Source organism: Kitasatospora sp. NPDC058115 (assembly GCF_042884635.1).
In the GTDB taxonomy this organism is placed as follows: Bacteria; Actinomycetota; Actinomycetes; order Streptomycetales; family Streptomycetaceae; genus Kitasatospora.
The window spans coordinates 1-56,251 of sequence record NZ_JBHVTL010000022.1; the positions used below are offsets into that span (position 1 = coordinate 1).

Genomic DNA, 56,251 nt, shown 5'->3' on the forward strand with positions numbered 1-56,251 from the left:
TATAACTTTGGCCGCGCCCCCGGTGGGGATGGGCCCGGGGGGGCGGGCCCGGGCCCCGCCGGGGGCGGCCCTTCCGTCTTCGTGCTCCGGCCCCTCCGGGGTGCCGGCCGGCCCCTTCGGTCAGCGGTGGTCGGTGCCGCGGCCCGGGGGGAGGGAGAGCAGGCTGCGGTGGCGGCCGCCGGTGGTCGCGCCCGGGGCCGGGGCGGGCGCCGGGACGGGGACCGTCACCGGGGCCGGCGCGGGGACGGGCGCGGCGGGCGGCTGCGGGGCGGAGCCGAGGTAGCCGGCCGCGATCCAGCCCTGGCCGGTGCCCGCCTGCCCGCCGGCCTGGCCGCCCGGCGGGGTGCCGGCAGGCCGGCCGGGGGCCGGGGTGGGGTGGAAGCCGGTCGTGTACGGGCCGGCGCCGTCGTTGGGGTGGCGTCCGTGGGCGGAGCCGTGGTCGTGCGGGTGGCCGGGGTGGCCGGGGTGGCCGCTGTGGCCGCCGGATCCGAAGGGCTGGTCCGCCGGTCCGGTGTGCTCGGGCCCGCCCGGCCGGCCGGGCATGAACTGGGGGATGCCGATCGCCTGGCCCGCGTAGGTCTGGAAGGCCTGGTGCTGCGGCGGGTAGGGGCGCGGCTCGGTGCGCGCGGGGGCGGTGTCCCGCACGGCGAAGCCGGTGAAGGCCAGGTCCTCCTCGCCGGAACGGTCGCCCGGCAGCGCGCGGAAGAGCCGGCGGTACTCGGAGTACAGCTCGTCGTAGATCGGCGTCGCCGAGTGCGGGTGCTCCGCGTCGTACGACGGGCGCATGCCCGGGATCGCGCGGGAGGCGGTGGTGGAGCGCCGGGAGGAGGAGGGGCCGTCGTAGCTGTACACGCAGGGCCCAACGAGCGAGCACGCCCGGGGATGCGGGTCGGCGGCCGCCGCCGGTGGCCGGATGGCCGGGGAGCGGCGGACGCGGGTTGGACACGGGGTGGTGGCCGCGGGGCGGCGTTCCGACCGGCCCCGCGGCCACCCCGGGGCCCGGCCCCGCGTCCACCCCGGGGCCGGGGCCGGCTCAGGTGCCGGCGAGCGGGAGGGAGGCCGCGACCACCTGACCCAGCGCCACCGCCCGCTCCAGCGCCTGGCGCAGCAGGTCCTCGCGCGGCTGCCGGCCGACCGTCCCGGCCGGGACGGCGTACATGGTGACCTCGCCGAGCTGGTTGGCGGCGAACCGCCAGGCGTCGGTCACCTGGAGCGGCTGGTGGGCCTGCCACCAGCCGGTGCTGCCGCCCGCCGCCGCGGGCTGCAGGACGGCGTGCAGCTTGCCCATGGCGACCAGCACCGACCAGCCCGGCAGCTGGTCCGGCGTCTTGTCGAGGTCGGTGACCGGCTGGAAGCCCGCGTCCTGGAGCAGGTCGAGGAACTCGTCCTCACCGGTGATGGTGCCCGGCCGGCCGACCGGGCCGGTCGGCTCGACGACCAGGGAGGCGTGGCCGGTGTCGCCGTGCAGCACCAGCCCGCAGGTGATGCCGAGGATCGCGGCCTGGCCCGGTGTGCCGGGCCGACCGGTCTCCGGGCCGGACGCCGCGTCCGGCGACGGGGCGGGGCCGGGAACCGGTGCCGGGGCGGGGAGCGGTGGCTGCGGGTGGGTGGGAAGGGCGTCGGCGGCCGGGTCGCCCTGGGCCTGGCTGATGCTGCGGACGGCGCCGGCCAGCTGCTCCTCGGAGACCGGGACCACCTGGGAGGGGATGCAGCGGGCGTGCGCGAAGGCCAGGACCGCCGTCTCCTCGCCGACGAACAGCACGGTGCTGGTGGGCTCCTGGAGAGCGTCGCCGGGCGTGCGGCAGGAGGTGCACTCGTAGCTGTCGGGCGCGTGGGCGCCGCCGAGCAGGCGGTCGGCCTCGTCGTCGCCGATCTCGGAACGGACCTCGTCGCTGACGTCGAGCATGCGCGGCACTGATGGTCTCCTCGGTGCGGTGTCGGGGATCGGACGGGGCGGCCCGGAGGCGGTCGTGCGGGCCGGCCCTGTTCGAGCCGGAGGCGGGGACGGCCCGGCCGCCCTGCCCAACGGGCCCTTGTGGCAGGGGTCACGGGTGGGGGGCCGGGGTGACGGGAATTGCCCCGGATTCGATCGCCGAGGGTGTCGATGGCATCGCAATGTGTCGATCCGGGTGGCATGACTGCCGGATTCGAAGTGTGAGGTGAGCCACGGGTCGTCGATGTTTGATCTAGGAAATGACGCTTAAAACGGACATTCAGGGCATGAACGGCGGGCTGTTACCGGCGGTAATCCCCTGCTGAGCTGGGGAGACCCGTAACTGTTTGGATCCCCGACGGCCGACTCGTAGCTTCTTTGGCGGTGCAACGAGCACCACCCGGGTTCACCCCCGACGCACAGCCCGCCGGTTTTCTCCCGGCGCCGGCCGTGCCCGCCGATGCGACCGCTCGAACAGGTCGCCGGTGCGTGGCGGGTGGCCAGGGGCGGCGCGGGACGTCCGACACGTCTCCGGCCGCCCGACGGACGCGGCCGGCGATTCCAGTCCTCCTCCAGGGCTTGGTTCCGCATGCCCGCCCGGGGCTGTCGAGAGGAACCCCATGACTTTCCGTAACGAGATCGCCGCTGCCACCACCCCGTCCGCCACCAAGCGCAACCGCGTCCGGATGGCTGTCGTGGCGGGCGCCGCTGTCGCGGCCCTGCCGGTGGCCGGCCTCGTCACGGCCACCTCGGCCTCCGCCGCCTCCGTCTCCACCTGGGACGCCGTCGCCCAGTGCGAGAGCGGCGGCAACTGGGCCATCAACACCGGCAACGGTTTCTACGGCGGTCTGCAGTTCACCTCCAGCACCTGGGCCGCCTTCGGTGGCACCGCCTACGCCTCGCAGGCCAACCTGGCCACCAAGGCGCAGCAGATCGCCGTCGCCGAGAAGGTCCTCGCCTCGCAGGGCCCGGGCGCCTGGCCCGTCTGCTCCGTCAAGGCCGGTCTGACCAAGGGCGGCACCCCCGCCGCGGTCGACACCGCCGCCCCGGCGACCACCGCCCCCGCCGCCAAGCCGGCCGCCCCGGCCGCCACCGCGACCCCGAAGCCGGCCGCGCCGAAGGCCGCGGAGGCCCCCAAGGCCGCCGCCGCGCCGAAGGCCGCCCCCAAGGCCGCCGAGGCCCCGAAGGCCGCCGCCGCGCCGAAGGCCGACAAGGCCGCCAAGCAGGAGCAGGGCAAGGGCTGGACCTCGAACGACGTCAAGCAGGCCAAGGGCGGCTACACCGTCAAGGCCGGCGACACCCTGAGCACCATCGCCGCCGCCCAGGGCGTCGACTGGCACGAGCTGTACAACAAGAACGCCAAGGTCATCGGTGCCAACCCGAACCTGATCTTCCCGGGCCAGACCCTCACCGTCTGATCCGACCCGGTCCGACCGCCCGGCCCTGTCCGACTTCGTCCGACCCGGCCCGGTCCGGTCGCCCGGTCCGCCGGCCGCCTTCCCGCACGCGGGGAGGCGGCCGGAGGCGTTCGGTGCGGTGCGTGCGTGCGTGCCGGTGTGTGCGGGCCGGTGCGCGAGGATGGGGGAGTGACCCAGGGCGAGTTGTTCGGCGAATCCTTCGGCGGCCCCTCCGGCCCCTCCGGCCCCTCCGGCGGTTCCTTCGGCTTCGACGCCGCCGCCGGGCGCGGGCGGTCCGAGCCGGCCCCCGGCGCCGTGCTGCTCCCGGGCTGGCTGGACGCGGCGGCGCAGCTGCGGCTGGTCGCCGCCTGCCGTGCGTGGGCGCGCCCGCCCGCCGGGATGCACACCGTCCGGATGCCCACCGGCGGGCTGATGTCCGTGCGGATGGTCAGCCTGGGGTGGCACTGGTACCCGTACGGCTACTCCCGCACCGCCGAGGACGGCACGCCGGTCAAGCCGTTCCCGCCCGAGCTCGACGGGCTCGCCCGGCGGGCGGTGGCCGAGGCGTACGGCGCGGCCGTCGGCGAGGTCGCGGGCGCGGCCGGGTACGCGCCGGACACCGCGATCGTCAACCACTACCCGCACGGCGCCAGGATGGGCCTGCACCAGGACCGCGACGAGCGGGCGGACGCCCCGGTGGTCTCGCTGTCGCTCGGCGACACGTGCGTCTTCCGGCTCGGCAACACCGAGACCAGGACCAGGCCGTGGACCGACCTGGAACTGCGCAGCGGGGACCTGCTGGTGTTCGGCGGGCCGGCCCGGTTCGCGTACCACGGCGTGACGAAGACCCTGCCCGGGACGGCGGACCCGGCGCTGGGGCTGACCGGCCGGCTCAACATCACCGTGCGGCAGTCGGGGCTCTGAGGGCGTCCGGGCCGCGCCGTGGCCGGCGGGCCGTCCGCGACGGCGGCGTTCGACCTCGCCGGGCCTCGTTCGACCCCGTTCGACCTCGTTCGAGTGAATCGGCGTCCGCGGTCCCGGTCGCGGGAATGCCCCGGCTCGCTGAGGAATTCGATTGAGCTGGAGAATTCGAGAGAACGGGTCGCGGCAGCCGGGCGGAAGACCTCCGGCCGGGCGGCGGCCCCGAGAGGACGTGTTCCATGGGTACCCCGGTCGACGATCTCGTCGCACTGCTGGACCTTGAGCAGATCGAGCTGAACATCTTCCGCGGGCGCAGCCCCGAGGAGGCGCTCCAGCGCACGTTCGGCGGACAGGTCGCCGGCCAGGCCCTGGTCGCGGCGGGGCGCACCGTGGACGGCGACCGGCCGGTCCACTCGCTGCACGCCTACTTCCTGCGCCCCGGTGTGCCGGGCGTGCCGATCGTCTACCAGGTGGACCGGCTGCGTGACGGCCGTTCGTTCACCACCCGCCGGGTGCTGGCGATCCAGGGCGGCCGGTCGATCTTCGCGCTGACCGCCGACTTCCACGCCCCGGAGCCGGACAGCATCGAGCACCAGTTCCCGATGCCCGAGGTGCCCGCCCCGGAGAAGCTGCCCAGCGCGCTGGACGAGGTCGGCTCCCGGCTCGGCGAGCTGCCGCCGTTCATCAGCCGGCGCCAGCCGTTCGACATCCGCTACGTCGACCGGCTGCGCTGGACCACCGAAGAGCTCGCCGGCGTCGAGGCGCGCAGCGGCGTCTGGCTGCGGACCAACGGCGAGCTGCCGGACGACCCGCTGATCCACGTCTGCGCGCTCACCTACGCGAGCGACATGACCCTGCTGGACGCCGTCCGCGCCCCCGTGGAGCCGCTCTGGGGCACCCGTCACTTCGACATGGCGTCGCTGGACCACGCGATGTGGTTCCACCGCCCGTTCCGCACGGACGACTGGTTGCTCTACCAGCAGGAGTCCCCGATAGCCCACGGCGCCCGGGGCCTGGCCCGCGGGCAGATCTTCGACCGCAGCGGCCGGCTGGTGGTCTCGGTGGTGCAGGAGGGCCTGTTCCGCCGGATCAAGGACTGAAGGACCGGCCGGCCGGCGGGGTGAGACCGGGCATACATGTCGTCCGGTGTGACGATGTGACCGGCGTATTGAGCGGTGTGACAGCCGCGCGACGGTATCCGGTGCCGGGAATGCCCGGCCCGGGTATCGGATGTTCGATGGGGTGAGTGCAGTACGGACGGCCCGCCCGGCGGGCCCTGGACCACAGTGGGAGGGCGAGCCGATGACGGCGACGGCCGCGGAGGAATGGAAGCACTGGAGCGATCGGCGGGCGGCGGCGGTCAGCACCCCGCACGGCCAGCTCGCGCTCACCGGCACGTACTGGCTGGAGCCGCAGCCCGCGGAGATCCCCGGGCTGCCCGGGCTCTGGTGGACCGACGCCGAGGGCGTCCGGGTCCGCGCGGCGGCCGCCGACGGGCTTGCCGTCGCGGGTGAGGCCGCTCCCGTCGACGGGGAGGTGCTGCTGCGCCCGGACACCGACCCGGCTCCGGGCACCGCGTCGCTGGGCGAGCTGCTGCTGGTGCCGATCGAGCGCGAGGGCGAGCTGGCGCTGCGGGTCTTCGATCCGGCGGCGCCCCGACGGGCCTCGTTCGCGGGGATCTCCGCCTACCCGTACTCGCCGGAGTGGGCCGTCCCCGCGGTCTTCACCCCGTTCGAGGCCGGGCAGGAGCGGGCGGTGGTCGTCCCGAACGCCGACGGCAAGGAGCGCTCGCTGACCGTCAGCGGGCAGATCGCGTTCACCGTGGCCGGGGAGCACCGGACGCTGACGGTCAGCGGCTCGGCCAACGGCCTGAGCGGTGTGATCGCCGACGCCACCAGCGGCCGGGACACCTACCGGTTCCGCTTCATCACCCTGCCCGCGCCGGACGAGGAGGGCCGCACGGTGCTGGACCTGAACCGCGCCTACCTGCCGCCCTGCGCCTTCGCCGACCACTTCATCTGCCCGTTCCCGCCGCCCGGCAACCGGCTGGACTTCCCGGTGGAGGCGGGGGAGAAGCAGGTCCTCACCCGGTAGCGCACACCACCCCCTGCCGCCCCCGCCCGGATCTCCGACCCCGGTGTCGACGGTCCGGGCGGGCGGGGCCACGATGGGGCACTGTGTCGACCAATCATCCTGCCAATTCCGCGCCCGCCGGGGACGCACCACCCACCCCCTCCGACGCCCTCCCGTCCTCCGCCATCGCCACCGCCGCCGTCCCGCCGGCCGCGGCCCCGCCGACCGCCTGGTACCGCCGGTTCGCCCGCAGCGCCTTCGCCGACCTGAGCCCGCTGCGCGAGAACGCCGACTACCGACGGGTCTGGTTCGGCCAGTCCGTCTCCTCGGTCGGCCAGCAGATGACGGCCGTCGCCGTCTCCGTCCAGGTCTACGACCTGACCCGATCCACCTTCGCCACCGGTCTGGTCGGCCTCTTCTCCCTCGTCCCGCTGGTCGCCTTCGGCCTCTACGGCGGCGCCATCGCCGACACCGCCGACCGCCGCCGCCTCGGCCTGATCGGCGCGGCCGGCCTCGCCGTCGTCTCCGCCGTCCTGGCCGCCCAGGCCCTTGCCGGCCTCGGTCTCGTGGCGATCCTCTACGCGGCCGTCGCCCTCCAGGCCGGCTTCTTCGCGCTCGCCTCGCCCGCCCGCTCGGCGATGATCCCGCGCCTGGTCCCCGCCCACCAGCTCCCCGCCGCCAACGCCCTGAACACCGTCAGCATGAACCTCGGCCTCACCGTCGGCCCCATGCTCGGCGGCGTCCTCATCGGCGTCTACGGCGTCCAGGCCGCCTACCTCGTCGACACCGTCGCGTTCGCCGCCACCATCTACGCGATGTGGCGCCTGCCCGCCATGCTCCCGCTCGGCGAGCGCAAGGGCCGCGCCTCCGTCCTCGACGGCCTGCGCTTCCTGCGCGAGCAGCCCAACCTGCGCACCAGCTTCCTCGCGGACCTCGCCGCGATGATCTTCGGCATGCCGCGCGCCCTCTTCCCGGCCCTCGCCGTCACCTTCTACGGCGGCGACGCCCGCACCGTCGGCCTGCTCGCCGCCGCCCCCGCCGTCGGCGCCCTGGCCGGCGCCCTCTTCTCCGGCTGGGTCGGCCGCGTCCACCGCCAGGGCGCCGCCGTCCTGGCCGCCGTGATCGCCTGGGGCCTGGCCATCGCCGCCTTCGGCCTGGTCCGCAACCTCTGGCTCGGCCTGCTCCTGCTCGCCGCCGCCGGCTGCGCCGACACCATCAGCATGATCTTCCGCAACACGATGATGCAGGTCGCCGCCCCGGACGAGATGCGCGGCCGCCTCCAGGGCGTCTTCATCGTGATCGTCGCCGGCGGCCCCCGCCTCGGCGACTTCGAGTCCGGCGCCGTCGCCTCCCTCACCAGCCCGGCCGTCTCCGTCGTCAGCGGCGGCCTCGCCTGCGTCGCCGCCATCCTCCTCCTCGCCGCCCGCCGCCCCGCCTTCCTCCGCTACGACGCCCGCCACCCCACCCCCTGACCCCCACCCCCACAACCCTGCAGCGAGCACCCCCCGACGTGCTGTATTGTTTTCCTCGTCGCCGGGACAACCGGCCGACAAGGTCGAGAAACCCGAAGCAGAGCCCCCCAGGCTCCGCCCGGGCCACGAGACCACGGGACGTGGCGCAGCTTGGTAGCGCACTTGACTGGGGGTCAAGGGGTCGCAGGTTCAAATCCTGTCGTCCCGACAGTGATGTCGGAAGGCCGTTGATCGGGAGAAATCCCAGATCAGCGGCTTTTTTACGTGATGCTCCGTCGGCGAAACGAGCCACCTGCGAGAACCCCCTAAGTGATCTTGCTGGGGACCAGTGCCCCCGAGCGGACCTTGAGGAGCTGCCTTCGGGGGCCAGTCGGCTGAAGACCCACCTGCCCCCCCTTTCGGCCAGAACAGCCGCGGGGAAAGCCGCACGGGCACCCTGCCCGCGAAGTTCCTCAGCTGTTTCTGCCCGCCCGCACTGCGATGCGCCGAGCGAGCGCGGGAGGCGGATCCCCTCTCGGGCCGTGGAGGCAGCCCGACTCGGCATCGAGAACCGCACAGCCGCCATTTCCCGACCCGGAACAAGTGCACGTCGGCCGAGTTCCGCCCCACCGGGACGCTTCCGCGCCGTTGTTCACCCTCTACAAGCAGGCGGTCGGACCGGGCTGTCGTAGGGCAGCCGTAGGCTTCGCCCCATGAGCACGGTGCACGCCAGGGTCTGGCGCTTCACGGTCGAGAAGGGGCCCGCCGGGGCCGAGGCGGTCCAGGCGACTGAGGTCGGCCAAGGGCCGCTCCCGGTGTCGCTTGCGGCTCTGGCCAACATCAACGCCTTGGCCTGCGACCTGCGCCGCACGGTCGACCAGCGAGTGCGCAACCACGAGATCAGCCTGCTGCTCAGCTACCTGAGTGGGGACACCGGAGCGGAGCCGCTCGGGGTCGACTGCGGCGCACTCGACTCGAGCTCCGGACACATCCGGCGCTTTGTCAGCGAGTGCACCGGGCTCGGCGTCATGACGGCCGCCAGCGAAACCCTGTTCGACTGGAAGTCCGGCACCGACGGGCTCGCCAGCTTCGACGTCCTGCCCGACAAGCTCGTGGGCGCCTACGCCAAAACCGGCGTCCGCCCGGACCTGCTCTACGACCTCGCCGCTGGCCCGCTCGCCGGCGAGGCGCGCGGCCGGCGCAGGGACGCCAAGCAGATGCTCCCGGCCGTCAAGGGCACCGCAGACCAGCGCAAGCGCCTGGAGAAGCTCGCAGCGTGGTCCGCTGACCACAGCGGCCACAACTACTTCATGAGCTGGGTGTGGCTCGGCACCGGCGGCGTCTACGTCGACATCTTCCTGCCTGAGGAATACCCGGCCACGGCCGGCCTGAAAACCGGATGGATCGAGAGGCCCGGAAGCCAGAAGCCCTGGCGGTTCCGCGTTCCGAGGCCCGACCCTCGCCGACGGGTGGAGGCGGAAACGGAGGACTTCCTGGACCCGCCCCTCCTCATGAAGAAGCTCGATGTCCCCAACGGGGTGGCCGATGACGAGGCGTCCGGCTGCAGTGCCCAGGAGGTGGTCGACGCAGCACTGGACCGGGCCTTCGGTCGGGAGGAGGGCCCGCTGGGCGAGCTCGGCGGCGTGCCGGTGCGCGGGACCTGGCTCAGGGCGGACGCCGTCGGCCCCGCACGCTACGAGGTGCTCGTCGGTGTACTTGGCGAGCACGTTCCCGTCGACCTCCGGGTCCAGCGCCGCCGTCTGGAGAACGAGCAGGCTCAGCGGCTCGACCTGTTCCTCGAAGGCCGCCTGCTGACGCTCGTGCACCCGGTCAGTGAACCGCGCCCCAGCTGGGGCCGGATCGCCGAGGAGGCTATCGGCTGAGCCTGTCCCGCCCATACCAGGTCGGTCAATCCCGAACGTCCGTTCTGACACCTCATGCGGTAAACGCGGTGGCAGAGCCACCTGTTGTCCGCGATGATGGCGTGGTGCGAGTTACCCGCCTGCTGATCTCGAACTTCCGGGGCTGGAAGTCCCTCGACCTGCGTCCGCGTGACCACGTCGTGCTGGCGGGAGTTCCCCGCGCTGGCCGTAGCGACATCGTCGAGGCGCTGGCCCGCGTGCTCGACCCGGACGCCGCGCAGAGCCCCCGCCTCTCCGACCTCCACCAGGAGCCGCCAGCCGCCGCACAAGCGGACGCCTCGGATGATGACGAGCTGGCGCTCGAGGACGACGGTGACTCCGGCGTAGCGCCCTGCGAGACCGAGCCGTTCGCCCGGGCCGACTTCGCGGAGGTCGAGGTCACGCTGACCGACCTCGACCCGGCCATCGAGCAGCTGGTCGACGGCCACCTCCAACCGCTGGACCCGTCCGGAGCCACGGCCGAGAGCGACGAGGCCGACCCCACTGCATCCCAGTGCGTCCGCATCGCCTACCGGCTTAGCTACGACATCGAGGCCGAGACGTGGGAGAGCGCGGTCTATGCTTTAAGGTTGCGGCCGTCGATGAGGCGCAGGCGGCCGTTACGATGGGCGAAGTCGTAGCTGTCCTTGCCGAACCACGATGTGGTGACGACGATGCCGTAGCCAGCGTCTGTGTCGTGCATGACGCCCGACATGGCGCGGACGGTGTTCACCGGGACCACGTTCTTGGAGCGTTTGGCCTGGATGGCGAAGATGGTGGAGCCGGTCGGGTCGGTCAGTGTCGCGACGGCGTCCACGCCGTCGTCGCGGGAGCCCTGGGTGCGCCAGGTCTCGTAGCCCATGGCTTCGAAGAGTTCGCGGACCAGGCGTTCGAAGTCGTAGGGGTTCATTTGGAGCAGGTCGGGCCGGCTGTCGAGGGTGGCCACCACGGCGGTTTCGGTGATGATGCGGTAGCGGGACAGGTCCGCTTCGGCGACGGGTGTGACCGGTTCCAGGTCGTGAGGGTGTTCGGAGACGGTGGCGCCGAGGCGGTGGAGGCACTGTTGGGGGTCGAGTCTCGGTTCGTCCAGGACCAGTTCGGCGAAGTCCTTGCGTAGGGCGACGAGGCTGACGACGCAGGCCCGGATCGCCTGGCCGCTGGCGCGGTCGGTGGGGTTGACACGCCGGTTGAGGATTGCTTGTGAGAGCGGGTACTTGGGAAACCAGGGGCCCGTTCTTGCTGGTTTGTGGATGGGCTTTCTGGCCCCGGGGGAGAGCGGCGCAGTCTGTGGCTAGTCCTTGCTTCGGGGGCTGGTGCGCGAGGTTTCCTTTGATCTCAAGGTGTGGCGTGTTACCTCGCTTCTGATTGCTGGAGCAATGTGTGGCAGCACACTTGACCTTCGGCCAAGTGTGCTGGTGTGGGCCAAGTGGGTTTAATCAGAGGGCACTTGGGAATGCCCCGGGACTTCCTGGGGCCTGCTGCTCGTCCCCAGGTGCCTTGAAGCGGCTGATCTGCGGCAACCTTGGAGCCGGTTCGGTTGCGGAACGTCACTATCAGCGGGTGATTTGGCCGCAGTGTTGGAGTTCCTCAAGGTGGCGAGTTGAGGACTGGCCGGCTTCCAGGATCCGAAGGACGTCTGGGTGGCGTTACTGTCGGGTGGCGGGGATGAGGTGGTGGCCTGCCATTTCCATTGAGGGTGGATGGAAAGCTGCAGGTAGGCCCAGTGTGGCGTAGTTCGTGTGGCGGTGCACGTGTGCGTGGCCGAGGTCCCAAGCGGCATCATCCAAGCGCGTGGCGTCACGCAGGACCGCGAAGCTGATGTGACCGCCACGCGAGCCGGTGTAGAGGCGGGCGTCCGGGTGCAGCCCGAACCGGGTGATGAGTCAGGCGAAATTGCGGCGCACGCGCCAATGTGGCCACCAGATGCGCGCCCTGAGCGCGCCTAAGCCCCTTGTTGCGACGCTGGTGGGGGCGTTCTTCGGTGCCAGGCGCGCGTCGCCGATCGCCGCTACCCCCGCCGGGACCTTCCGGCCGTAGCGGAGGTCGACGGCCTGGCACGTCTATCTGGCTGGAATGAGTTTGTGGCGCTGGTGTCAGCCTCCTGGGTGGACCTGATCGAAGCGGTGGCCGGCGGCAGCCAGACGGCCTTCGCCCTGGCCCGTGCGATCGACGCCGGCGGCCAGGACGGCTGGCCGGTCGATCCGGGGCACGACCAGCTCATCGCGGAGCGCCTGTCCGGGTTTGGGGGTGAGGAGTACGAGCGGCTCTGGCACGCGGCCCTCGCTCCGTTCCTCAAGATGCTGCTCGACAGCCGGGAACCGATGCCCAGGACGCTCGGCCAGGTTGTCGCCAGCTCGGCGGGCAGCCGCCGGGACCCGGCCGGGCTGGCTGTTCTCGGACTCCTGCTCACGCTCTCACTGCGCTCCGCCCCCCAGCACGTCCGCGTACCGCGACTTGCTGGAGCATGTGGTGCTGATGGCGGATCAGTGGGTGGCGCCGGAGACCGCTGAGCAGGCGCTGGACTACGTGGACCTGGTCCTGCGGCGCCGGACGAGGACGCGCGCCGCCAGTTCTCATTGGCGCTCCTGACACCGTTGGCCGGCCGGGCGAAGCGCCTCGACCCCGAGTTGCTGGACGTCGCCCGTGCGCTGTCAGAGGAACTCGGGTACGGAGATCTGGGGTGGCCCTAGTGGGCCGGCCAGCAGGCTTGGGAGGCGGCGCCTCGGCCCGCCAAGGTGTTGGTCTACGGCCTGGACGAGAAGGTCCTGGCGCGGGTCAAGGACCTGACCGAGAAGCTCCACCCCCAGGTGAAGGTCTCGACCGCCGCGGACAAGGTCGGCTCACCGTCGCTGCGCCAGAAGGTGCGGAGCGCCGACCGGGTTGTGATGATCACCCAGTGTGCGACGCATGCCGCGACCGGATTCATCGGACAGCACGTCAAACGCGGTGGCCACATCGTCTACCCGGCCGCCGCCGGATCGGCCTCGGTCTACCAGGCACTGGTGAAGGCCTTGGCCCCCGGCGGCCCGGAGAGCGACTGAGTGCTCGTCCGCGGACGTGGATCCCGGGCTGCTGCGTGGGATGCAGCAGCCCCGGACCGGGCCCGGGCCCAACGGCTAACCGCGAACGGAGCGGACCAGGAGGTTGGTGAGCAGGCGGACGTCGTTCGGCGTGTTCTGGAGGCCGTTCCAGTTCCGCTCCTCGCCGTCAGGGAAGCGCCACTTGCCGGAGGTCCAGGAGGCCACCGGCATCAGGCTCAGAACCGCCTTTCGGACCTCGTTCGAGTCGACCTGCTCGGCCGGCGTGCCCTCGGTCAGCGCGTCCATAACGAAGCCCATCGCCTGGATGCCGACGCCGTGGGTCAGCCGGGACTGACGCGGCGGAAGGTTCCACGGATCGGAGAACGTCTCTCGGACGATGTTCCAGAACGACCGCAGGTGCAGCAGCATCCGGTCGACGTCGCCGGAGCCGTCAACCGGATTGCGGTACTGGTAGAGCGCACCCTCGAAGAGGCTGTGCTCCAGCATCCGCAGGACGCTGTTGTCCTTGATGTTGCCGGTCGGCGAGGTGGGGCTCGCGATCCGGCGGTAGAAGGCCCCCTTCACGTCGCCGTTCAGCCTGGTCATCAGCTGGGTGGGCAGGCGCCGCTTGGCGTAGGCGGGCGGAAGGTGCCCAGTGGTCGACGGCAGCAGTTCGTGGATGAGGCCCTTGGGTAGCGGCTTGGTCGAGTTGACGAGGATGAACTGGGAGCGTTGCTCCTCCTCACCATCCGCGATGAATCCGACTGCGGCGACCGGGAACTCGGCGAGATCGGCGTCCCGGATGGCGGCGCTGCGCTGCTGGCCGTCGACGAGCCACGCCGGCTTTTCGTCCTCCGTCATGGTCTCGGCGAAGCGGATCTCCAGTTCACCGGGAATGGACGGTGCACCCTGATCGGCGGATCCGTTCCGCTGAGAGGGGATGAACTTGACCGAGTTGTCGAACGCCAGGACCAGGGCGTTGGGGAGCATGGCCCCGTCCGACTCCAGGTACCTCTTGATCGCCCGGATGTGGTTGAGCACTTCGGGACGCTGGTAGCCCTGAAGGAGGTCGTCGTCGTCCCGGCGGACGCGCGATACAGCGGTGAAGTCATGAAGCTTCTTGCCGTCCACGGCGAAGCAGTAGATGCGGCGGCTTCCTTGGCGCACTTCGAGGGCCGGGAGGCGCAGAGTGTGGTGGTCGGCCACCTTTTCTCCTAGAGCAGTTGCGGGGCGGGCGCGATGGGGCGGGTGTCAGGCGAAGGGGATCGCGCTTATCTTCGCTTCGAGGACCGACAGGTTGTGGAACCCTCGGCGCTTGTTACGTTCCGTGCCGCGGAAGATCGCGATCTCGATGCCGTGGTCATGGCAGAGCTTGCATGGGCAGGAACGCCAGGGAGCGGAGCGGAGCGTGTGCTCGTAGGCAGGGAGATAGCTCTTCTTCTTGGGCAGCAGGACGAGGGTCTCGTAGACCCTGAGGGCTTCTATCGCCTCGTCGAGGGAAGCGGCCCCCTGGTCGTAGGCACGCAGCGCGCGTAGGCAGGTCCGTTCCCCGGTGATGGCGTCCGCCTGCGATACGGCGCCGGCGAGGATCATCCGCTTGAGGGTCGGATTGCCGTCGACCTGGGGCACCCGGATCGCCGTGAAGGACTCTGTCGTGGTGTGGAAGTTGTGCCGGTCGTCCATGAAGGCCTGCCGGAACACCGAGGTGCTGTCGAAGCTGGTCACCCCGTGCGCGGCGAACTCCTTCATGGAGTCGACACGGTTGATGCCCAGCAGGTGGAGTTCGGTGTCGGCCTTGCGGACCTCGTCGATCGCCTCGAGGCAGGCGAGGATCTCATGGGACTTGAGCGGCACCATGCCCCCGAGGGCGATGCGCTGGTAGCCCATCTTCTGCAGGCGGGCGACGCTGTCCGCATAGCTCTCTGGTCCCCACCCCTGGGCGGCTCCCACCGGCTGGATCTTCTCGCCGCGCCTGCGCACGGCGGCCAGGAACTCCTCGGCGAGCTCGAGGGAGATCTCCTGCCGCTGCACCCAGGCCGGGTTCGGCTGCTCGGGGGATCCGAGCGGGAGGTATCCGAAGATGATGTGGTCGATGCTGATGCCGGCATCGAATCCGCAGTCCTCGTAGAAGTCGAGGACTTCTTCCACCTCGTACGGGGGGCGCTCCTCGTCGATGTAGTTGAACGCGCCGCAGTCGCCGAGCGTGGCCATGCCCGCTTCGAGCCGGAAGAACCTCTTCACTCCGAGCCGGTAGAGGCGTTCGCGTTGGGGCGTCGAGTACTTGCCCGCGCCCCTGACGGAGCCGTCCACGATGGCCTTGCTCACAAGGAGGCCGTCGTACGGCACGGGTTTGACGATCTCGTGCGCGTAGACGTCGTCACGCTGGCGGACACGGTGCGGTGAGTACTCGTCGTTGACGAAGTCATAGCTCGGACTGACCATGTCCTGGCTGTCCGGAAAGTAGAACTTCACGAGGCGTTGGCCTTTGCCTGTACGTAGATTCGGAGCAAGTAGTTCGACAGCGTGCTGATGTGTCGCGGATTGTTCTGGAGCTCGTTCCAGGGGATGTTGAGGTCCGGCCAGCGACCGGTCGTCCAGTGGCAGGACGAGGAGATCAGCCCGAGTTCGCCGCGGGTCTGCTCGATGGCGTCGGGAGCGGATGCATTGATGTTCACCATCACCCGGTCCATCAGCCGGCCCATGGACCGGATGCCGACGCCGTGCATGAGGCGGCTGCGGGTGGCCGGCAGGCCCCAGGCGTGCGGGAAGGTATCACGCACGGCCGTCCAGTAGACCACCAGGATTCTGCGGATCGTCGCGGTGTCGACCGTGCCGCTCGCCAGGTTCTTGTAGGGCGAGAACACTCCGGACGGGAGGTTGAGGGACTCCTGAATCGCGAGCATGAGGCTGTTGTCGGCGACGACGGCCTCCGCTTTCTGGTCAGGGCTGGTGGAGGCTCGCCGGATCAGGCCTAGGAACGGTGAGTCCTTGTCCTGGCTGAGGGCCTCCACCAGCGCTGCCGGGAGTTTGCGCGCGGACAGCTTGGTGGGCAGTGCAGTGCCCACCTCGGGGAGCAACTCGGACACCAGGTTGGTCGGCAGCGGGGAGACCGTGTTGACCCGCAGGAATTGGTCGCGCTGGGTGTCGAGGTCCTCCGCAACGAACCCGGCGACCGTCACCGCCAGACGGGAGTTGCGTGTCCGGGCCAGGGCAAGGCTGCGCTGCTGACCGTCGACGATCCAGGCCGGTCGCGGCGCGTTCGGGGTGTCGGGCAGCGGGATCTCGATGGTGCCGCTGGTGCACAGCCCGTCGCTGCTCGACGGGCCCGGGCTGGACTTGAATCTGACGTTGGAGGGGAGGGCGAGGATCAGGCCGTTCGGGAACAGCACCTCGTCGCTGTCGAGGTACTCCAGGATCTGCTTGACGTGCTGCTTCTTCTCCGGGCGCTGGTAGCCGATGAGCTTGCCTGCCTCGTCGCGGGAGATGCGGGCGACGTCGGCGACCTGGCTGACCTCCTCGGCCGCCAGGGCGAAGACGTACAGGGGGATGGACGGGTGCTGCTCGACCCGCAGGGCCCGGCGCTTCAGGACGTTCGCTGTCATTGCTTCTCCACCGTCACTGCATAGAGGTGCGCGAACCGCTTCTGTTCGCATGCCAGGCCCTGGCTGCGCAACTCGCGAAGCATTCGCGTTCGCGAGTGGCCGGGGTGCTGAGCGTGGTTCGTGCGGATGAATTCGATGACCGCCTCATCGGTGAGGGGGAGGCGGTTGTAGGTCTCCCGCTTCGAGACCTGCGCGGTCCAGGTGTTCCACGCCGTCCGGGTTTCCGGCGAGGTCAACCGGGCGTTCGAGCAGTGCTCCAACCAAGCCGCGGCCATCCGCACGTTGAGGCTGGTGAGCGTGCCGCCAAGGGCGTGGCGCAGCGTCGCATCCGAGGGGACCCGGGTGATCCCCTGGTGGCTCTGCGCGCCGCCTATCAGGAGAGTTTCGTTCGCCCCCCGGGCGAGGTTGCCGAGATCAGAGGCCATGACGTTCGCGTAGGCCTCGGAGAGGATCAGGAGCATGTGGCCGCGCTGTGACAGGGACGCCAGCGAACGCGTGCTGTCATCCGTCTGCAAGCAGTGCCACCACCGCGCGGAGTCGTCGGGCGATGCCGCCACGGAGTCCGCGTGGCGGGGGCTGAACGTCGCCGCGTACGCAGGGGCGGTATCGGTCACCGGCCGAAGTCCGAGACCCGCGGAAGCCACCCATAGTTCCGGTGTGAACCCGGCCTTCGAGGCGAGCGGGACCAGGGCCTGCGCCTTGGCCCAGTGGTCTCCCTGGTAGAGGTCGGTCAGGGGGACCCGCTGCTCGGCAGCCTTCATGCGGCTCTTCCATACGGAAGCGCGCTGATCCGCGTCAACTGTTGGAAGATCACGTACGCGCAACCCGGGGATGGGCGCTGACACCTTGCGGTCTGTGCAGGTGACCACGATGGAAAGCAAGCGCACGCGGTCGACTCCAGGAAATCCGTAACTTTTTTGAGGTCTTAGTTACTCTAGCGGTTAGTTGGAGCGTTGTGTGCCGGTCACCTCAGCTGAGGCCCACGCCAGGGGCTCCGCCCCCGCAAGGTCGGCCCGTGCCGAGGCAGACTTGTCCGACAGGCATGTCTGGCCGAAAGGTGTGGCTCCTGTGACGTGGCGAGCGCCCTGTGTCGGGTTCGGCGCCGCGCCGGGATGCTCGGTTTGGGGCGGCGGGCGGACCTCCTGGTGTGTGAACCCGGTCCACCACTGTACCTGTATGCGCACGACGGCGGCCGGGACTGGCGTCCGTCCGCGTTGCAGCTCATCGCACTAGTTGTGGCAGGGCGGGTTGATACTTGGCGCCAGTAACTCGTCAGTGGTAGCAGTTACTGTCTGACTTAGATCACGCTGTAGGCTGCCCTAGCTTCTGAAGACCTAACTGGAGGATTGACCATGGGACGTCCCGCGATCGTGCTGCTCAGCGGCGGCTTGGACTCGACCACTGTGCTGGCCATCGCCAAGGAGCAGGGCTACGACCCGTTTGCGCTCAGCTTCCGGTATGGCCAGCGGCACAGCATCGAACTGGAGGCCGCCAGGCGGGTCGTCGCGGACCAGGGTGTCCAGCGTCACGTCATCGTCGACCTCGACCTGACGGTCTTCGGTGCATCCGCCCTGACCGATGACAGCATCGCGGTGCCCAAGCACGACTCGGTGGAGGAGGCGGAAAGCGGCAGCGTCCCGATCACATACGTGCCCGCGCGGAACACCATCTTTCTCTCCTACGCGCTGGCCTACGCGGAGGTCGTCGGGGCGACGGACATCTTCACCGGTGTGACCGCTGTCGACTACAGCGGTTACCCGGACTGCCGGCCGGAGTACATCGAGGCGTATGAGCGGATGGCCAACCTGGCGACGCGGGCCGGCATCGAAGGCGAGCGGCCGCTGAAGCTCCACTCGCCGCTGATCGCGCTCTCGAAGGCCGGGATCGTCCGCGAGGGACTGCGTCTCGGCGTCGACTACTCGCTGACCTCCAGCTGCTACGACCCGGACGAGCAGGGACGGGCTTGCGGGCACTGCGACACGTGCCTGATGCGCCTCAAGGGCTTTGCCGAGGCCGGAGCCGTCGACCCGGTGCAGTACCGGGACGTGTGAGGATGGCGTACCTGATCAAGGAGATCTTCTACACGCTTCAGGGGGAGGGCAGCCACGCAGGTCGTCCGGCGGTCTTCTGCCGGTTCTCCCGGTGCAACCTGTGGACCGGTCTGGAGAAGGACCGGGGGCGGGCGATCTGCCGATTCTGCGACACCGATTTCGTGGGAACGGACGGCGATGGCGGCGGAAAGTTCGCCACGCCTGAAGACCTCGCCGCAGCGGTCGAGGCGGCCTGGCCCTTCGAGGGCCGTGACCACCGCTTCGTCGTGTGCACCGGCGGTGAGCCCCTCCTGCAGTTGGACGAACCCGCCATCGAGGCGCTGCACGCGCACGGCTTCGAGGTGGCTGTGGAGACCAATGGAACGAGGAAGGCGCCCGACGGGATCGACTGGCTCTGTGTGAGTCCGAAGATCGGCTCCGATCTGGTCGTCACCCGCGGCGACGAGTTGAAGCTCGTCTATCCGCAGGAGGGCGGGGATCCGACCCAGTTCGAGGGTCTGGATTTTCGCCACTTCAGGCTCCAGCCGATGGACGGCCCGAGGCTGGAGGACAATACCAGGGCGGCCGTCGAGTACTGCATGAAGAACCCGAATTGGAGCTTTTCGCTTCAGACGCACAAGTATCTGGGAATTCGGTAATGGAAATCTTCCGCGAGTTTACCTTTGAAGCCGCTCACCGACTGCCCCGGGTTCCGGAGGGGCACAAGTGCGCCAGACTCCACGGGCACTCCTATCGCGTGACCGTGCACGTGGAGGCCCTCGTGGACCCCGACGCGGGATGGGTCATGGACTTTGGCGACGTCAAGCGCGCCTTCAAGCCGATCGAGGACCAGCTCGACCATCACTACCTCAATGAGATCGAAGGTCTGGAGAATCCCACGAGCGAGGTACTGGCCCAGTGGATCTGGTCTCGTCTCGTCTCCGGCCTGCCGCAACTCTCGGCTGTAACCGTCCGGGAGACCTGCACCTCGGGGTGCACTTACCGGGGCGAGTGACGGTGCACGACGTTCAGAACGAGATCGACCGCCGCGGTGTGGAGATCGACGAGGTTGGCATCGATGGTCTTCGCTACCCCGTGACCTTCAATGACGGCCGAGTGCGACAGAGCGGAATCGCCGAGGTGGCGGTGACCGTCAGGCTTCCGCACGATCGGCGTGGCACCCACATGAGCCGCATGATCGAACTGGCCCACGCCCACCTCCAGCGCTTCGATCCGCGAGAGTTCCCCCGAGTCCTCAAGGCGGGCGCCGACTTGCTGGACGTTGACGCCGTGGTGATCAAGGTCGCGATACCGGTCGGAACGTTGGTGACCGCGCCGGCGAGCGGAGCCGACTCCTGGCAGGTCCACGACGTGACTGTCGAGGGGCGGATCGACCGAGGAGTGACTTCGGTGGTCACTGAAGTGACCACCGAAGTCACCAGCCTCTGTCCCTGCTCGAAGACGATCTCTGACTATGGTGCGCACAACCAGCGCAGTCGCGTCACTCTGGCGGTAAGTGGTGAAGGAGACGATCCATACCCGCTTCCCATGGGTGAAATCGTTGATCTTCTTCGTGCGTGCGGATCCGCCCCCATCATGCCATTGGTCAAGCGGCCCGATGAGCGGGTTCTGACGATGGAGGCATACGACCATCCCCTCTTCGTTGAGGATATGGCTCGCGATGTCTCGGTCGCGTGTCGAGAGCGTGGGATTGTTCACTTGGTGACTGTTCGGAACCTTGAGAGTATCCACAGTCATGATGCGATTGCGCGCGTCTCTGGATGAGTTGCATGGGCGTCTGAGGGCTTTACCTCGTTTTGCGACGGACAAGTCTGGCTGCTGGGCGCAGTCCTGTCTGGTAGCAATGCCAACGACTGCTCACGCCTGGAACCAGCGCTGGGTCGACCTGTGTTCCGAAGGTCAGGCTGGGTCGCGGCCCGACCGCGTAGTCGCCGACAAGAGGACATCTCGGTCGAGAGTTACAGATGCAGATGAGGATTGCGGTGAGGTTGGCGAAGGCGCCGAAGTGGTCGGCTGTGCGTTCGTATCAGTGATGGAGGCTGCGGAAGCCACCAAGCCAGGCAACGGCGCCGACCAATGCGGTTGGAGGAGTCGACACCGCGGCGGGCGGTGCAGACTGATATCTGTCGGTGGCGCAATTATGAGTGGATAGCAGTGGTCGTTGGCTTTGTCGCCGCCAAGTTTGTCAGGCCTGTGGCCGGCGTTGCCTCGGGCCGCGCTGCAGAGGGGGCTCTCCCCGGCGCACCAGTTGCCTAATCAACCATCCAATGAGATGTCCTCTAAGGAGAATCATGCGTGCTCGACGTCTTGGTGCTGCCGGCGCCTTGGTCGCGTACATCGCCACCATCCCTGCTGCCAACATGGCGGTCACTCACTTTGGCGTCGTTCCAGTGGGCCTCGGCTACCTTGCGCCAGCAGGTGTATATCTCGTTGGCATAGCCCTCGTCTTGCGTGACGTTGCTCGCGAAACTGCTGGCCGCTGGCCTGTTGCCGTTGCGGTGCTTGTGGGCGCTGCCCTGTCCTACTGGCTGGCCAGCCCGGAGTTGGCTACCGCGTCTGCTGCGGCCTTCGCCTTGTCCGAAGGCCTTGACTTCATGGTGTACGAGCCCCTTCGAAAGCGCGGCCTGATCATCGCGATGCTTGCGTCCAATCTGGTCGGGATGATTGCCGACAGTTTGGTGTTCCTCACACTGGCATTTGGCTCGCTCCAGTTCCTGCCGGGGCAGTTGCTGGGCAAGGCATGGATGACAGTTGCCGCAGTCGTTGCTATTGCTGCCCGTCGCAGGTTCGCGAGTATCTGAGAGGGCGTCAATCGCTGCCGTCGGGGCGATCTACCTCTTGATGCTGAGGGGCACCGGATTCCACAGGACGGGGGCTGCTCTCCTTCCGGGCTTCAGCCTAAAGCATGTTTCTTTAGTGTGTTGAGCAGTTGATCTGATGTGTCTGTCCGGTTGGTGATCGGTGATGCGATGTGGGACCGGATCGAGCCGCTGATACCGGCTGATCCGGTCCGTGGGTGACAGCGGGCGAACCACCGCCGCACGCTTGAAGTGATCACGTGGAAGTACTGCACGTGCTCGCCCTGGCGTGGCCTGCCGGAGGAACTGAGGCCGTTCCAGACCGCGCACAGGGCTACTACGGTGAGCGGTCGACGCCACGCGGCATCGGATCTTCGCCGCCGCCGTGGCGGCGCGGACGCCGAAGACGACATCGGCTGGACGACCTTGGTGGACTCGACCGTGTGGCGGGCTTACCAGCACGCCGTTGGCGCCCGCAAAGGGTGACCGCGGTCGCGGAGAACCAACGACCACGACACCGGTCGGTCACTCGGAGGCCTGAGCACCAAGGTCTGGTCAGTGACGCCCGGGCCTGCCTGCTGGCACTCGTCGTGACCGCCGGGCAGGGCAGGCGACGCGCCCGCCTTCACGACCCTCAAGGTCGCGATCCGTTCCCCGCTCAGGCCCGGGCGGCCGCGCACCCGGCCCGGCGCGGCTATCGCGGATCGCGCGTACTCGGCCCGCGCGATCCGCTCCCATGTGCGGGAACGCCACACCCACGCGGCCATCCAGCAGTCGGTAGACCAGAAACGCCCGGCTACGGCGTGGCTCACGCGGAGGTCGTCCGCCCGGCTTCGACACCGAGGCCTACAAGGAGCGGAACGCCGTTGAGCAGTGCATCGGCTGCCTGAAGCAGTGGCACGGCTTGGCCATGCGCACCGACAACTCGCCATCGCCTATCAGGCCGAACTCCACCTTGCCGCCACCCCTTATCTCGTCCCGCAGATAGCCAAAGTGACAGGCCTTAGGGCGAGGTGCATTCGATCGGTAGCCAGTGGCGGAGGGTACGGGCGGTGAGGCGGGCGGGCAGCTCGCATAGTCAGTAGCGCATGGTTCCGGATCGGCGCGCGCGAGGTCGTCGTGACCGGTCTGGCGGGACCAACACTCCAACTTGTGGGCGGGATTCGAGATGGGTATCCAGGCTCGGTCGATCTCCCAGAACTGGCTGGGCAAGTTGTGGCCGGGCAGCTACAGGACCCGCCCAGTGGCGAGGGGTAAGTGTCTCGGCTTCGGGAGGATCGGCCCTGAAGAGACCCCATCTGCCGAAGAAGCGGCGGGCCTTGTCCGAATCGGGGTGAAGCACCAGCGCGTTGGTGTGCGAGGGTGCCTGGGGACCACACGCGACAGATCGAGGTGCGCAGCGGCAGTTCTTCTGCAGGGATTACCCGTTCCGTTCAGCGTACGGCAGGCTGAGGCCAACATCGCCGGGCGACTGGGGGTCAGGAGGTTGCAGGTTCAAATCTTGTCGTCCCGACAGTGATGTCGGAAGGCCGTTGATCGGGAGAAATCCCGGATCAGCGGGCCTTCTGTTGTCTGCCTCTTGATGTGACGCCTGCCCATGCTGTGCTTCGGGCGGTCTTGTCGGGATAGCGGTTCCCGGCCGGGGCAGCCTGATGCCTGTCCTGCCCCGGCACTCGGTCTGGAGGTGTGCGAGGGCATGATCCGGCTCTCGCCAGCGGTGTTCACCAACGCGTTGAGCGGGCCGGCCTGTTCGGGGCGGCGAGTGATCGACGCCGGGTTCCCTTCGGGTCTGTGGGTGGTAACGCGGACGCAGGAGTCCCGGGCCGGGGGAGGGGCGCCGGGCATCTCCTCAAGGCTTCCGTGACCGGTGCGGGCAGTCGTGTGTCCGCTGCGCGAAATCGGTCCGGCCGGGGAGCCGGAAGCTTTCCGCTGCGCGAAATCGGGCCTCCTCGAATGCGGTTCCTGAGCGGCCGTCGGGAATTTAGCGTCATCAGTGCGGCGCCCGGCCGACATCCATGCCTGATTCCAGGGGGTTTCCATGTCCACGACTGCGGCGACCGCGCGTGGGGACACACGGGTCGGTCTCGCACCGCGCCAGCCCGGACTCGTGCTGTTCATGGTCTGCGTCGCGATCTTCATGCTGATGCTCGACGCGATGGTGCTCTCCGCCGCCATCGCCGACATGTTCAACGCCTCCATTGACGGGCTGCAGTGGATCGTCGACGCCTACGGATGATCGAGGGTGAAGTGCGGTTCGCCGGTCATGGGATCCCACTCCACACTCCCGTCGTCCCGGGGCCGTGAGTGGCCACTGGCCGGAACGCGTCCGGGGAGCAGCCGGGAAGCAGCTGGGAAGGTGGTGCGTCGGCCGCCGCCTGCCGGGGTGTCCGGCGGGCGGAGGCCGACGTCGGGGGGCGTCCGCCGTTACCGCCGGCTGCGGGCCGGAGACGTGCCTTGTGCAGGGCCGGTGCTGCGGTGGATCTCCGCGACCAGGAAGGCGAGATCCAGGGACTGGCTGCGGTTGAGCCGTGGGTCGCAGGCCGTCTCGTAGTGGTCGTGCAGATCGTGCGGCAGCACCTCGTGCGTCCCGCCGAGGCACTCGGTGACGTGGTCTCCGGTCAGTTCCAGGTGGAGGCCGCCGGGATGGGTGCCGAGCGCGCGGTGTACGTCGAAGAAGCCCTCCACCTCGGCGAGGATCGTGGAGAGGTGGCGGGTCTTGTGGCCGCTCGGTGCTTCGAAGGTGTTGCCGTGCATGGGGTCGCAGACCCAGACGACCTGCGCCCCGGAGTCGGTGACGCGCCGCACGAGATCGGGGAGCACCGCTCTGATCCGGTCCGCGCCCATCCTGGTGATGAAGGTCAGGCGGCCCGGCTCCCGTTCCGGGTCGAGGAGGTCGATCAGTGCCAGTGCCTCGTCCGCGGTGGCGGTCGGTCCCAGCTTCACCCCGATCGGGTTGCGGATCCCGGCCGCGAACGCGATGTGCGCGCCGTCCGGTTGGCGGGTCCGCTCGCCGATCCAGACCATGTGCGCGGAGGTGTCGTACCGGGCGCCGGTACGGGGGTCGGTGCGGACCAGGGCGCTCTCGTAGTCGAGCAGCAGCGCCTCGTGGCTGGTGAAGAACTCGGTGGTGGGCAGCAGTTCGGGGTCCGCGCCGCTGGCCGCGAGGAAGCGCAGGGCCCGGTCGATCTCGTCGACGAGCCGCCCGTAGGGTGCGTCGGCGGGTGACCGGCCGGCGAAGTCGCGGTTCCGTTCCTGGGCGGCGCGGAGGTCCGCGGCGCCACCGGAGACGCAGGACCGGATCACGTCGAGGGTCGCCGCCGAGGCGTGGTACATCCGCTTGAGCCGCTCGGGGTCGGGGATGCGTGCCGTGCGGCTGAACCCGGGGGCGTTGACCGCGTCGCCCCGGTAGACCGGCAGGGAGAGCGCGCCGCGCGTCTCGGTCGGGCGGGACCTCGGCTTGGCGTACTGACCGGCGAGGCGTCCCACCTTGACCACGGGGACGGACGCGGCGTAGCCGAGGACGGCGGCCATCTGGAGGATGACCTGCAGCTTGGCGCGGATCTGCTGCTCGGAGACGCCGTCGAAGGTCTCGGCGCAGTCCCCGCCCTGCAACAGGAACGCCTCGCCGCGCGCCGCGGCGGCCAGCCGCTCGCGCAGCAGGTCGCACTCGCCCGCGGCCACCAGGGCCGGGTAGCCGGCCAGTTCCCCGGTCACCGCGCGGAGCGCGGGCCGGTCGGGCCACGACGGCTGCTGGGCGGCCGGACGGCTGCGCCAGGACTCCCACGGCAGGGGGCCGGCGGAGGGGTCGAGGTCGAGGTCGGGATCGAGTGCCGGGTCGAGCTGCGGGCTGAGATCGGTAGCAGTCATGATGTCCGGTTCGCGGTGGCGAGCAGGCCGCCGCACTCCTCTCGGTGGGTCGCGGTCAGCGGTTTCCGGAGAACCCGCTGGACGGGCGGGGCCGCCGCGGTCACCGGCCGGCGGGCGAGCGAGGCGACCGCGTTGTCCACGATCAGGTGGCCGGCCCGCCCGCCCGAGGTCATGATCGACTCCGGGTGGAACTGAACGGCGGCCAGCGGCTTCGTGCGGTGCTCCAGAGCCATCACGGTGCCGTCGTCGGCCACCGCCGTGACCATCAACTCCGGTGGCAGTGAATCGGGTTCGGCGTACAGCGAGTGGTAGCGGCCGATCTCGAACTCGGCCGGGAGGCCGGCCAGCAGGCGGGAGCCGGGGACGGTGATCCGGGCCAGGGAGCTCTTCCCGTGCACCGGGCGGTCGAGCGTGCCCAGCCGGCCGCCGAAGTACTCGGCGAGGCCCTGCAGGCCGAGGCACACGCCGAAGACGGGCAGCCGGAGGCGCTCCGCCTCCGCCAGGGTCGCGGTGAGGTCGAAGTCCTCCGGGCGGCCGGGGCCGGGCGAGAGGACCAGGAGGTCGGGTGATTCCCGTTCCAGCATCGGCAGATGGCGGCCGCTGCGATAGGTCACCACCTCTGCGCCGGTCTGCCGCAGGTAGTCGGCGAGGCAGTGCACGAAGGAGTCGCGGTGGTCGATCAGCAGGATGCGCCTGCCCGCGCCGGGGCCGCCGCTCGCCGCCGGGGACGGGGCAGGCGGGGCCGGCCGCTCCAGGACGCGAAGGAGTGCGCGGGCCTTGAGTTCCGTCTCGGCTTCCTCCGCCTCGGGCGAGGACTCCCAGAGCAGCGTGGCACCGGCCCTGACCGTGGCGACGCCCTCCCGGATCTGGATGGTGCGCAGCGTCAGGACGGTGTCGAGCCCGCCGTCGAAGCCGATCCGTCCGACGGCGCCGCCGTACCAGCGGCGCGGCGACCGCTCCGCGCGCTCGATGAACCGGATCGCGGGTACCTTGGGCGCGCCGGTGACGGTGACCGCCCACAGGTGGGTCAGGAAGGCGTCCAACGCGTCGCGGTCCGGCCGGAGTTCACCCTCGACGTGGTCCACGGTGTGGATCAGCGTGGAATACATCTCGATCTTCCGCCTGGCCGTCACCCGGACCGTGCCCGGGACGCACACGCGCGCCTTGTCGTTCCGGTCGACGTCGGTGCACATGGTCAGCTCGGACTCCTCCTTGAGCGAGTCGAGCAGGCCCCGGATCCGGGCGGCGTCCTCCAGCGCGTCGCGCCCCCGGGCGGCGGTCCCGCTGATCGGTGCGCTCTCGACCAGCCTCCGCCCGGCGGGACGGGAGCGGTCGGTGCGGACCCGGACGAACATCTCCGGCGAGGCGCCGACCAGGTACTCCCCACCGCCGAGGTTCGCCAACAGGGCGTGCGGGGCGGGGTTCTGCTCCAAGAGGCGCCGGAACAGCACGGACGGGGGCCGGTCGCAGCCGCGGCGGAACACCTGTCCGGGGACCACCTCGAACAGGTCGCCGGACCGGAACAGCGGCATCGCCTGCCGGACCAGCTCCGCGTACTCGCCCGGCGCGTGGTCGCGCAACTGCGCCGGCACGCCCGGGACGAAGGGGGCCGCACCGGTCGTGCGGGGAAGCCCTGCCGTGGACCGGCCCGCGTACCCGAACTCGTAGCGGTGCCGGCGGACCACGTCGCGCTCCAGGTCGAACTCCAGGATCTCGTCCGGAAGGTGCAGCACCAGATCGCGGTCCCGGGGACGGCGCGGCTGGTGCGGCTCGATCGGTTCCAGCTGGAACACGAGGTCGTACCCGAAGGCGCCGTAGAGGCCGAGCAGCCCGTCCTCGGCCGCGGCGAGTGCGGCGACCAGCGCGCGGACGGCGGTGAAGACGCCGGCGTGGCGGGTGCGGTCCTCCTCGGCGAAGTGCTCGGGCTGCGGGGCCACCCGGCCGCGGACCTCTCCGGCCTGCTCCACGACGCCCTGGAGGACGCCGCGGAGCGCGCCTCCCAGCGGGGGCAGCAGGACCCGGCCGCGCGTGTTGAGGGCGCGCAGGACGACCTCGTCGCCGGTCAGCGTGAGTTCGAGCGGCGGGTCGAGGTAGCCGACGGCGCGGGTGGCGCCGTGGTAGCGCAGCAGGCCGCGCCGGCTGTCGAGCGCGCTCTGCAGGGCCGTGAGGGCGGCTCGGGCATCGGTGGCCTCCTCGGTGGTTCGGGCGACTGTCACCCCGACGGGGGTCGCCCACTCGTCCGAGGCGGGCCGGGCCGGTGGCGGGGCCACCGTCTCCAGCAATGGCATGGGGAACTCCATGGACTTGACGGGACTCTGCCCGGCGCCTGTGGCGGCGGGGCTTGGGCGGGCTCTGCGGCCGGGCGGCCGGGTGGTCGTGCGGCCGGGTGGTCGGGCTCGGTCGGTCGGGCGCAGGTCATCGGGCGAGGGTCATCGGCCGCGGCCGGTCGGGTGTAGACGCTCGGCCGCGGACGGTCAGGCGCGGGCGGAGGACCGTTCCCCGGAGGCGGCGACGGCCGCCCCCTGGCCGGGGGCGGGCTGCGGCGCGTCGGGGGAGGCGAGGCCGAGCACGGCCAGGGCGATGGCGTCCGCGTCGCCGAGGGTCACGGAGTTCACGCAGGGCCGGGCGCCGGCCGCGGTGACCCAGTGCACGGACTCGGTGGGCACGCCGAAGGCGAAGCGGCGCGGGTGGGCCGTGCCGTGGGCGTCCACCAGGTGGTAGGGGCGGTGGGTCACCTCCAGCCCGCCCGTCCGGTGGCCACCGGGGCTGCCGTCCGCAACGGTGAAGGGGCGGCACCCGCCGGTGGCGAGCAGGCTGCGCAGCAACGGGTCCGTCGTGCGGCGCAGGTCGGGCTCGGGCAACCTGGCTTCGACCAGGACGGTCGCCCGGACCGGCGGGCCGGGCACCTCGGACTCGGCCAGGAAGACGCCGTTCTCCCGGTCGCAGCGGATCCGGGTGCCCGGGCCGAGCACCGTGAGCACGCCGGCCTCCAGCAGCGCCGCCATCTCCTCGATCCGGCTCGCGGGCGGGCCGATCGACAGGAAGGCGTTGAGCGGGGTGAACCAGCGTTCCAGGTCGTCCCGGTGCGAGCGGCCGGTGAGGCCGCCGTGCTCGACCAGGGACCGGATCTCGTTGCGCAGGTCGCGCAGGGCGTCCAGGGCCGACTTCACGGGGCCGTCGACGTTGCCTTCCCCGGCCAGCCGGCAGTCCTCGCGCAGGTGTCGGACCAGCCAGTCGCGGAACTCCGACGGATTCGCGAACGACCGCTCGCCGTAGGGGCGTTCGACGGTCCGCCAGTCCCACCGGAGGGTGGGCGGGAGGTGGAAGGCGTCGAGCAGCGCGGCTTCTGCGGCCGTGCCCCACGGGATGCGCAGCCAGCGCTCCCGGAAGGCGTCGGCCGCGCGTTCGGCCCCGCGCCGGGCCAGCAGCGCGGTGTAGTAGACGGTCTCGACCTCCTTCGCGATCAGGGGCCACAGATCGGCCCGGAAGTCGAGCCGGCCCTCGGCGGCCTCGGCGCGCAGCGCCTCGAACCTCTCGCCGGCCAGCAGCCGGGGCAGGTGGCGCCCGTGCGGGCCCTTCTGGTTCCGGCCCCGGGCCACGTGCGGGACGCCGCGCCGGGAGCCCGCGTACAGTGCGGGTTCCCGCCCCGACGGCCGGTAGACCAGCCGGCCGTCCAGCCGCTCGAAGATGCCGCCGCGGCCGCTGGTGAGCAGCGCCAGATGGTCGAAGAAGTTGAGGCCCAGGCCGCGCAGCAGCACCGGCCGGCCGGGGCGCAGGGCGGACAGGTCGAGGTCGGCGGGGTTGCCGGGCGGCAGGTAGTGCAGCCCGTGCTCGGCCGCGAACGCACCCAGTTCGCGTTCATCCTCGGTCGGTTCGGCGGGCAGGTGGCCCTGGCTGAGCACCACGGCGTCGAGCCCGGTCAGCCGGGTGCCGTTGGACAGGGAGACGGACTGCCGGCCGCCGGCCTCGTCGTCCAGGCGGGTCGCCAGCATCGGGTGGACGTGGACGGAGACCGAGGCGGGTGCGGTGCGCGTCACGCGGCGGAAGGCCCATTCGAGGTACTGGCCGTGGAGGGCCCTGGTCGGGTAGGAGTCCGGGGTGAGGTCGCGGACCTCGGCCAGCACCTGGTCGTCGTGGACCTCGCCGGAGGTTCCCGGGCCGCCGGTGGCGAGGTCGCGGGCCCACTGGTACAGGCTCGGCCCGGGCACCTTCACCCCCTCGGCGGCGACGCTCTCGTCGGTGAAGAGGGTCACCTGGGCGGCGACCGTGTTCATCAGCAGGTGCCGGGACTGGCCGGTGCGCCAGACACCGCCCGACCCGGCCCGGTGCGGGTCGACCAGGTGCACGGCGATCGGCCGGCCGGCCGCGCGGTGGCCGGCGTTGGCGCAGATCCGCTCCAGCACCGACAGGCCCCGGGGCCCGAACCCGATGATGCACACCTTCAGTTGATCGGCAGTCATGCGGCACGCGTCTTCCAGTCGTGGTGGATGCGGAGCGGGCAGGTCAGCTGCCCGGGGCGCGGCCGATGATCTGCTCGACCGTGGCCGTCGCGGCGGTGCGCCCGGCCTGGCTGAACCCGATCTCCACCAGGGCGTGCCGGGTGGAGCACCTGGTCACCTCCGCCTCGACGTCGGCCGGTCCGGGCAGCAGCGGCGCCCGGTAGTCGACGGAGAGTGCGGCGGTCAGGAAGGTGGAGCCGTCCGGGAGGGCCGACAGCATCGCCAGCCCCGCGAAGTGGTCGGCCAGGCAGGCGATCCAGCCCCCGAAGACGACTCCGGGGGTGAGCGTGAGGTCGTCCGGGAAGACGGTCGCCGACGTGATCCGTCCCGGCGACCAGCCGGTGGCCCTGGGCAGGTCGAGCAGCCGGGCGCACGGCGGGTCGCCGGCCGTGCCGTCGAGCAGCCCGGCCAGCAGCCGCCGGCCCCGGGTGTCGTGGCCCGGCGGGGCGAGACCGCGGTGCCGGGAGTAGGTCGGTGTCGGTTGCATGCGTGGCTCCAGGAGGAAGGAGGCCCGGCGCTCCGGGGGTGTGGCGCCGGGCCTCGGCCGGGGGATGCGGTCAGCTCGCGGCCGACGTGCGGCCGAGCTCGATCATCCGCTTGATGTCCTGCTCGCGGTCGACGAGTTCGTGTGCGGCCATCGCGTCCACGGCGGCCTGGTCGTCGAGCGCGCGCAGTGCGGCCTCGTCCACTTCGCTGAACCCGAGTACGCCCATCTGCTGCAGCGCCGCCTGCACCCTCGGGCCGAAGAGGCCGATCTCCTTGAGCCCGGGAACGATCCGCATGAAGACCAGGCGGCGGAACTCCCTCTTGGCCGGCGAGCGGCGGGCGGCGGCGACGGCCTCCTCGCCGTAGCCGAGGCGCTCCCAGATGTCGTCGTCCACGTAGCGGTCGCGCAGCGCCCAGCAGCCCTCGACGACGAAGTCCTCCCGCTCGCGCAGTTCGGCCTCGGTCAGCTGCGGGTAGTACTGGCGCAGCAGCAGCCGTCCGAAGGCGACGTGCCGGGCCTCGTCGCGGGCGACGTAGGCGGAGAACGCGCGGGCCAGCGGGTCCTTCAGGCGCTCGCGGTGGACTCCGAAGGTGGCCAGGCCCATGTTCTCCACCAGGATGTGCGCGGCCAGCACGCCGAAGTCCCAGCGGGGTTCGCGCATCGCGTGCTCGAACATGGCGTTGAGTGAGCCGGACAGGCCGTAGCGCAGGCCGATCTTGGTGCTGATGAACCGGTTGAACCCCTCGACGTGCCGGGCCTCGTCCATCAGCTGGGTCGCCGCGTACATCTTGGAGTCGAGGTCGGACACGGCCTGGCAGATCTTGCCGACGCCGATCAGCGCGAACTGCTCGGAGTGCAGGAACTGCGAGTACAGCCAGCCGCTGGTGTGCCGCCGGACGACGCGGCGCTCGGTGTCCGGGAGCCGGTCCCAGAGCGCGGAGCCGGCGATCGAGATGAAGTCGTCCGGGATGCCCAACGGGTCGTCCGGGTCGGTCTCGTGGCTCCAGTCCAGTCGGTCGTCCATGTCCCACTGGCGCTGCTTGCCCTGGACGTAGAGCCTCAGCATCTTCTCGTTGCGCTTGTCGTAGTCGAACTGGAAGACCGCGGTGCCGTTGACCGGGATCGCCTTGCCTCCGGCCAGTTCGGTCAGGACTGCCTGGTCGGTGTAGTCGGTGTCGCTCATCGGGCCGTCTCCACTTCTCCGTCGGGCTGGGTGTGGGGCGCTTCGGCGGCCAGGGCCCGCAGGCGGGCGCGGAGCGCCTTGCCGGCGGGGCTGCGCGGCACCTGGTCGATCGGGACGAAGCGGCTGGGCCGCTTGTAGCCGGCCAGGCCCGCGACGCACAGGTCGAGCAGCTCGCCCTGGTCGAAGGCCTCGGGCGTGACCGGTTGGACGAAGGCGACCGGGGTCTGTCCCCAGACCGGGTCGGGGGCGGGGACGACCACGACGTCCGCCACCCGGGGCGACTGCCGCAGCACGTGCTCGATCTCGGCCGGGTAGACGTTCTGGCCGCCGCGCAGGATCAGGTCGTTGCGCCGGTCGACGATCCAGATCCGCCCCTCGGGGTCGGTGTAGCCGAGGTCCTTGGTCCGCAGCCAGCCGTGCCGCAGTGCCTCCGCGGTGGCCTCCGGGTTCTTCCAGTAGCCCTGCATCAGGCCGTCGCCGCGGACTTCCAGTTCGCCGACGGTGCCGGCGGGGACGACGTCCCCCCGCTCGTCGACGACGCGGGCCGCGGTGCCGAGCATCGCGAACCCGACGCAGACCGCGCCGGGCACCTGCGGCTCGCCGACCCGGGCGTCCGGGCTCAGCGACAGCACCGGGCCCCCGCCCTCGGTGATGCCGAAGACGGCCTGCAGTGCGACGCCGAGCCGGGACGCCGCTTCCTCGGCGAGCTCGGCCGGCATCGGAGCGGCCCCGTGCAGCAGCAGCCGGAACCGGGAGAGGTCGGTGCAGGCCAGCGCCCGCGCGCCGAGCAGCAGCCGGACCATGGAGGGCACCAGGAAGGCGTGCTCGACCCGCCACCGCTCCAGGGCGGCGAGGCAGCCCTGCGGGGTGAAGCGGTCCAGGACGCACACCGTGCCGCCGGCCGCCAGGTGGTCCAGGGCGATCACCACGCTGCCGTGGAACAGCGGCCCGGCGTTGAGGAAGACCGTGCCGGGCTCCGGTGCCACCTCGCCCAGCCAGGACAGCGCGTTGAGCTTGAGCGAGCGCTGGTCGACGACGACGCCCTTGGCCCTGCCGGTGGTCGCCGACGTGTGCAGGATCGCCACCGGGTCGGCCAGGTCGCCCGCCGCCGGCAGTGCGGAGCCGGCCGGGAGATCGCCGAGCGCGGTGATGTCGAGGACCGGCAGGCCGGGGTAGTGCTCCCGCAGCCGGTCCGCGTGGGCGGGTTCGGCGAGGAGCGCGGCGGGCTCCACCGCGTCCAGGATGTCCGCGATCTCACGGACCGTCAGCGCCGGGTTGACCGGTACGGCGACCACGCGGGCCACCGCGCAGGCCAGGTACGCCTCCAGGACCTCCGCGCGGTTGCCGCTGACCACCGCCAGCCGTCCGCCGGGTTCGATCCGGCCCGCCAGATGGCCGGCCAGCGCGTGCACCTCGGCGTGGAGTTGCCGCCAGGTGACGTCACGGTCGGCGTCCCGCAGCGCGAGGGCGTCGGGGCGCCGCTCCAGGCCGCGTTGGACGATGTGCCCGAGCCACATCTCAACTCACCTCTGCCGGGGCCGAGATGAGCGCGGTGACGGCGTCGATCGAGGTGAGGCGGGCGAGTTCCTCGTCGTCCAGCGGACGGCCGAGGTGCTCCTCGCAGGCCAGGGCCAGCCTGATGAGCTCACCGGAGTTGACGCCGGCCCCGCTGAAGTCCTCGTCGTCGGCGAGCCGGTCCAGGAACGCGGCGTTGTCGAGGCTGGCGCCGACCAGCTCGCGGGCGGTGCTCATGAGGTCCTCCTCGGCCGGGCGCCGACACCCGCCATCGCCCAGTACGGGGCGGGGGCGTCGGCGAAGTACACCAGTGGGGCGGCGGTCTCGGTGCGGCACGGGAGCAGGCGGTTGAAGCGGCCGCCGAAGCACGCCTCCGCGAACTCCGGTGACCGCGCCACGCCGCGGGCCTTGTCCCCCAGCAGGGAGACGAAGGCGAAGACGGGGTCGAGGCTGCGGTACGCGCCGTCCTCCTCGACCTCGCACCAGGCGTGGTCGCTGCCGAACAGGCCCAGCAGGTAGCCCCGGCGGGCCCGGGCCCGGTATCCGCGTGCGGTCAGCCGGTCGGCGAGCAGCCTGGAGGCCACGACGCAGTCGGCCATGCCCAGTGCCCAGGCCCTCCGGTGGTCGGCCCGCAGGCGCTCGGGGACGGTCTGGTAGAGCACCTCGCGGGCCGCGAGGGTGCCGACCACCTCGTCCCAGACCTCGCGGACCGCCGGGTCGCGGACCTGCCGGTCGGCGCCGGTGAGCCTGACCGCGACCCGGTAGCCCCCGTCGGCCAGTTCGCCGTCGGGCAGTTCGGCGCCGTCCAGCAGCTCGACACCGGGGCCCAGGTGGTCGGGCAGGCGCACCCTGACGTTCGGCAGCGGGCCGGTGTCCTCGGCCGGCGCGCCGGCGGTGGTGCGTGCCGGGTGGACGCCGACCTCCCACGCGCGCGGGGCGAACCAGTCGGACCTGCCGGTGGCCGCGAAGCGCATCAGGAAGCGGAGGCCGAGTTCGGGCACGGTCTGGCCGGTGCCGCAGAACATCCCCACGTTCATCAGGTCGTCGTAGTCGAAGCGCAGTGCGCCCAGGGCGTCGTACGCGTGCGGGAGACCGGCCTGCGCCAGGTGGCCGATCTGCTCCTCGCCGACGCGCAGGGCCCGGGCCGCGGTGGCCACATCGGTGTCGTAGCTGGCGATGTCCCCGGGGGCGGTGCGGAACCGGCCGACCGCCCGGGCCAGCGTGTCGGAGTGGGCGGGCGCGGCCGTCATGCCCCGGCCCTCCGGGCCACCAACTTGGCGACGAACTCGGAGAGTTCGGCAACGGTCGCGGTCTCGAAGAGGAAGTCGTCCGGGATGACGACCTCGCACTCGTCCTCGATCTCGGTGATGGCTCGCAGCGCCTTCACCGACTCGATGCCGGGGACGGCCGACAGCGGCCGGGCGGGGTCGATCATGTCCACGGGGACTCCCGAGTGCGTGGCCAGGGCGGCGCGCACGACGCCCAGGACGCGGATGGTGTCGACGGTGTTCTGTTCGGTGCTGACGGTGCTCACTGCGCACGTCCTTTCGAGGAGTTGCGGTCGGCCGACGGGTCGGCGGTGACGAGGGTGCGGTGGAACAGGGCGGCGGCCGAGCGCTTGACCTTGCCGGAGCTGGTGAACGGGATGCTGGACGGCGCCACGGCACGGATCTCGACGGCGCCGAGGCCGAGCCGCTCGACCAGCCGGTCGCGGATCGCCCGGCCGACCTCCTCGGCCCGCTCGGTGCCGTGCGCGGTCTCCCAGAGGACGACCATCCGCTCCTCGCCGTCGGCGTCCCGGACGAAGGCGGCGCAGTGCCGCCGGTCCACGCCGGGGGTGGTGCGAACGGTGTCCTCGACGTCCTCGGCGTAGTAGTTCCGGCCGTGCACCACGGCCATCGCCTTGATCCGGCCGATCACGAAGAGCTCGCCGCCGATCATGAAGCCGAGGTCACCGGTGCACAGCCAGCCGTCCGGTGCGAACGGCTGCCGTTGCGGGGCGAGGCCGAGGTACCCGGGGGTCACCGAGGGGCCGCCGATCCGGACCTCCCCGACGGTGCCCTCGGGCAGGAGCTCGCCCCGGCGGCCGGGGGCCGCGATCCGCACGCCGATCCCGTCCACCGCGGGCCCGCAGGAGATCACGGTCCGGGCGTGCTCGGCGTCCTCGGGCAGCGGAACGACGCTCTCGCCCGGTCCGAGCCTCGACCGGTCGACGGTGACGGCCCGGTACGGCGCGAACGGCGCACCGCTGGTGACGATCAGGGTCGCCTCGGCCAGCCCGTACTGCGGCTGCACCACGTTCTCGCGCAGCCCGTACGGGCCGAAGGCGGCCTGGAAGGCCCGCAGGCTGCGGAGCTGCACCGGCTCCGCGCCGTTGCCGGCGAACCGCCAGTGGGAGAGGTCGACGCCGTCCGGCACGCCCCGGTCCGCGGCGGCGGCCGTGAGGTGGTCGTAGAAGAAGTTCGGCGCGGGCAGCGCGGTGGCCCCGGCCGCGGCGAACTCGGTGAGCCAGCGCAGCGGGCGGCGGATGAAGTCGCCCGGCTGCCACAGATGCACCCGGCTGCCCCGCCGCAGTGCGTTCATCAGGCTGAACAGGCCCATGTCGTGGAAGAGCGGGAGCCACAGGCCGAGGTGGTCGTCGGGCGACCAGCCGGTACCGGCGGCGATGGCGTCGAGGCCCGCGGCGACGTTGGCGTGGCCGAGGACGACGCCCTTGGGGGCGGAGGTGCTGCCGGAGGTGTACTGGACGACCGCCGGGGTGGAGCCGCCCTCGCCGGTCGGCGGCAACGCGCTCCTCCGCGCGGGGGCCTCGGCGATGTCGATGAACCTGACGTGCGGGACGGCGGCCCGGACGCGGTCGAGGATGCGCGCGCCGAGCGAACCGTCCACCAGGACCGCGTCGAGGCCGCAGTCCTCCGCGATCCGCCGCAGGTGCTCGGCGTAGGCGTCCATCCCGCCGAAGGCCACCGGCAGGGCCAGCGGTACGGCGGCGGCGTCGAGGCGCAGCAGCGCCAGCAGACCGCGGACCCACGGCTCGCCGTTGGCCATCAGCAGGCCCACCCGGCGCACCGGGAGCTCGGCGTGGATCCGTCCGGCGGTGCGCTCGGCCCGGTCCAGCAGCTCCGGGCCGGTGACCGGCGCGGAGTCCCGGGAGGGCGTGGTCAGCACGGTGCCGTCGTGGACGGCCCCGGAGATCAGGTGCCAGAGGTGGGCCACCGGGCTCACCGGGCCCCGGCCGGCACCGCGGCGCGGTCGAGGCGGCTCCCCAGCCGCCGGCGCAGGACGGCGCGGCGGACCTTGTACGAGCCGGTGACCGGCATGGCCTCCCACTCCCAGAAGAAGACGGTGATCTCCGGCAGGCCGGCCTCGGCGGCGGCGGCGAGGAAGCGCTCACGATCGGGCGCGGAGCCGGCCCGCGGGCAGGCGACCGCGAAGACGCCGCCGTCCTCGGCCCGGATGAGGACCAGTTCGACCAGCTCGGGCAGGGACTCCAGCAGGTGGTCCTCCTTCTCCAGGAGGCTGTCCACGCCGTCGACGTGCTCGACGACCCGGTCGAGGAGTTCCAGCGAGCCGTCCGGCAGCTGCCGGCCGATGTCGCCCATCGGCCACCACGCGTCGTCGGCCGGCATGGTGCCGCCGCCGACGTAGCCGCGCATCCGCCCGGTGGAGCGGGTCTCGATCCGGCCCGGGGTGCCGGCCGGGACGAGCGATCCGGCCTCGTCGACGATCCGGACCTCCATCCCGCCGCCGGAGTGACCGACGTTGCGCGGCGAGTAGTCGCCGGCCTCGTCGCGGGTGACGATCCGCAGGCAGATCGGGCCGGACTCGGTCTGCCCGTACGCCTGAAGGTAGTGCGCCCCGGGCTGGTCGGAGGCGGCGAGCAGGGTGCGCACGGTGCGCGGGTGCATCGCGTCGAAGGTGCTGATGAAGCGCTCCACGCCGGCGAACGGGCGGTCCGGGTCGGCGGCCAGCTGCTCCCACTGGATGAAGACGTTGGGGTGGGTCTCGACCGAGGTGGGGCGCTGGTCGAGGAACAGCCGCTTGACGTTCGCGGGGGAGGGGTCGGCGATCGACAGCGCGGGCATCGCGGTCTCCAGCGAGGCCAGGGTGCCGGCGCAGGTACGGGCGTGTACGAAGGAGAGGTGCTTGGCGTTGAGGTCGTTCCGGTTGTACTGGTCCCGGAAGATCATGATCATCGGGGCGACCATGCCGAACAGCGAGCGCGTGGAGTGCGCCGCCAGCTTGGGCGCGCCCGTGGTGCCGGAGGAGTGCGTGACGACGAACCAGTCGTCCTCGTCGCGCGGCGCGGCCACGTGCGCGGCGCGTTCCTGCAGCGGCCGGACCCAGTCGGCCCCGGACGGTTCCAGCGCGAGCACGCCGCGGGTCAGCACCTTCACCGCGTGCCGGTGCGGGGCCAGCTCGGCCAGGCCGAGGGAGTCGACCACCACGTAGGGGTCGTCCAGCCGGGCGAAGCACTCCAGGAGCTCGCCGGCCTCCATGGCGCAGGACAGCAGCGCGGGCAGCGCCCCGATCCGGCCGAGCGCGCACATGACTCCCTCGACCTCGATGTGGTTGCGCTGCACCACGGCCACGGTGTCGCCGCGCCGGATCCCGGCCGCCCAGAAGCGGTCGGCGTAGTCCTCGACGGCCGTGGCGAACTCGGCGAAGGTGGTGACCGGACCGTCGTACGTGCGCCACGGGAGGTCGGAGCGGAACGGCGTGTCGGGGTGCCCGGCCGCGGCGATCTCGGGCAGCACCCCCAGGGGGGCGGTCGGTTGCGGGACGGAGCCCAGATGGAGTGCGGAGACGTCAGGCATGCGTGGATCCCTCTGCTCGGCGTGACCGATCGCACGCCGGAGGCCGGCGTGTACGAGTGCGGGGTGACGTCGTGGTCCCGTTCCGCGCCGCGGTGACGACCCGCCAGGCGCCGAAGGACTCGACGGTGGGTAAGAGCCGGGGGCGGCCCGGCGCACTCCATCCGGATTCGAAAATAAATCAGGAAGGATCCGGAGCGAGCCCCGAGGGAGTGTCCGGGATCCGCGGGCCCTCTACCCGGACATGAGTGGAACAGAGCTGGACCGGGCGGCCGCACCGCCCGCCCTCGCGCCGTGGGAGGTCGCGGCTCCGCTGGTCCGCGCAGCCCGGGCGGGCGACGCCATGGCACTCAACGACCTGATGGAGCTGCTGCTCCCGTACGTCGGACGGCTCTGCCGGCCGATCGCCCTGGCGGATTCCGCGGACGCCGTGCAGGAGGCGATGATCGTGATCTTCCGGAGTCTGGGGAAGCTCAAGGACCCGAGCGCCCTGTACGCCTGGGTGCGCACCATCACCGTGAGGGAGGCGATCCGGGTGTCCCGGCGGGCGGGCCGGGAGACCCCGGTCGAGGACGTCGGGGACCGGCCGACCGGTACCGACGCCGAGCTGGCCTGCGACGTGCACGACGTGCTGGGCCGGCTGTCACCGGAGCATCGGGCGATCCTGGTGCTCCGGGAGCTGGAGGGTCTGGACGAGCACACCGTCGGCGGGACCCTCGGGCTGGCCCGCGGAACGGTCAAATCCCGCCTGCACCGCGCGAGAAGGAGCTTCCGGGCGGCCTGGCTGGCGTGAGCCGGGGGCGGCGGCCGGTGCCGCCGCCCCCGGTCCTCACCCCTGCCGCCCCTCGAACAGGCTCACCGCCGCCCGGGCCACCAACTCCGGCCGCTCCTCGTGCAGGTAGTGTCCGCACCCCGGGACGCCCTCGGCCCGCAGCGCGGACGCGTTGCGCTCCCCTCCCGCGAGCACGCTCGGCGGCAGGACGACGTCCCGCTCCCCGGTGAGCAGCCGGGTCGGGGTGCTGAGCCGCAGCCCGCGGTAGCGGCCGAGGGCCAGTCCGGCGACGTCTCGCACCGCGAAGGCCCTGTGCAGCGCCTCGCCCGCCCGTGCCGCGCCCGGTTCGGCGCTGGCCGCCACGAACTCCTCCAGCGCGCCGTCCTCCCAGGCCGCCTGGTCCACCACCCCCCGACGCAGCAGGTACCTGGTGAAGCCGGGCCGGCGGCGCAGCACCCAGCGGCCGAGCAGCGGCGACTCCAGGAAAGCGGTGTACCAGAAGCGCCAGGCCTGCGGTGCCAGCCTGCGGTGGAGCGGCCAGGGGTGAACGATGTTCAGGGCGAGGAACGCCCTGAACCGCTCGGGCGCGCGCGCACAGAGCATGAACCCGGCCCAGGCCCCCCACTCGTGGCCGATCAGCCGGACCGACGGCAGGCCGAGCGCGTCCATCAGCGCGAGCACGTCCGCCACCCGGGTGTCCGTGTCGTATCCGCCGGCCGGGGCCTGCGACCAGCCGAAGCCGCGCAGGTCGGGGCAGATCAGGCGGTACTCCCCGGCCAGCAGCGGGATCACCTTCCGCCAGGCGTACCAGTGCTGGGGGAAGCCGTGCAGCAGCAGCACGGGTTCGCCCTGTCCGGCCTCGGCGACGTGCAGCCGCACGCCGCCGATGTCGACGTACCGGTGTCGGACACCGGCCAGTGGGGGGAAGGGCCGGGGCTCCTCCGGGATGGTGGTGACGGTCCTCTGCACGGTTCCTGCCTGTCTGTCGGGGGGAGCCGGAAGCTCCCGGTCGTCCGGGCTGCCTGCCAGGAGGGCCGCACCGGGCCGGAGGTTCCGGCCGGCTCGGGCGGAATCGGCACGGAACTCCTGCCGGGGCCGGCTCCTCCTGACCCCCTGACGGCTCGGGTGAGCCGGTTCCGACGGACCTGGGAGACGAACGTGCGAAGCAGGCGAGGATTGGCAGAGGCGGCGGGGCGCTGGAGCGCGACCCACCGGTGGACCGCCGTGCTGCTCTGGTTGGCCTTCGTGGCGGTGGCCACCGTGCTGGGCGGCGCGGTGGAGACGCAGAGCCCGACGGCCGCCCAGCTGACCAACGGTGAGTCACACCGGGCGGAGCAGATCCTGGGACGGGCCGGGCTCTCGCTGCCCGCCCACGAGGTGGTCCTCGTCCAGGACACCGGCGGCACGGTCGACTCGGACCGCTTCCGGGCCGCCGTCGGCGACACCGTCAAGGCACTGAACGACAGCGGCAGGACCGCCGACGTGGTCTCTCCGTTCGATTCGGCGGGGCAGGCCGCGATCTCGGCGGACCGCCACTCGGCCCTGGTGCAGTTCGACATGGCGGGCGACGCGCTCAAGGCCGAGGAGAACGTGCAACCAGTGCTCGACGCGGTCGCCCGGGTCGCCAAGGCCCACCAGGGCCTGCGCATCGAGCAGTTCGGCGAGGCCTCGTTCCGGCACGGCTACGACGCCAAGCTGCACACCGACTACTCCGACGCCGAGACCCTGTCCTTCCCGGTGACGCTCGGCATCCTGCTGATCGCCTTCGGCGCGGCCGTCGCCGCCGTGCTGCCCGTCCTGCTGGCCGCGACCGTGGTGACCGCGGCCGGCGGGCTGATGGCGCTGGCCAGCCATCTGGTGCCGATCGACCAGAACGGCAGCTCGGTGATGTCGCTGATCGGCATCGCGGTCGGCGTCGACTACTCGCTCTTCTACCTCAAGCGGGTGCGCGAGGAGCGGGCGGCCGGACGCGGTACCGAGGCCGCGGTGACCGCCGCCGCCGCCACCTCCGGACGCTCGGTCGTCGTCTCCGGCCTGACCGTGATCGTCTCGCTGGCCGGGCTGTACCTCTCCGGCAACGGCGTCTTCCTCGGCATGGCCACCGCGACCATCATCGTCGTCGCCGTCGCGGTGGCGGGTTCGGTGACCGTCCTGCCGGCCCTGCTGTCGCTGCTCGGCCACCGGATCGACAAGGGCCGCATCCCGCTGCGCCGGCGCGCCCGGGCCGCCCGCGGCCGTACCGGCGTGATCGACCTGGTGCTGCGCCGCCCCGCCCTGTCCCTGGCGCTCTGCACGGCCTTCCTGGGGGCGCTGCTCGTCCCGGCGTTCGCCCTGAACACCTCGGACGCCGGCGTCGGCGACCTGCCGGCGGACAGCCTGCCGGCCCTGCAGACCTACCAGCGGATCCAGCAGGCCTTCCCCGGCGCGGGTTCCCCCGCGAAGATCGTCATCAAGGCCGACGGCCTCGGCGGTCCGGACGGGCAGGCCGCGCTGGACCGCCTTCGCGCCGCGGCCGACTCGACCCCGGGCCTGCGCGGTCCGGTGACCTTCCACGTGAACGCCGGCGGCACGGTCGGCGTGGCCACCGTCGCCCTGGACGGCGACGGCACCGACAGGACCTCGGTCGCGGCCCTGCGCACGCTGCGCGAAACGGTGCTCCCGCGCGCCTTCGCCGGGCTCGCGGGCGCCGAGACCGCGGTCGGCGGTACCACGGCCGTCTCGGAGGACGGCAACCGGAACCTCTCCGACAGCACTCCCTGGGTCGCGGGCTTCGTCCTGCTCTTCACCTTCGGCGTAATGCTCTTCTCGTTCCGCTCACTGGCCCTCGCCGCTCTCACCCTGGTGCTCAACCTGCTCTCGGTCGGGGCCGCGTTCGGCTTGATCGTGGTGGTCTTCCAGCACGGCTGGGGCGAGGGCCTGCTCGGATTCACGGCCACCGGGGGCATCGCCTCCTGGGTGCCGCTCTTCCTCTTCGTCTTCCTGTTCGGACTCTCGATGGACTACCACGTGTTCGTGGTGAGCCGGATCCGCGAGGGCCGGGACCGCGGACTGCCCACGGCCCGGGCCGTCGCCGAGGGCATCAAGGGCACGGCCGGCGTGGTCACCAGCGCCGCGATCGTGATGGTGGCCGTCGCGGCGGTGTTCGGAGCGCTCCCGCAACTGTCCATGAAGGAGTCCGGCGTCGGCATGTCGGCGGCCGTCCTGATCGACGCCACCCTGGTCCGAGCGGTGCTGCTGCCCGCCGCGCTGATCCTGCTGGGCGACCGCAGCTGGTACCTGCCGCGGCTGCTGCGGTGGCTCCCCGGCGGCGGGCACACCGAGGCCGCGCCGGAGCCCGGGCCCGTGCCGGAGCGCGACTCCGCCGAGGCACTCGCCTGAGGCGCCGGACGCCCTCCGTGCGCAGTGGCGCCGGGCCGCTCCCGCTCTGCGGGGGCGGCCCGGCGCACGTTCCGGGCCCGGTCAGCCGGCCGGCAGCGCCCAGCCGAGCACGCCGGCGCCCAGCCGCCGGACGGACACCGCGACCCGGAGGCCGGGCCGGGCCACCGGCGCGGCCTGCCAGCCGTCCTGACGGGGCGTCAGGCGGACCGCGCGCAGCCCGGGCAGCTCCTCCGGTTCCAGCAGCGGGCTGAGTGCCTTGAACGCGGCCTCCTTGGCGCTGTACAGCGCCAGCAGCCGGTCCGCCGCGTCCGGGGCCGAGCGGTCGAACAGGTGCCGCTCCCCCCGGTTCAGCACCAGGTGTGCGGCGGCCGTCGGCGGGCCGCACAGTTCGATGTCGACGCCCAGTGTCCGGTACCGGGCGGCCGGCCCGGCCAGCGCCACCGCGACGCCCTGCGAGTGGCTGATCGAGGCCCGGACGCCGGCGGGGAGCCTGGGGCGCGGGCCGTCGCGGAGCACCGGTCCGGAGTCCAGCCCGGCCCGGCCGAGGGCCCGGTGCAGCGCCTCGCGCCCGGCCAGGAACTCGGCCCGGCGGCGGGCCGGGAACGCCGCCGCGAGCTGCCGCTCCGCCTCGTGCACGCCGCGGCCCGTCGATCCGGCGGCGTGCGCCACGGCCAGCCGCAGTCCGCTCGAATACCCGAACTCCGCTTCCAGAATTGACACGTAGAGGTCAATTCCGGTCCTGTCGGCCCACTGCTCGGTCTTCACCCGATCACTCCTATTACTCCCGGTGGCGGACGCGGTTCCGCTGGGAAGAGGGCGCGGGGGGCCGTTGCACTCCTCGGGTGCCGCTGCGCGACCCTGCGACCAACTACCTGCTGGTACAAGGGAATTACCGCCAATCGCTGCCCTAGAGGGCCTACGATCGGTTACACTTCCGCCCGGAGACGAAGTCATCGGCGCGCCGCCGCATCCGGAAGCGGCCGCGCGCCGGGTTATCGCACAGAACGCCCGAGGGGCGACTGCACGCGAGCCGCGCTTGGCTCTAACGGGGACATGGGGGATCCGTCGATGGAATTTTCGCATGCGCGCGAACAAGATGACCTGGCCGATCTGGTGAAAAGAGCCCAGCGGGGCGACGTCATCGCAATGGAACGAATTCTGGCAATTCTCGCACCGTATGTCGGACGGGTGTGTGCGCCGATCGCCCTGCAGGACGCCGCGGACGCGGCCCAGGAGTCGATGATCGCGATCTTCCGGAGGTTGCACCAGCTCAAGACGCCCGAGGCGCTGTTCGGCTGGGCCAAGGCGATCGCCCTGCGCGAGGCCGTCCGGGTCGCGGCCAGGGGGCGGAAGTCGTCGCCGGCCGAACTCGCCGACGAGCCCGACCCGACGGACACCGAACTCGCCGCGGACATTCGCGACGCACTCGACCGGCTTTCTCCCGAGCATCGCGCCATATTGACGATGCGGCACATCGAAGGATTCGACGAGCAGACGGTCGCGAGCATTCTCGACGTCCCCGTCGGAACGGTGCGTTCACGACTGTTCCGGGCGCGTGCGATATTCCGCAGATCCTGGTTCTGAGAAGTCCGGGGAAGCGGAACGGGAAGGGCCGGACATGGTGCGGTGCGGGACGCCTTTGAGGGTGCGTCCCGCACCGGATCGATCCGATTCCGACAGGCGGATCGGGTCAGTCCGCGGGCGGCAATGCGGCCATGGCGGAAACGCGGGACTCCAGACGGTCCATCAATACCCTGCCTTTCCAGTCCGGAGAACTCCCGAGGAACGAGCCGACCGCACGGATGCCCGGCAGCCGCAGGCCGCCGAAGAGGGCGAACCGCACCCCGTCCCCCTCGGGCACCGCGGCCATGCCCCCCACCACGGCCTTGCTCTGCATCAGGCACCAGCCGGGCCGCAGCACCACGTCGAAGCGCTCCCGGTGGCCGATCCTGCTGGTGGCCACGCCGGACCACCGATCGCCGCCCGACTCGGCGGGTTCCAGGCTGAACGCCCTGAGGCCGGTGATGAGTCCCGGCAGCTCCCCTTCGAGATCGCTCGCCACCGACCAGACCGCGTCGAAGGAAGCCGTCAGCGTGCGTTCGGCGAACATCCGGTGGCCGCCTGCGGCAGCCAGCACCCGAAGGCGCCGCACCGCGTCGAGCTCGACCGAGGGCCAGTCCTGCCGCACCCGCCCGGCGAGCCCCTCACCAGTACCCATGTTCCCTCCCATGACCAATCGTCCAGCCACCGTGTCGGGGAGGACGGCGCCCGCAGGTCCCTGTCGCGTTGTGGATGATCGACGACCCGGGCCGCGGACCCTGCACCCGGGGGTTCGGGGGTGGATACCTCCATCGTGTCAGAGGGCCCGGGCACTCCGGGCAATCCCTCCGATGTCCCGGCAATCGCCGGGCGGCCACCGGGGCCCGCCGCGGCGCCGGGACCGCCGTCGCCGGGAAAGTCACTAGCGGGCGGGGAGTGCCTCGGGTCCGCCGCTCCTCTTTCCGGTCGGACACCGCGTCCGGCGGACAGAGAGGATCCCGGCGCATGGAGCGGAACGAGGAACGCCCGGCCGAGGGCCGGCTGCCCGGCCCCGGGGCCGGCATCCCCTGGCGGCCGGCGGCCCGCTCGGCCCGTCTGGCGACACTGCCGCTCGGGTACGCGGGCAGGTCGGCCGCCAGGGTCGGCCGACGGTTGCTCGGGCAGTCCGCCGAAGCGGTCGCCGAGGAGTTCCAGCGGCGCACCGCCGAGCAGCTCTTCTCCGTGCTCGGTGAACTCAAGGGCGGCGCGATGAAGATCGGCCAGCTGCTCTCGGTCTTCGAGGCCGCGCTGCCGCCGGCCCTCGTGGGCCCGTACCGGGAAGCCCTGGCCCGGCTCCAGGAATCGGCACCGCCGCTGGGGTTCGACGCCGTACGGCACACCCTCGCCGAGGAGCTCGGTGCGTCCTGGCCGGAGTCGTTCCGCGCGTTCGCGGAGGAGCCGGAGGCCGCCGCCTCCATCGGGCAGGTGCACCGGGCCCGCTGGGAGGACGGCCGCGAGGTGGCCGTCAAGATCCAGTACCCGAACGCCCGGGAGGCCCTGCTCGGCGACTACGCGCGCATCTCCCAGCTGATGCGCGTCCTCGGTCTGCTCTACCCGGGCCTCGACATCGGGCCGATGGTCGCCGAGTTGAAGGAGCGGGTGGCCGAGGAGCTGGACTACCACCTGGAAGCGGGCGCGCAGCGCGCCTTCGCCGAGACGTACCGCGACGACCCCGACATCCACGTGCCCGCCGTGATCGCACAGACCTCCCGGGTCCTGGTCACCGAATGGCTGCCCGGCCGGCCCCTCGCCGACGTGATCGCCGGCGGCACCCGGCAGGAACGGGACGCGGCCGGGCTGCGGTTCACCCGCTTCCTGCTCTCCGGCCCGGGGAGGGCCGGGCTGCTGCACGCCGACCCGCACCCCGGCAACTTCCGCCTGCTGCCGGACGGCCGGCTCGGCGTCCTGGACTTCGGCGCGGTCAAACGGCTCCCCGACGGGCTGCCGCACACGCTCGGGACGCTCCAACGCCTCGCCCACCAAGGGGACTTCGAAGCCGCCGAACAGCTCATGCGGGAAGCCGGCCTGCTCCGGCCGGGAGCGCGGGCCGGGGCGGAGGCCGTCTCGGCCTTCCTCGCCCCGCTTGCCGTACCGGCGGCGCAGGAGGAGTTCCACTTCACCCGGTCCTGGCTGCGGGAGGAACTGGCCCGGGCCGCGTCCCCCGGCACCCGGGGACTGATCCGCCGGCTCAACCTCCCGCCGTCCTACGTCCTGATCAACCGCGCCGTCACGGCCGGAAGCGCCGTGCTCTGCCAACTGGACTGCACCGTCCCCTTCCGGGCGGAGGCGCTGCGCTGGCTGCCCGGTTTCGCGTCCGGGGAAGCGACCCCGTGAGCCGGCACCGGGCCGGCCCCGCGCCGGGCGCCGTCGGGCGGGCGCCCCGCAGCGGGGGACGGGGACCGGGGGCCGTCGGGCGGGCCGTCCGGCGCGGTCAGGTCCCGGATCGCGGCCCCGCACCCGGTGCCCGTCGCGACGGCTCGGCGGCGGAGAGCGCGTCGGTGTAGATGCCGGTCATCGCCGTCACGGCCCGCCGGCGGTCCAGGTCCGGGTCCAGGCGGTGCTGGATGTTGATGCCGAGGGTGCCGCCGAGCAGGGCCGCCGCGACGGCGTCCGGGTCGGTGACGTGCGCGCCCGTCGCGCGCAGATGGCCGGCGTACAGGCCGCGGATCCTGGCGTACTCCTCGGCGTAGGTGGCGCGCAGGGGGGACTCGCGGCTCACGGCCTCGATCAGGAGCGTCGAGAAGATGTGCGCCTCGGGCCGGGACATCAGCGCGAAGTTCGCCTCGATCAGGGCCTCGACGCCGGCCTGCGGACCGGCCTCGGCGAGGCGCTCGCGCATGAACTCCGCGCCCCACCGGAACGCTTCCTCGACCACCGCTTTCAGCAGGCCGTCCTTCGAGCCGAAGTGCCACGCCACGGAGCCCCGGCTGATGCCGGAGCGCTCCGCCACGGCCTGGACGGAGGCCGCGGCGGCTCCGCCCTCGGCGGCGAGTTCCCAGGCGGCGGCCACCAGCCGGCGCCGGGTCTCGGCGGAGATCTCCTGCTTGCGGGTCGCGCCCACGCGGTGTCCTTCCCAAGGTTGCGGCCGCCTGACCCGGCCGATTCTGTCACGCCGCGGCCCGGTGGTTCCGGGGCGGCGAACGGTTGCCTGTGTCGAGCGTCCAGTTCTATGCTGAGCGTCCAGTAACCGAGGAGGAGCCGTCATGGAACTGATCGACCTGACCAGGACGCTGGACCCCGCCGACCGCGAGCTGCTCCCCGAGCAGCTGCGGCCGCTCGCCGAGGTGATCGCGCCCTCCATCGCCTACGCCCACCCCGCGGGCGAGGGCCGCGAGCAGTTCGCCGCCGCCCTGCACTGCCGCGTCGAGGACCTGCCCGACGGCGAGGGCTGGGGCGCGGAGACGCTGACCGACTTCAGCACCCACCTCGGCACCCACGTCGACGCCCCGCTGCACTACGGCTCGACCTGCGAGGGCAGGCCCGCCCGCACCATCACCGACATCGCCCTGGACGAACTGTGGTGCGAGGCGCTCGTGCTGGACCTGCGGGGACGCTGCGAGCTCGACGCCCCGATCACCGTCGGGGCGCTGGAGGCCGCGCTCGCCGAGAACGGCGCCCCCGTCCCGGCCGGCGGCGCGGTCCTGCTGCGCACCGGCCAGGAGCGCTACGGGCTGTCCGACCCCGAGTTCTTCCGCTACCCGGGGATGAGCCGCGAGTCGACGCTCTTCCTGGCCGGCCTCGGGGCCAAGGTGCTCGGCACCGACGCCGGGGGCTGGGACCTGAGCTTTGCCGTGATGGCCCGCAGGTTCCGCGAGAGCGGCGACAACTCCGTGCTGTGGGACGGCCACCGGGCCGGCCGGGAGCGGGAGGTCTTCATCGTCCAGCAGCTGACCAACCTCGCCGCGCTGCCGCCGTCCGGCTTCCGGGTGGCGTTCTTCCCGATCAAGATCGCCCGCGCGAGCGCCGCCCCGGCCCGCGTCGTCGCCTTCGTCTGACCTCACCGGCCGCCGTCCGGGCCGATCGCACCGGCCGCCGTCCGACCCCACCCCGCTTCCCGTCCCCTCCCGAGAAGAGGCCCCGACCGTGAAACTCGCAACCGTGGAACACGAGCGTGCCGAGCGGACCGCGCTCGTCCTCGACCAGGGCGCACGCCTGCTGCTGCTCGACCGCGCCCACCACCTGACGACCGGTGACCACGCCCCCGCGCTGGCCACCATGCAGGCGATCATCGACGGCGGCGATCCGGTACGGCCGATCCTGGACCGGCTCGCCGACCGGGCGCCGGACGAAGCCGTGGTCGCCGCCTCCGAGGTCCGCTGGCTCTCCCCGCTGCCCAGGCCCGTGCAGATCCGGGACTTCGGCGCCTTCCCCGGCCACTTCCGCAACGCCCGCGCCCGGATCCAGGGCATTGCGGCCGAGCAGGTCGAGCTGCCGGCCGTCATGCTCGAACGGCCCCTGTACTACCTCACCAACCGGCTCTCGGTGACCGGCCACGACAGCGACATCGCCTGGCCCGGCTACTCCTCGGTGCGGGACTACGAGCTGGAGTTCGCCTGCGTGCTCGGCCGCGGCGGTACCGACATCACGGTCGCGGACGCCCCCTCGCACATCTTCGGCTACACGGTCTTCAACGACTTCAGCGCCCGCGACACCCAGCTGGAGGAGATCGCCACCGGCCTGGGCCTGAGCAAGAGCAAGGACTTCACCGACTCCAACGTCCTCGGCCCCTGGATCACCACCGCCGACGAGGTCGGTGACCCCTACCGGCTCACCATGACCGCCCGCGTCAACGGCGAGGAGGTCAGTCGCGGCACCACCGCCGACATGCACCACACCTTCGCCGACATGATCGCCTTCGCCTCCCGGGCGACCCGGCTGCACGCCGGAGAGGTCTTCGGCTCGGGCACCGTGCCCACCGGCTGCGGACTGGAACACGGCCGCTTCCTGCAACCCGGCGACACCGTGGAACTCGAAGTCTCCGGCCTCGGCATCCTGCGCAACCGGGTGGTGTCATGAACCGCGAAGCACTGGTCCTCGGCGTCGGCGCGACCCCCTTCGGCCGCCACCTCGACCGCACCGCCGGCGACCTCGCCGGGCAGGCCGCCCACGAAGCGCTGCGCGACGCCGGACTCACCCCGGGCGACGTCGGCGCCGTCTTCCACGCCACGGTCAGCCAGAAGGCCATCGACGGCCAGCACATGATCCCCGGCCAGGTCGCGCTGCGCCCGCACGGGTTCGCCGGCGTGCCCGTGGTGAACGTGGAGAACGCCTGCGCCGGCGGCGCCACCGCGCTGTGGCTGGCGATCGCCCACGTCCGGGCGGGCCTGGCGGACGTCGCCCTGGCCGTCGGCGTGGACAAGCTGGTCTGCGCCGACCCCGCCCGGGGGCTGGCGGTGTTCGACGGTGCCATGGACGTCGCCCACCGCGAGGAGACCCTCGCCGCCCTCGCCGCCCTGTCCGGCCCCCTGCCGCCCGAGCTGTCCGTCCCCGACGGCGACCGGTCGGTGTTCATGGAGATCTACGCCTCCCTGGCCCGCGCCCACATGCAGCGCTTCGGAACCACCGAGGCCCAGCTGGCCGCGGTCGCCGCGAAGAACCACGCCCACTCCGTCCACAACCCCCGGGCCCACTTCCGCAAGCCGTTCACCGCCGACGAGGTCCTCGCGGCGCGACGGGTGGCCTGGCCGCTGACCGTGCCGATGTGCTCACCGGTCAGCGACGGCGCCGCCGCCGCCGTCGTGACCAGGGCCGACTTCACCCGCGACGACGCGGCCGTGGCGGTCCTCAGCAGCGTCCTGCTGTCCGGTACGGACCGGGCGGCGGACGAGGCCGAGCGGCACATCGGCCGACGGGCCGCCCGCGCCGCCTACGAGAAGGCCGGGGTCGGGCCGCAGGACGTCGACGTGGCGGAGGTCCACGACGCCACCGCCTTCGGCGAGATCCAGCAGGTGGAGAACCTGGGCTTCTGCCCGATCGGCGACGGCGGCCCCTGGTCGGCCTCCGGCGCCGGCGCACTGGGCGGCAGCCTCCCGGTGAACCCGTCCGGAGGACTCGAATCCCGCGGCCACCCGGTCTCCGCCACCGGGCTCGCCCAGGTCTTCGAACTGGTCACCCAGCTGCGCGGCCGGGCCGGCGGGCGGCAGGTCCCCGGCGCGCGCATCGCCGTCGCCGAGAACGGCGGCGGCCTCTACGGAATCGAGGAGGCGGTGGCCGCCGTGACCGTCCTGGGGAGAACGCGATGAGACCCGGATACGCCGACCTGATCCTGTCCGCGCTGCGCAGACGGCCCGGACGCACCGCCTTCCGCTTCACGGACGACGACGGGACCGAGCGGACCTGGACCTACGGCGGGACCGCGGACCGGATCGAGCGCACCGCGGCCGCGTTCGGGCGGCTGGGGCTCGCCCCCGGCGACGGGATCGCCCTGCTCTGCGGCCCGGACCCGCGGGCGTTCACCGTCATGGCCGCCGCCTGCCTGGCCGGACTGCGCTACACCGCCCTGCACCCGCTGGCCACCGCCGCCACCGACCGGACCGTCCTGCGCGACAGCGCGTCCGACCGCCTGGTCGTGGACGACACCCGCTTCGCCTCCCGCGCCCGCCCCGAGGGCGTCCCGGCGATCACCCTCGCCGAACTCGACGGCCTCGCCGCCGACACGGCTCCCGGTCCGGACGACCCGCGCGGCCCCGCCCTCTACCTCTTCTACACCGGCGGCACGACCGGCGAGCCCAAGGGCGTGATGCTGCGCGACCGCTCCCTGCTCGCCAACGCCTGGGCCTGTTCCACCTGGGCCTGGCCGCCGGACACCCACTTCCTGATCACCACCCCCATGTCGCACGCCGCCGGCCTCCTCGTCGCCCCCGGCCTGCTGCGCGGCGCGAGCTTCGAGCTGCACCCCTCCTTCGACCCGGACCGCGTCATCGACGCGATCGAGCACGGCGGGGTGAGCGCCACGTTCGTCGTCCCCACCATGCTCTACGCCCTGCTCGACCACCCCCGGCTCCCCGCCGCCGACCTGTCGGGGCTGACCTGGGTCCTCTACGGGGCCGCGCCCGCCGACCCCGCCCGGCTCGCCGAGGCGCACCGCCTCCTCGGGCCGGTGCTCAGCCAGCACTACGGCCAGGCCGAGGCCCCCAACGCGCTGACCGTCCTGGATCCGGCCGAACACCGCGACGACCCGCACGTCCTGGGCAGCTGCGGCCGGCCGGTGCCCGGCGTGGAGGTCGCCCTGGTCGACCCGCACGGCCGGCCGGTGCCGGACGGCGAGCCCGGCGAGCTGTGCGTCCGCGGGCCGCTCGTGATGGACGGCTACTGGAACAAGCCCGAGCAGACCGCGGCGGCGCTCGAAGGGGGCTGGCTGCACACCGGCGACGTGGCCCGCCGGGACGGCACCGGCCTGATCACGATCATCGACCGGCTCAAGGACACCATCATCACCGGCGGTTTCAACGTCTACCCGCGCGAGGTCGAGGACGCCCTCGCCGCCCACCCGGCGGTCGCCGCCGTCGCCGTGTACGGCACCCGCGATCCGCACTGGGGCGAAGCCGTGACCGCCGCCGTGGTCCTGCGCCCCGGGCAGCACGCCACCCCCGCCGAACTGACCGAGCACGTCCGGGCCGGCCGGGGCGCGCTCTGGGCCCCGAAGCGGATCCACCTCGTCGACGCCCTTCCCCTCACCGCCCTGGGCAAGGTCGACAAGAAGAAGCTCCGTAACCGGCCCTGAACGGCCGCGAGTCCCCGGGCCTCGGACGCCGCTCGGTCGAGTCGTTCCGGGTTGTCGTCCGAGGTCCTGAGGGCGGCGGCTACATTTTTCAACCCCCCTCAGTGGTACTGGAGTTCGTCCCCCAGGGGCTGGCCGTCGGGGCGTCGGGCGGACACGCTGGTGGTGGCCGCGCCGTTCTCCCGGGCGGGCCTCGGGGTCGGCGGTGCCGGGGCGCCGCGGTCTCCTCGTGCCCGACCCCGGACCGAGGAAGGCGGCCCCCGATGGACGAGACGCTCGACGGGTTCCTGCCCGTCTACGGCCACCGCACCGTGCACGGCATCACCCTCGCGGCGGCGCCGCAGGAGGTGTGGGCGGCGCTGAACGCGGTGACGCTGGCCGACCTCCCGCTGCCCAGGATGCTGCTGGCGCTGCGGACCCTGCCCTCCCGGCTGCGCGGCAAGGGACCGGACCTCCTCGACCGGTCCGTGCCGCTGGCCGACCTGTTCCGCAGGGACGGCCGCTGGGTGACGCTGGCCGAAGAGCCCGGCCGCGCCCTGGTGCTGGGCCGGGTCGCACGGTTCTGGAGCCCGGTCCCGCGGGAGCCGGCGACGCTGCGGGACGGCGCGGGATTCCTGGCCTTCGCCGAGCCCGGCTACGCGAAGGCCGTGATCTCCCACCAGGTGTTCGCGCACGGCACCGGTTCGCGGCTGGTGACCGAGACGCGGATCCAGGGGACCGATGCCCGCGCCGGGCGGCGGTTCGCCGCCTACTGGCTCCTGATCCGTCCGGGTGTCGGGATCATCCGGCGCAGTGCCCTCGCCGCGGCGGGCCGTCGCTGCGACGGTCCCCGTTCCTGACGCTCGTCGCGGGGAGCCGGGTGCCGCCGGCTCGGCACCCCGCCCGTACCGGAGGCCGGCCCGGACCGGGGTCACCCGGCCCGGGCCCGGAGCCCGAGGGCGGGTCAGACCTCCAGGTCGGCCTCGATCCTGGTGAGCTGGTGGCGGGCCATCGCGAGGTTGGCCCGGCTCTTGTCCAGCGCGAGGTAGAGGAACAGGCCCTTGCCGCTCTGGTTGGTGAGCGGGCGGATCAGGTGGTACTGGCTGCTGAGGGTGATGAGGATGTCCTCGATCCCGTCGGCGAGGCCCAGCATGTCCATGGTGCGCATCTTGGCGCGGACCACGTCGGTGTTCCCGGCGGCGGCCACGTTGAGGTCCAGGCCGCCGGGGCCGTCGAGGGTCGCCAGCGCCATGCCGCTGTTGTAGTCGACCAGGGCCGCGCCGATGGCGCCCTCGATCGTGGTCATGGCCTGCTTCAGCGCGCCTGCGGCGTCGGTCATGTCGGTGTCTCCGGTTCGTGGGACGGAAGGGGGGATGAGGGGGATGAGGGGGAACGGGGTGGGATCGGTGGGGCGGCCCGGGGCGGTCAGAACTCCCGGGCCTCCTTGGGCGATGCCGTCTCGTTCAGGAGCGCGGCGATGCGCCGGGCGGAGCGGCGGGCCTCCAGGTGCAGGCGGCCGACGTTCGCGTCCGGGTGGGCGAGGGCGGTGAGCACACAGCTCCCGCCGGCCGCGTAGATGGCGACGTAGCCGTTCTCGCCGCGCACCAGTGACTCCCGGAACTCGCCCTGGCCGGTGCTGTCGGCCAGCCGGTGGGCGAGGCCGAGCGAGGCCGCGCTCATCGCGGCCAGGCCCGAGGGCTCGGTTCCATGGGTGTCATGGGCGATCGGCAGGCCGTCCACACTGGCCACCAGGCCGCCCGTGAGGTGCGGCACCCGCTGCCTGAGGGCACGGAGTTCGGCCAGCAGCTCGGTCTCCAAGGCGATCAGTTGTCTCCTTTCGACACGCTGCCTGAGTGCCCGCCTCATGACCGTGAGGGCGGGGTCGCGGGCGGAGCGTGGTTCAAAGTCGGGCCTCCAGAAGGGTTCGGACCCGGATCAGTACGGTGATGTCCGGGGCGGCGACGGGGGACGGGCGTGGAGCCGGTGCCTGGTCGGCCGCGTCGCCGGTGAGCGCGGCGAGCGCCGCACCCGGTACGCGGCTGTGCAGGGTGCCGGGGGGCCGCGGTTCCGGCACCCGCTCGGCCGCGCCGTCCGGTGGCCCGCCCGCCGGCTCCGCACCCGCCGGCTCCGCACCCCACGCCGGCTCCGCACCCCACGCCGGCTCCGCACCCGCCGCCGGCGTGGAGCCGGGGTCGTACGCGTGGCCCGCGTCCGGACCGGCCCCGGTCCCGGTCAGCAGGCCGGCGGCGGCGAGCCGGCGGACGTCCGCCGTGGTGGCGAACGCGGAGCGGCCGAGCAGCCGGGCCAGTTCGGCCGGGGTTCTCCGGCCGTCCGCGTGGTCGAGCAGCTCGCACTGGCGCCGGGTCGGCGGGCGGAGCCGGCGGGCATGGCGTGCGGGGGCGGCGGTCGGCGGGACGGCGGTCCGGCACAGCGGCGCGGTGTCGAACTGCGCCGAGGGAAGGATGCGGTCCAGCAGGTGCCGTCGGCGCTCGGCCTCCCGGCGCAGCCGGTGGGCACCGACCGCGGTCACCGGGCCGAGCCAGTGCCGCACGCCCGGCGTGAAGGTCCAACGGGCCGGGGCGGCAGGGGCGGTGGCGGGCGCGTCGAGCAGGAAGCAGGCGGCGTCGAAGAGCGCGCCGAGGTGGCAGAGTTCGAGCTCGCCCCGGGTCAGCCGGCCCTGGTCGACCAGGCCCTCGCCGACCCGCGCGAGGGGGCCGAACCGGTGGACGGCGTCCTGCCAGGCCTCAGGACTGAGCCGGCCGCAGGCGGTGAGCAGGGTGGCGAGGTCGGGCGCCCGGTCGGACTCGGCGTGGGCGACCAGGCCGTCGACCAGGTAGAGGGCGCCGCCCGGGCCGCGCAGCGCACCGGTGGCGCGTTCACCGGCGAGCCGTTCGACGGCCGCGCCCGCGCCGGTGACGGCGCCCGCACCGGCGCGCGGGGCGCCCGTGACGGTGTTCGTCATCCGAGCACCAGGTCCTCGGTGAGCGCCTGGAGGCGGAAGCGGGCGGCGGCGAGGTTGCCCTCCGCGCGGTCGAGCCACAGGTGCAGGACGAGCCGGCTGTCGAAGACGGTGTCGATGAAGCAGAGCAGGTGGTAGCCGCGGTCGGTGGTCAGGAGGATGTCCTGCAGCGGCACCTCGCGGTCTTCCGCCGCGGTGAACGTGGCGGCCTCGACGGCCGCGCGCACCAGGTCGGTCGCCTCGGCGGCCGTGGTGTCGTGGTCGCCGGTCGGACCGACTCCGGCGCTGCCCAGCGCCAGCCCGCTGCTCCAGTCGATCAGACTCGCCGCACGGGCGCCGGCGATCGCCATCGCCTGGTGCAGGCACTCGTCGATACCCGGCACTCGGGCTCCTCCGGAGGGTTCGGGAAGGAAACGGCGCGGCGGGGTACCGCATGCCGGTGGGAATGCCGCGACTCGGGCATGTCCGACACGGAAGGGTAATGGCGGAATCGCCGTTATGAACGTGCCAGTGGCATATTCACACCATAAGGACACACTTTCGGCCACTCTCCGCCCTGCTCATCGGCGCCGCCCGCGGCCCGAGGGGCTGGAGGCGGCCTGTGACCCGAGTGGCGCGGCCCCCTCCCGGAGGCGGGAGAGGGCCGTGACCGGCGGTGCCGTGGGTGCGGGACCGGTGGGCATCGCCGGGGGAGGACGGTCAGGAGCGGTCCGCACCCGCGTACCGGTCGGTCCACGTCAGCGGGGCCCCGGCGTACTTGGCGGCGCGGACGTCGCCCGAGCGGGCGTGCCCCTCGAACAGCTCGACGCGGGCGGCCCGGCCGCACAGCTCCCCGAGTGCCGCGGAGGACTCCGGGTCGCGGACCTCCTGGTACGTGACGGTGCGCAGGTACATCCCCACCCACAGGCCGCCGGTGTAGCGGGCCGCGCCACGGGTCGGCAGGACGTGGTTGGTGCCGATGACCTTGTCCCCGTAGGACACGCAGGTGCCCTCGCCGAGGAAGAGTGCGCCGTAGGCGTGCATCCTGTCCAGGGCCTCGCGGGGGTTCTCGGTGAGGACCTGGACGTGCTCGAAGGCGAAGGAGTCGGCGATGCGGTAGGCCTCGTCGAGGTCGTCGGCCAGGATGACCTGGCCGTGGTCGCGCCAGGCGGGGCCGGCGATGTCGCCGGTCCGCAGTCCGGGCAGGATCTCCTCGATGTGCCGCTGCACCGCGGTGGCGACCCGTTCGCTGGTGGTGACCAGGACGGCGGGTGAGTCCGGGCCGTGCTCCGCCTGCGACAGCAGGTCGACGGCGGCGATGAACGGGTCGGCGGTGTCGTCGGCGATGACGAGGATCTCGGTCGGACCGGCGAACAGGTCGATGCCGACCTCGCCGAACAGCTGGCGCTTGGCCTCGGCCACGTAGGCGTTGCCGGGGCCGGCCAGCATGTCCACGGGCGTCATGGTCTCGGTGCCGACGCTCATCGCGGCGATGGCCTGGACCCCGCCGAGGATGTGGATCTCGTCCGCGCCGGCGAGGTGCAGCGCCGCGACGGTGGCGGCGGGGATCTCGCCGCGGATCGGCGGGGTGCAGGCGACCACGCGCGGCACGCCGGCGGCCTTGGCGGTCACCACGGTCATGTGCGCGGAGGCGGTCAGCGGGTAGCGGCCGCCGGGGACGTACGCGCCGACCGACCGGACCGGGACGTGGCGGTGGCCGAGGAGGACGCCGGGCCCGGACTCGACCTCGATCTCGGACATCGAGGCGCGCTGGGCCTCGGCGAACCGGCGGACGTTGGCCTGGACGGTCCTGATGTCCTCGATGACCTGCGGGTCGAGGCTGTTCATGATGTCGGCGAGCTGCGCCGCGTTCAGCCGGAAGGACTCCGGCTCCCAGCGGTCGAAGCGTGCCGAGAGCTCACGGACCGCCTCGTCGCCGCGGTCGCGGACATCGGCGATCAGCTCGCGGACGGTCGTCGCGACGGCGTCGTCGTCCGAGGGGGCGGTGGACCGGGTGACAGCGGCCTTGATGGTGCGGGACACGCCGAGCTCCTCAATCGTGAATGGATACGTATCCATTGGATACGTATCCACAGCATGGAAGGCGATGACTCGACGGTCAAGGGGTGATGCATGAGCGGTTCGGAATCCGTTCAGCCACGGACGGCGGGAACGGTGGGAGCGCGGCGAACGGCGCGGACGGCGGGAGCCGCGCGGACGGCGGGCTCAGGCGGGAGGGGCCGTGGTGGAGCGCAGTACGAGCTCCACCGGGAGGACCTCGTGCCGGTGCGGCAGGTCCGGGGACGCCAGCCGGTCCAGGAGCAGCTCCACGCCGACCCGGGCGATCCGCTCCAGCGGCTGACGCACCGTCGTC

At 72.1% G+C, this 56,251-nt stretch carries 52 protein-coding genes, 1 tRNA gene and 1 pseudogene (1 of these 54 cut by a window edge); 26 read left to right on the plus strand and 28 right to left on the minus strand.

Annotated features, from left to right (window positions below):
• Positions 1-120: 120 nt before the first annotated feature.
• Together ACFVVL_RS23105 and ACFVVL_RS23110 are read right to left on the minus strand one after the other, a co-directional pair.
• Positions 121-852 carry a hypothetical protein gene (locus tag ACFVVL_RS23105; RefSeq protein WP_387678067.1) on the minus strand — a complete coding sequence of 244 codons (732 nt, stop codon included), beginning with the start codon at positions 850-852 and terminating at the stop codon, positions 121-123.
• A gap of 181 nt (positions 853-1,033) precedes the next feature.
• Positions 1,034-1,915, minus strand: coding sequence for a hypothetical protein (locus ACFVVL_RS23110; protein ID WP_387678070.1), 882 nt, complete (start codon positions 1,913-1,915; stop codon positions 1,034-1,036).
• A 638-nt stretch (positions 1,916-2,553) separates the two neighbouring features.
• Here ACFVVL_RS23110 and ACFVVL_RS23115 point away from each other — a divergent pair.
• The 8 genes from ACFVVL_RS23115 to ACFVVL_RS23150 all read left to right on the plus strand — a co-directional run bounded on the left by ACFVVL_RS23115 (position 2,554) and on the right by ACFVVL_RS23150 (position 10,317).
• Entirely contained in the window at positions 2,554-3,351 is a 798-nt protein-coding gene (locus tag ACFVVL_RS23115; protein WP_387678073.1) for a transglycosylase family protein, read from the plus strand.
• Positions 3,352-3,645: 294 nt separating this feature from the next.
• Positions 3,646-4,254, plus strand: a complete 609-nt coding sequence (locus tag ACFVVL_RS23120) for an alpha-ketoglutarate-dependent dioxygenase AlkB family protein (protein ID WP_380297588.1) — start codon at positions 3,646-3,648, stop codon at positions 4,252-4,254.
• A gap of 236 nt (positions 4,255-4,490) precedes the next feature.
• Positions 4,491-5,351 (plus strand): acyl-CoA thioesterase II, encoded by an 861-nt coding sequence (gene tesB, locus ACFVVL_RS23125; RefSeq protein WP_387678075.1) that lies wholly within the window; start codon positions 4,491-4,493, stop codon positions 5,349-5,351.
• A gap of 202 nt (positions 5,352-5,553) precedes the next feature.
• Complete coding sequence (locus ACFVVL_RS23130) at positions 5,554-6,345, plus strand: DUF1684 domain-containing protein (protein WP_387678077.1); 792 nt, start codon at positions 5,554-5,556, stop codon at positions 6,343-6,345.
• 83 nt (positions 6,346-6,428) lie between these two features.
• A complete protein-coding gene (locus ACFVVL_RS23135) occupies positions 6,429-7,796 on the plus strand; it encodes an MFS transporter (protein ID WP_387678080.1) in 1,368 nt (455 codons plus the stop codon).
• Between the two features lie 134 nt (positions 7,797-7,930).
• Positions 7,931-8,004 (plus strand) — tRNA-Pro (locus ACFVVL_RS23140).
• A gap of 484 nt (positions 8,005-8,488) precedes the next feature.
• Entirely contained in the window at positions 8,489-9,658 is a 1,170-nt protein-coding gene (locus ACFVVL_RS23145) for a hypothetical protein (RefSeq protein ID WP_387678082.1), read from the plus strand.
• Positions 9,659-9,762: 104 nt separating this feature from the next.
• The gene (locus ACFVVL_RS23150) at positions 9,763-10,317 is read left to right on the plus strand and encodes a hypothetical protein (protein WP_387678085.1); all 555 of its coding nucleotides are present in this window, start codon (positions 9,763-9,765) and stop codon (positions 10,315-10,317) included.
• Here ACFVVL_RS23150 and ACFVVL_RS23155 read toward each other — a convergent pair.
• Complete coding sequence (locus ACFVVL_RS23155) at positions 10,254-10,622, minus strand: restriction endonuclease (protein ID WP_387678087.1); 369 nt, start codon at positions 10,620-10,622, stop codon at positions 10,254-10,256. The genes ACFVVL_RS23150 and ACFVVL_RS23155 overlap by 64 nt on opposite strands.
• A 1,159-nt stretch (positions 10,623-11,781) precedes the next feature.
• Between ACFVVL_RS23155 and ACFVVL_RS23160 the strand changes: the two genes are divergently transcribed.
• A complete protein-coding gene (locus ACFVVL_RS23160) occupies positions 11,782-12,186 on the plus strand; it encodes a hypothetical protein (RefSeq protein ID WP_387678090.1) in 405 nt (134 codons plus the stop codon).
• A 225-nt stretch (positions 12,187-12,411) separates the two neighbouring features.
• Positions 12,412-12,717: a DUF2325 domain-containing protein gene (locus tag ACFVVL_RS23165; protein ID WP_387678093.1), complete on the plus strand. Its 306-nt coding sequence runs from the start codon at positions 12,412-12,414 to the stop codon at positions 12,715-12,717.
• Positions 12,718-12,792: 75 nt separating this feature from the next.
• On the opposite strand, the gene dbpB (ACFVVL_RS23170) is transcribed toward ACFVVL_RS23165, so the two are convergent.
• From dbpB (ACFVVL_RS23170) to ACFVVL_RS23185, 4 genes are read right to left on the minus strand one after another with little or no spacing between them, the layout of a single operon-like run.
• Entirely contained in the window at positions 12,793-13,902 is a 1,110-nt protein-coding gene (dbpB, locus tag ACFVVL_RS23170; protein WP_387678096.1) for a DGQHR domain-containing protein DpdB, read from the minus strand.
• Between the two features lie 45 nt (positions 13,903-13,947).
• The gene (dpdA, locus tag ACFVVL_RS23175; protein ID WP_387678099.1) at positions 13,948-15,168 is read right to left on the minus strand and encodes a tRNA-guanine transglycosylase DpdA; all 1,221 of its coding nucleotides are present in this window, start codon (positions 15,166-15,168) and stop codon (positions 13,948-13,950) included.
• Positions 15,165-16,298, minus strand: a complete 1,134-nt coding sequence (gene dbpB, locus ACFVVL_RS23180) for a DGQHR domain-containing protein DpdB (protein WP_387678102.1) — start codon at positions 16,296-16,298, stop codon at positions 15,165-15,167. The genes dpdA and dbpB (ACFVVL_RS23180) overlap by 4 nt, the downstream gene beginning before the upstream one ends.
• Positions 16,295-17,059, minus strand: a complete 765-nt coding sequence (locus ACFVVL_RS23185) for a hypothetical protein (RefSeq protein WP_387678105.1) — start codon at positions 17,057-17,059, stop codon at positions 16,295-16,297. The genes dbpB (ACFVVL_RS23180) and ACFVVL_RS23185 overlap by 4 nt, the downstream gene beginning before the upstream one ends.
• Before the next feature lie 591 nt (positions 17,060-17,650).
• Here ACFVVL_RS23185 and queC point away from each other — a divergent pair.
• The 7 genes and pseudogenes from queC (at position 17,651) to ACFVVL_RS23220 (ending at position 23,383) form a co-directional block, all read left to right on the plus strand.
• Complete coding sequence (gene queC, locus ACFVVL_RS23190) at positions 17,651-18,349, plus strand: 7-cyano-7-deazaguanine synthase QueC (protein WP_387678108.1); 699 nt, start codon at positions 17,651-17,653, stop codon at positions 18,347-18,349.
• A gap of 2 nt (positions 18,350-18,351) precedes the next feature.
• The gene (queE, locus tag ACFVVL_RS23195; RefSeq protein ID WP_387678111.1) at positions 18,352-18,987 is read left to right on the plus strand and encodes a 7-carboxy-7-deazaguanine synthase; all 636 of its coding nucleotides are present in this window, start codon (positions 18,352-18,354) and stop codon (positions 18,985-18,987) included.
• Positions 18,987-19,343: a 6-carboxytetrahydropterin synthase QueD gene (gene queD / locus ACFVVL_RS23200; RefSeq protein WP_387678114.1), complete on the plus strand. Its 357-nt coding sequence runs from the start codon at positions 18,987-18,989 to the stop codon at positions 19,341-19,343. Before queE ends, queD begins: the two co-directional genes overlap by 1 nt.
• Positions 19,340-20,113: a GTP cyclohydrolase I FolE2 gene (locus tag ACFVVL_RS23205; protein ID WP_387678117.1), complete on the plus strand. Its 774-nt coding sequence runs from the start codon at positions 19,340-19,342 to the stop codon at positions 20,111-20,113. Before queD ends, ACFVVL_RS23205 begins: the two co-directional genes overlap by 4 nt.
• 527 nt (positions 20,114-20,640) lie before the next feature.
• Complete coding sequence (locus ACFVVL_RS23210; RefSeq protein WP_387678120.1) at positions 20,641-21,150, plus strand: VUT family protein; 510 nt, start codon at positions 20,641-20,643, stop codon at positions 21,148-21,150.
• A 138-nt stretch (positions 21,151-21,288) separates the two neighbouring features.
• Positions 21,289-22,203, plus strand: a pseudogene (locus ACFVVL_RS23215) (IS5 family transposase).
• A 982-nt stretch (positions 22,204-23,185) separates the two neighbouring features.
• Positions 23,186-23,383, plus strand: coding sequence for a hypothetical protein (locus ACFVVL_RS23220; RefSeq protein ID WP_387678123.1), 198 nt, complete (start codon positions 23,186-23,188; stop codon positions 23,381-23,383).
• A 188-nt stretch (positions 23,384-23,571) separates the two neighbouring features.
• On the opposite strand, the gene ACFVVL_RS23225 is transcribed toward ACFVVL_RS23220, so the two are convergent.
• From ACFVVL_RS23225 to ACFVVL_RS23275, 11 genes are all read right to left on the minus strand, one after another.
• Positions 23,572-25,014, minus strand: a complete 1,443-nt coding sequence (locus ACFVVL_RS23225; protein WP_387678125.1) for a class II 3-deoxy-7-phosphoheptulonate synthase — start codon at positions 25,012-25,014, stop codon at positions 23,572-23,574.
• Complete coding sequence (locus ACFVVL_RS23230; RefSeq protein ID WP_387678128.1) at positions 25,011-27,302, minus strand: anthranilate synthase component I; 2,292 nt, start codon at positions 27,300-27,302, stop codon at positions 25,011-25,013. Before ACFVVL_RS23230 ends, ACFVVL_RS23225 begins: the two co-directional genes overlap by 4 nt.
• A gap of 186 nt (positions 27,303-27,488) precedes the next feature.
• Positions 27,489-29,474, minus strand: coding sequence for an FAD/NAD(P)-binding protein (locus ACFVVL_RS23235; RefSeq protein ID WP_387678131.1), 1,986 nt, complete (start codon positions 29,472-29,474; stop codon positions 27,489-27,491).
• Between the two features lie 43 nt (positions 29,475-29,517).
• The gene (locus ACFVVL_RS23240; protein WP_387678134.1) at positions 29,518-30,000 is read right to left on the minus strand and encodes a PaaI family thioesterase; all 483 of its coding nucleotides are present in this window, start codon (positions 29,998-30,000) and stop codon (positions 29,518-29,520) included.
• Between the two features lie 70 nt (positions 30,001-30,070).
• Positions 30,071-31,183: a diiron oxygenase gene (locus ACFVVL_RS23245; protein ID WP_387678137.1), complete on the minus strand. Its 1,113-nt coding sequence runs from the start codon at positions 31,181-31,183 to the stop codon at positions 30,071-30,073.
• The gene (locus ACFVVL_RS23250; protein ID WP_387678140.1) at positions 31,180-32,700 is read right to left on the minus strand and encodes a class I adenylate-forming enzyme family protein; all 1,521 of its coding nucleotides are present in this window, start codon (positions 32,698-32,700) and stop codon (positions 31,180-31,182) included. The genes ACFVVL_RS23245 and ACFVVL_RS23250 overlap by 4 nt, the downstream gene beginning before the upstream one ends.
• Before the next feature lies 1 nt (position 32,701).
• The gene (locus ACFVVL_RS23255; RefSeq protein ID WP_380287191.1) at positions 32,702-32,935 is read right to left on the minus strand and encodes an acyl carrier protein; all 234 of its coding nucleotides are present in this window, start codon (positions 32,933-32,935) and stop codon (positions 32,702-32,704) included.
• A complete protein-coding gene (locus ACFVVL_RS23260; protein WP_380287190.1) occupies positions 32,932-33,948 on the minus strand; it encodes a hypothetical protein in 1,017 nt (338 codons plus the stop codon). The genes ACFVVL_RS23255 and ACFVVL_RS23260 overlap by 4 nt, the downstream gene beginning before the upstream one ends.
• Positions 33,945-34,232 carry an acyl carrier protein gene (locus ACFVVL_RS23265; protein WP_387678144.1) on the minus strand — a complete coding sequence of 96 codons (288 nt, stop codon included), beginning with the start codon at positions 34,230-34,232 and terminating at the stop codon, positions 33,945-33,947. Before ACFVVL_RS23265 ends, ACFVVL_RS23260 begins: the two co-directional genes overlap by 4 nt.
• The gene (locus ACFVVL_RS23270; RefSeq protein WP_387678146.1) at positions 34,229-35,914 is read right to left on the minus strand and encodes an AMP-binding protein; all 1,686 of its coding nucleotides are present in this window, start codon (positions 35,912-35,914) and stop codon (positions 34,229-34,231) included. The genes ACFVVL_RS23265 and ACFVVL_RS23270 overlap by 4 nt, the downstream gene beginning before the upstream one ends.
• 5 nt (positions 35,915-35,919) lie before the next feature.
• A complete protein-coding gene (locus ACFVVL_RS23275; RefSeq protein ID WP_387678149.1) occupies positions 35,920-37,515 on the minus strand; it encodes an AMP-binding protein in 1,596 nt (531 codons plus the stop codon).
• Positions 37,516-37,756: 241 nt separating this feature from the next.
• Between ACFVVL_RS23275 and ACFVVL_RS23280 the strand changes: the two genes are divergently transcribed.
• The gene (locus tag ACFVVL_RS23280; protein ID WP_387678152.1) at positions 37,757-38,305 is read left to right on the plus strand and encodes an RNA polymerase sigma factor; all 549 of its coding nucleotides are present in this window, start codon (positions 37,757-37,759) and stop codon (positions 38,303-38,305) included.
• 36 nt (positions 38,306-38,341) lie between these two features.
• On the opposite strand, the gene ACFVVL_RS23285 is transcribed toward ACFVVL_RS23280, so the two are convergent.
• Entirely contained in the window at positions 38,342-39,253 is a 912-nt protein-coding gene (locus ACFVVL_RS23285) for an alpha/beta fold hydrolase (protein WP_380287185.1), read from the minus strand.
• Positions 39,254-39,460: 207 nt separating this feature from the next.
• On the opposite strand from ACFVVL_RS23285, the gene ACFVVL_RS23290 reads away from it, so the two are divergent.
• A complete protein-coding gene (locus ACFVVL_RS23290; RefSeq protein ID WP_387678155.1) occupies positions 39,461-41,662 on the plus strand; it encodes an MMPL family transporter in 2,202 nt (733 codons plus the stop codon).
• Positions 41,663-41,743: 81 nt separating this feature from the next.
• Here ACFVVL_RS23290 and ACFVVL_RS23295 read toward each other — a convergent pair whose 3' ends face one another.
• Positions 41,744-42,427 (minus strand): 4'-phosphopantetheinyl transferase, encoded by a 684-nt coding sequence (locus ACFVVL_RS23295; protein ID WP_387678158.1) that lies wholly within the window; start codon positions 42,425-42,427, stop codon positions 41,744-41,746.
• A gap of 303 nt (positions 42,428-42,730) precedes the next feature.
• Here ACFVVL_RS23295 and ACFVVL_RS23300 point away from each other — a divergent pair, with 303 nt between their 5' ends.
• Positions 42,731-43,246 carry an RNA polymerase sigma factor gene (locus ACFVVL_RS23300; protein ID WP_380287918.1) on the plus strand — a complete coding sequence of 172 codons (516 nt, stop codon included), beginning with the start codon at positions 42,731-42,733 and terminating at the stop codon, positions 43,244-43,246.
• 106 nt (positions 43,247-43,352) lie between these two features.
• On the opposite strand, the gene ACFVVL_RS23305 is transcribed toward ACFVVL_RS23300, so the two are convergent.
• Entirely contained in the window at positions 43,353-43,880 is a 528-nt protein-coding gene (locus tag ACFVVL_RS23305; protein WP_387678160.1) for a hypothetical protein, read from the minus strand.
• 326 nt (positions 43,881-44,206) lie between these two features.
• On the opposite strand from ACFVVL_RS23305, the gene ACFVVL_RS23310 reads away from it, so the two are divergent.
• On the plus strand, positions 44,207-45,574 hold the full coding sequence (locus ACFVVL_RS23310; RefSeq protein ID WP_387678163.1) for an ABC1 kinase family protein: 1,368 nt from the start codon (positions 44,207-44,209) through the stop codon (positions 45,572-45,574).
• Between the two features lie 97 nt (positions 45,575-45,671).
• Here ACFVVL_RS23310 and ACFVVL_RS23315 read toward each other — a convergent pair whose 3' ends face one another.
• Positions 45,672-46,301: a TetR/AcrR family transcriptional regulator gene (locus ACFVVL_RS23315; protein ID WP_387678166.1), complete on the minus strand. Its 630-nt coding sequence runs from the start codon at positions 46,299-46,301 to the stop codon at positions 45,672-45,674.
• A 142-nt stretch (positions 46,302-46,443) separates the two neighbouring features.
• Here ACFVVL_RS23315 and ACFVVL_RS23320 point away from each other — a divergent pair, with 142 nt between their 5' ends.
• The 5 genes from ACFVVL_RS23320 to ACFVVL_RS23340 all read left to right on the plus strand — a co-directional run bounded on the left by ACFVVL_RS23320 (position 46,444) and on the right by ACFVVL_RS23340 (position 51,799).
• Positions 46,444-47,235, plus strand: a complete 792-nt coding sequence (locus ACFVVL_RS23320) for a cyclase family protein (RefSeq protein ID WP_387678169.1) — start codon at positions 46,444-46,446, stop codon at positions 47,233-47,235.
• Between the two features lie 103 nt (positions 47,236-47,338).
• Positions 47,339-48,256, plus strand: a complete 918-nt coding sequence (locus ACFVVL_RS23325; RefSeq protein WP_387678172.1) for a fumarylacetoacetate hydrolase family protein — start codon at positions 47,339-47,341, stop codon at positions 48,254-48,256.
• A complete protein-coding gene (locus ACFVVL_RS23330; protein WP_387678175.1) occupies positions 48,253-49,482 on the plus strand; it encodes a thiolase family protein in 1,230 nt (409 codons plus the stop codon). The genes ACFVVL_RS23325 and ACFVVL_RS23330 overlap by 4 nt, the downstream gene beginning before the upstream one ends.
• On the plus strand, positions 49,479-50,963 hold the full coding sequence (locus ACFVVL_RS23335) for an AMP-binding protein (protein WP_387678177.1): 1,485 nt from the start codon (positions 49,479-49,481) through the stop codon (positions 50,961-50,963). The genes ACFVVL_RS23330 and ACFVVL_RS23335 overlap by 4 nt, the downstream gene beginning before the upstream one ends.
• A 260-nt stretch (positions 50,964-51,223) precedes the next feature.
• The gene (locus tag ACFVVL_RS23340; protein ID WP_387678180.1) at positions 51,224-51,799 is read left to right on the plus strand and encodes a hypothetical protein; all 576 of its coding nucleotides are present in this window, start codon (positions 51,224-51,226) and stop codon (positions 51,797-51,799) included.
• A 104-nt stretch (positions 51,800-51,903) separates the two neighbouring features.
• Here the strand turns inward: ACFVVL_RS23340 and ACFVVL_RS23345 are convergent, their stop codons facing one another.
• From ACFVVL_RS23345 to ACFVVL_RS23370, 6 genes are all read right to left on the minus strand, one after another.
• Positions 51,904-52,278 carry a hypothetical protein gene (locus ACFVVL_RS23345; RefSeq protein ID WP_387678183.1) on the minus strand — a complete coding sequence of 125 codons (375 nt, stop codon included), beginning with the start codon at positions 52,276-52,278 and terminating at the stop codon, positions 51,904-51,906.
• An 86-nt stretch (positions 52,279-52,364) separates the two neighbouring features.
• Positions 52,365-52,757, minus strand: coding sequence for a roadblock/LC7 domain-containing protein (locus ACFVVL_RS23350; protein WP_387678186.1), 393 nt, complete (start codon positions 52,755-52,757; stop codon positions 52,365-52,367).
• An 82-nt stretch (positions 52,758-52,839) separates the two neighbouring features.
• Positions 52,840-53,901 carry a hypothetical protein gene (locus tag ACFVVL_RS23355; protein WP_387678189.1) on the minus strand — a complete coding sequence of 354 codons (1,062 nt, stop codon included), beginning with the start codon at positions 53,899-53,901 and terminating at the stop codon, positions 52,840-52,842.
• Entirely contained in the window at positions 53,898-54,281 is a 384-nt protein-coding gene (locus ACFVVL_RS23360) for a hypothetical protein (RefSeq protein ID WP_387678192.1), read from the minus strand. The genes ACFVVL_RS23355 and ACFVVL_RS23360 overlap by 4 nt, the downstream gene beginning before the upstream one ends.
• Positions 54,282-54,597: 316 nt before the next feature.
• Positions 54,598-55,920: a histidinol dehydrogenase gene (hisD, locus tag ACFVVL_RS23365; protein ID WP_387678195.1), complete on the minus strand. Its 1,323-nt coding sequence runs from the start codon at positions 55,918-55,920 to the stop codon at positions 54,598-54,600.
• Positions 55,921-56,103: 183 nt separating this feature from the next.
• On the minus strand, positions 56,104-56,251 hold the final stretch of the coding sequence (locus ACFVVL_RS23370) for a LacI family DNA-binding transcriptional regulator (RefSeq protein ID WP_387678198.1). Its footprint extends 824 nt past the window's final position; 148 of the gene's 972 nt are visible here — the last part of the coding sequence; its start codon lies off the right edge, out of view; the stop codon is at positions 56,104-56,106.

What these genes read in the sequence shown, in the direction of transcription:
- ACFVVL_RS23115 (WP_387678073.1), top strand. Translation starts at nt 2,554, where the DNA reads ATGACTTTCCGTAACGAGATCGCCGCTGCCACCACCCCGTCCGCCACC.
- tesB (WP_387678075.1), top strand. Translation starts at nt 4,491, where the DNA reads ATGGGTACCCCGGTCGACGATCTCGTCGCACTGCTGGACCTTGAGCAG.
- ACFVVL_RS23130 (WP_387678077.1), top strand. Translation starts at nt 5,554, where the DNA reads ATGACGGCGACGGCCGCGGAGGAATGGAAGCACTGGAGCGATCGGCGG.
- ACFVVL_RS23145 (WP_387678082.1), top strand. Translation starts at nt 8,489, where the DNA reads ATGAGCACGGTGCACGCCAGGGTCTGGCGCTTCACGGTCGAGAAGGGG.
- dbpB (WP_387678102.1), bottom strand. Translation starts at nt 16,298, where the DNA reads ATGACAGCGAACGTCCTGAAGCGCCGGGCCCTGCGGGTCGAGCAGCAC.
- ACFVVL_RS23185 (WP_387678105.1), bottom strand. Translation starts at nt 17,059, where the DNA reads ATGAAGGCTGCCGAGCAGCGGGTCCCCCTGACCGACCTCTACCAGGGA.
- queC (WP_387678108.1), top strand. Translation starts at nt 17,651, where the DNA reads ATGGGACGTCCCGCGATCGTGCTGCTCAGCGGCGGCTTGGACTCGACC.
- queE (WP_387678111.1), top strand. Translation starts at nt 18,352, where the DNA reads ATGGCGTACCTGATCAAGGAGATCTTCTACACGCTTCAGGGGGAGGGC.
- queD (WP_387678114.1), top strand. Translation starts at nt 18,987, where the DNA reads ATGGAAATCTTCCGCGAGTTTACCTTTGAAGCCGCTCACCGACTGCCC.
- ACFVVL_RS23210 (WP_387678120.1), top strand. Translation starts at nt 20,641, where the DNA reads ATGCGTGCTCGACGTCTTGGTGCTGCCGGCGCCTTGGTCGCGTACATC.
- ACFVVL_RS23220 (WP_387678123.1), top strand. Translation starts at nt 23,186, where the DNA reads ATGTCCACGACTGCGGCGACCGCGCGTGGGGACACACGGGTCGGTCTC.
- ACFVVL_RS23225 (WP_387678125.1), bottom strand. Translation starts at nt 25,014, where the DNA reads ATGACTGCTACCGATCTCAGCCCGCAGCTCGACCCGGCACTCGATCCC.
- ACFVVL_RS23230 (WP_387678128.1), bottom strand. Translation starts at nt 27,302, where the DNA reads ATGCCATTGCTGGAGACGGTGGCCCCGCCACCGGCCCGGCCCGCCTCG.
- ACFVVL_RS23235 (WP_387678131.1), bottom strand. Translation starts at nt 29,474, where the DNA reads ATGACTGCCGATCAACTGAAGGTGTGCATCATCGGGTTCGGGCCCCGG.
- ACFVVL_RS23240 (WP_387678134.1), bottom strand. Translation starts at nt 30,000, where the DNA reads ATGCAACCGACACCGACCTACTCCCGGCACCGCGGTCTCGCCCCGCCG.
- ACFVVL_RS23245 (WP_387678137.1), bottom strand. Translation starts at nt 31,183, where the DNA reads ATGAGCGACACCGACTACACCGACCAGGCAGTCCTGACCGAACTGGCC.
- ACFVVL_RS23250 (WP_387678140.1), bottom strand. Translation starts at nt 32,700, where the DNA reads ATGTGGCTCGGGCACATCGTCCAACGCGGCCTGGAGCGGCGCCCCGAC.
- ACFVVL_RS23255 (WP_380287191.1), bottom strand. Translation starts at nt 32,935, where the DNA reads ATGAGCACCGCCCGCGAGCTGGTCGGCGCCAGCCTCGACAACGCCGCG.
- ACFVVL_RS23260 (WP_380287190.1), bottom strand. Translation starts at nt 33,948, where the DNA reads ATGACGGCCGCGCCCGCCCACTCCGACACGCTGGCCCGGGCGGTCGGC.
- ACFVVL_RS23275 (WP_387678149.1), bottom strand. Translation starts at nt 37,515, where the DNA reads ATGCCTGACGTCTCCGCACTCCATCTGGGCTCCGTCCCGCAACCGACC.
- ACFVVL_RS23280 (WP_387678152.1), top strand. Translation starts at nt 37,757, where the DNA reads ATGAGTGGAACAGAGCTGGACCGGGCGGCCGCACCGCCCGCCCTCGCG.
- ACFVVL_RS23300 (WP_380287918.1), top strand. Translation starts at nt 42,731, where the DNA reads ATGGAATTTTCGCATGCGCGCGAACAAGATGACCTGGCCGATCTGGTG.
- ACFVVL_RS23305 (WP_387678160.1), bottom strand. Translation starts at nt 43,880, where the DNA reads ATGGGTACTGGTGAGGGGCTCGCCGGGCGGGTGCGGCAGGACTGGCCC.
- ACFVVL_RS23310 (WP_387678163.1), top strand. Translation starts at nt 44,207, where the DNA reads ATGGAGCGGAACGAGGAACGCCCGGCCGAGGGCCGGCTGCCCGGCCCC.
- ACFVVL_RS23320 (WP_387678169.1), top strand. Translation starts at nt 46,444, where the DNA reads ATGGAACTGATCGACCTGACCAGGACGCTGGACCCCGCCGACCGCGAG.
- ACFVVL_RS23330 (WP_387678175.1), top strand. Translation starts at nt 48,253, where the DNA reads ATGAACCGCGAAGCACTGGTCCTCGGCGTCGGCGCGACCCCCTTCGGC.
- ACFVVL_RS23335 (WP_387678177.1), top strand. Translation starts at nt 49,479, where the DNA reads ATGAGACCCGGATACGCCGACCTGATCCTGTCCGCGCTGCGCAGACGG.
- ACFVVL_RS23340 (WP_387678180.1), top strand. Translation starts at nt 51,224, where the DNA reads ATGGACGAGACGCTCGACGGGTTCCTGCCCGTCTACGGCCACCGCACC.
- ACFVVL_RS23345 (WP_387678183.1), bottom strand. Translation starts at nt 52,278, where the DNA reads ATGACCGACGCCGCAGGCGCGCTGAAGCAGGCCATGACCACGATCGAG.
- ACFVVL_RS23355 (WP_387678189.1), bottom strand. Translation starts at nt 53,901, where the DNA reads ATGACGAACACCGTCACGGGCGCCCCGCGCGCCGGTGCGGGCGCCGTC.